53 protein-coding genes, 4 pseudogenes and 5 riboswitches (1 of these 62 cut by a window edge) are annotated in these 55,659 nt (G+C 55.1%); of the genes and pseudogenes, 12 read left to right on the forward strand and 45 right to left on the reverse strand.

All coding sequences use genetic code 11. The features are described from left to right. The 6 genes from ABD76_RS03110 to ABD76_RS03135 all read right to left on the reverse strand — a co-directional run. Positions 1-865 carry the 5' portion of a glycosyltransferase family 4 protein gene (locus ABD76_RS03110; protein ID WP_197254222.1) on the reverse strand. It extends 380 nt beyond the left edge of the window, so the window shows 865 of its 1,245 coding nt (coding positions 1-865); its start codon is at positions 863-865; its stop codon lies off the left edge, out of view. Between the two features lie 102 nt (positions 866-967). Further along, positions 968-1,888 (reverse strand): NAD-dependent epimerase/dehydratase family protein, encoded by a 921-nt coding sequence (locus tag ABD76_RS03115; protein WP_197254223.1) that lies wholly within the window; start codon positions 1,886-1,888, stop codon positions 968-970. A 155-nt stretch (positions 1,889-2,043) separates the two neighbouring features. Beyond that, on the reverse strand, positions 2,044-3,276 hold the full coding sequence (locus tag ABD76_RS03120) for a GTP-binding protein (RefSeq protein ID WP_197254224.1): 1,233 nt from the start codon (positions 3,274-3,276) through the stop codon (positions 2,044-2,046). 373 nt (positions 3,277-3,649) lie between these two features. After that, positions 3,650-4,783 (reverse strand): FtsW/RodA/SpoVE family cell cycle protein, encoded by a 1,134-nt coding sequence (locus ABD76_RS03125; RefSeq protein ID WP_197254226.1) that lies wholly within the window; start codon positions 4,781-4,783, stop codon positions 3,650-3,652. 223 nt (positions 4,784-5,006) lie between these two features. Beyond that, positions 5,007-5,717 (reverse strand): DsbA family protein, encoded by a 711-nt coding sequence (locus tag ABD76_RS03130; RefSeq protein ID WP_197254228.1) that lies wholly within the window; start codon positions 5,715-5,717, stop codon positions 5,007-5,009. A 167-nt stretch (positions 5,718-5,884) separates the two neighbouring features. Beyond that, positions 5,885-6,229: a GNAT family N-acetyltransferase gene (locus tag ABD76_RS03135; protein ID WP_338125021.1), complete on the reverse strand. Its 345-nt coding sequence runs from the start codon at positions 6,227-6,229 to the stop codon at positions 5,885-5,887. A 340-nt stretch (positions 6,230-6,569) separates the two neighbouring features. Here ABD76_RS03135 and ABD76_RS03140 point away from each other — a divergent pair, with 340 nt between their 5' ends. The 3 genes from ABD76_RS03140 to ABD76_RS03150 are packed head-to-tail and all read left to right on the forward strand — an operon-like array spanning position 6,570 to position 8,939. Further along, the gene (locus tag ABD76_RS03140; protein ID WP_197254230.1) at positions 6,570-6,824 is read left to right on the forward strand and encodes a FeoA family protein; all 255 of its coding nucleotides are present in this window, start codon (positions 6,570-6,572) and stop codon (positions 6,822-6,824) included. Beyond that, entirely contained in the window at positions 6,821-7,552 is a 732-nt protein-coding gene (locus ABD76_RS03145) for a FeoB small GTPase domain-containing protein (protein ID WP_197254235.1), read from the forward strand. Before ABD76_RS03140 ends, ABD76_RS03145 begins: the two co-directional genes overlap by 4 nt. After that, the gene (locus tag ABD76_RS03150) at positions 7,530-8,939 is read left to right on the forward strand and encodes a nucleoside recognition domain-containing protein (RefSeq protein ID WP_197254237.1); all 1,410 of its coding nucleotides are present in this window, start codon (positions 7,530-7,532) and stop codon (positions 8,937-8,939) included. The genes ABD76_RS03145 and ABD76_RS03150 overlap by 23 nt, the downstream gene beginning before the upstream one ends. Positions 8,940-9,034: 95 nt before the next feature. Here ABD76_RS03150 and ABD76_RS03155 read toward each other — a convergent pair whose 3' ends face one another. After that, positions 9,035-9,748: a DUF1232 domain-containing protein gene (locus ABD76_RS03155; protein WP_197254239.1), complete on the reverse strand. Its 714-nt coding sequence runs from the start codon at positions 9,746-9,748 to the stop codon at positions 9,035-9,037. A gap of 165 nt (positions 9,749-9,913) precedes the next feature. Between ABD76_RS03155 and ytaF the strand changes: the two genes are divergently transcribed. Continuing rightward, positions 9,914-10,555 carry a sporulation membrane protein YtaF gene (gene ytaF / locus ABD76_RS03160; protein WP_197254240.1) on the forward strand — a complete coding sequence of 214 codons (642 nt, stop codon included), beginning with the start codon at positions 9,914-9,916 and terminating at the stop codon, positions 10,553-10,555. Here ytaF and ABD76_RS03165 read toward each other — a convergent pair. Beyond that, positions 10,552-11,409, reverse strand: coding sequence for an SDR family oxidoreductase (locus tag ABD76_RS03165; RefSeq protein ID WP_197254241.1), 858 nt, complete (start codon positions 11,407-11,409; stop codon positions 10,552-10,554). The genes ytaF and ABD76_RS03165 overlap by 4 nt on opposite strands. 218 nt (positions 11,410-11,627) lie before the next feature. Here ABD76_RS03165 and ABD76_RS03170 point away from each other — a divergent pair, with 218 nt between their 5' ends. Next, positions 11,628-12,599, forward strand: coding sequence for an aldo/keto reductase (locus ABD76_RS03170; protein WP_197254242.1), 972 nt, complete (start codon positions 11,628-11,630; stop codon positions 12,597-12,599). A 71-nt stretch (positions 12,600-12,670) separates the two neighbouring features. Here ABD76_RS03170 and ABD76_RS03175 read toward each other — a convergent pair whose 3' ends face one another. After that, positions 12,671-13,489, reverse strand: a complete 819-nt coding sequence (locus ABD76_RS03175) for an MBL fold metallo-hydrolase (protein WP_197254243.1) — start codon at positions 13,487-13,489, stop codon at positions 12,671-12,673. A gap of 518 nt (positions 13,490-14,007) precedes the next feature. On the opposite strand from ABD76_RS03175, the gene ABD76_RS30125 reads away from it, so the two are divergent. Both ABD76_RS30125 and ABD76_RS03185 read left to right on the forward strand, forming a co-directional pair. Then, a complete protein-coding gene (locus ABD76_RS30125; protein ID WP_197254244.1) occupies positions 14,008-18,558 on the forward strand; it encodes a S8 family serine peptidase in 4,551 nt (1,516 codons plus the stop codon). Between the two features lie 166 nt (positions 18,559-18,724). Beyond that, positions 18,725-19,549 carry a DUF2935 domain-containing protein gene (locus tag ABD76_RS03185; RefSeq protein ID WP_197254245.1) on the forward strand — a complete coding sequence of 275 codons (825 nt, stop codon included), beginning with the start codon at positions 18,725-18,727 and terminating at the stop codon, positions 19,547-19,549. Positions 19,550-19,601: 52 nt separating this feature from the next. On the opposite strand, the gene ABD76_RS03190 is transcribed toward ABD76_RS03185, so the two are convergent. Both ABD76_RS03190 and gcvH read right to left on the reverse strand, forming a co-directional pair. Further along, a complete protein-coding gene (locus ABD76_RS03190; RefSeq protein WP_197254247.1) occupies positions 19,602-19,772 on the reverse strand; it encodes a hypothetical protein in 171 nt (56 codons plus the stop codon). 138 nt (positions 19,773-19,910) lie between these two features. Then, a complete protein-coding gene (gene gcvH, locus ABD76_RS03195) occupies positions 19,911-20,300 on the reverse strand; it encodes a glycine cleavage system protein GcvH (protein WP_197254249.1) in 390 nt (129 codons plus the stop codon). 81 nt (positions 20,301-20,381) lie between these two features. Then, positions 20,382-20,465, reverse strand: a riboswitch (glycine riboswitch). 4 nt (positions 20,466-20,469) lie between these two features. Then, positions 20,470-20,576, reverse strand: a riboswitch (glycine riboswitch). Between the two features lie 160 nt (positions 20,577-20,736). Then, positions 20,737-20,832, forward strand: a riboswitch (glycine riboswitch). 3 nt (positions 20,833-20,835) lie between these two features. Beyond that, a riboswitch (glycine riboswitch) is annotated at positions 20,836-20,944 on the forward strand. Positions 20,945-21,033: 89 nt separating this feature from the next. Between gcvH and gcvT the strand changes: the two genes are divergently transcribed. From gcvT to gcvPB, 3 genes are read left to right on the forward strand one after another with little or no spacing between them, the layout of a single operon-like run. Continuing rightward, complete coding sequence (gcvT, locus tag ABD76_RS03200; RefSeq protein ID WP_197254251.1) at positions 21,034-22,158, forward strand: glycine cleavage system aminomethyltransferase GcvT; 1,125 nt, start codon at positions 21,034-21,036, stop codon at positions 22,156-22,158. Continuing rightward, positions 22,155-23,513, forward strand: coding sequence for an aminomethyl-transferring glycine dehydrogenase subunit GcvPA (gene gcvPA / locus ABD76_RS03205; RefSeq protein ID WP_197254253.1), 1,359 nt, complete (start codon positions 22,155-22,157; stop codon positions 23,511-23,513). The genes gcvT and gcvPA overlap by 4 nt, the downstream gene beginning before the upstream one ends. Next, positions 23,510-24,967 carry an aminomethyl-transferring glycine dehydrogenase subunit GcvPB gene (gene gcvPB, locus ABD76_RS03210; protein ID WP_197254255.1) on the forward strand — a complete coding sequence of 486 codons (1,458 nt, stop codon included), beginning with the start codon at positions 23,510-23,512 and terminating at the stop codon, positions 24,965-24,967. The genes gcvPA and gcvPB overlap by 4 nt, the downstream gene beginning before the upstream one ends. Positions 24,968-25,089: 122 nt before the next feature. On the opposite strand, the gene ABD76_RS03215 is transcribed toward gcvPB, so the two are convergent. The 13 genes from ABD76_RS03215 to ABD76_RS03270 all read right to left on the reverse strand — a co-directional run bounded on the left by ABD76_RS03215 (position 25,090) and on the right by ABD76_RS03270 (position 39,381). Beyond that, complete coding sequence (locus ABD76_RS03215) at positions 25,090-26,700, reverse strand: PASTA domain-containing protein (protein WP_197254257.1); 1,611 nt, start codon at positions 26,698-26,700, stop codon at positions 25,090-25,092. Between the two features lie 329 nt (positions 26,701-27,029). Then, complete coding sequence (locus ABD76_RS03220; RefSeq protein WP_168180211.1) at positions 27,030-27,191, reverse strand: hypothetical protein; 162 nt, start codon at positions 27,189-27,191, stop codon at positions 27,030-27,032. A gap of 57 nt (positions 27,192-27,248) precedes the next feature. Then, entirely contained in the window at positions 27,249-28,214 is a 966-nt protein-coding gene (gene arcC, locus ABD76_RS03225) for a carbamate kinase (RefSeq protein WP_338125022.1), read from the reverse strand. A 184-nt stretch (positions 28,215-28,398) separates the two neighbouring features. Continuing rightward, on the reverse strand, positions 28,399-30,174 hold the full coding sequence (locus tag ABD76_RS03230) for an ABC transporter substrate-binding protein (protein ID WP_197254261.1): 1,776 nt from the start codon (positions 30,172-30,174) through the stop codon (positions 28,399-28,401). A 340-nt stretch (positions 30,175-30,514) separates the two neighbouring features. Then, positions 30,515-32,287, reverse strand: coding sequence for an ABC transporter substrate-binding protein (locus tag ABD76_RS03235; protein WP_197254264.1), 1,773 nt, complete (start codon positions 32,285-32,287; stop codon positions 30,515-30,517). Between the two features lie 339 nt (positions 32,288-32,626). Further along, the gene (locus tag ABD76_RS03240; protein ID WP_338125023.1) at positions 32,627-32,986 is read right to left on the reverse strand and encodes a hotdog family protein; all 360 of its coding nucleotides are present in this window, start codon (positions 32,984-32,986) and stop codon (positions 32,627-32,629) included. After that, positions 32,907-33,119 carry a hypothetical protein gene (locus tag ABD76_RS29205; RefSeq protein WP_242069328.1) on the reverse strand — a complete coding sequence of 71 codons (213 nt, stop codon included), beginning with the start codon at positions 33,117-33,119 and terminating at the stop codon, positions 32,907-32,909. The genes ABD76_RS03240 and ABD76_RS29205 overlap by 80 nt, the downstream gene beginning before the upstream one ends. A gap of 259 nt (positions 33,120-33,378) precedes the next feature. Continuing rightward, positions 33,379-34,242: an alpha/beta fold hydrolase gene (locus tag ABD76_RS03245; protein WP_197254291.1), complete on the reverse strand. Its 864-nt coding sequence runs from the start codon at positions 34,240-34,242 to the stop codon at positions 33,379-33,381. A gap of 70 nt (positions 34,243-34,312) precedes the next feature. Beyond that, a complete protein-coding gene (locus tag ABD76_RS03250) occupies positions 34,313-35,215 on the reverse strand; it encodes a TetR/AcrR family transcriptional regulator (RefSeq protein ID WP_197254265.1) in 903 nt (300 codons plus the stop codon). Between the two features lie 92 nt (positions 35,216-35,307). Further along, the gene (locus ABD76_RS03255; RefSeq protein ID WP_197254266.1) at positions 35,308-36,069 is read right to left on the reverse strand and encodes an MFS transporter; all 762 of its coding nucleotides are present in this window, start codon (positions 36,067-36,069) and stop codon (positions 35,308-35,310) included. Positions 36,070-36,305: 236 nt separating this feature from the next. Beyond that, on the reverse strand, positions 36,306-37,349 hold the full coding sequence (locus tag ABD76_RS03260; protein ID WP_197254267.1) for an FUSC family protein: 1,044 nt from the start codon (positions 37,347-37,349) through the stop codon (positions 36,306-36,308). A 201-nt stretch (positions 37,350-37,550) separates the two neighbouring features. Beyond that, positions 37,551-38,429 carry a BsuPI-related putative proteinase inhibitor gene (locus tag ABD76_RS03265; protein WP_197254268.1) on the reverse strand — a complete coding sequence of 293 codons (879 nt, stop codon included), beginning with the start codon at positions 38,427-38,429 and terminating at the stop codon, positions 37,551-37,553. A 193-nt stretch (positions 38,430-38,622) separates the two neighbouring features. After that, positions 38,623-39,381: a CAP domain-containing protein gene (locus tag ABD76_RS03270; protein WP_197254269.1), complete on the reverse strand. Its 759-nt coding sequence runs from the start codon at positions 39,379-39,381 to the stop codon at positions 38,623-38,625. Between the two features lie 5 nt (positions 39,382-39,386). Further along, positions 39,387-39,518, reverse strand: a riboswitch (cyclic di-AMP (ydaO/yuaA leader). Between the two features lie 133 nt (positions 39,519-39,651). Between ABD76_RS03270 and ABD76_RS03275 the strand changes: the two genes are divergently transcribed. Beyond that, a complete protein-coding gene (locus tag ABD76_RS03275) occupies positions 39,652-39,927 on the forward strand; it encodes a hypothetical protein (RefSeq protein WP_197254270.1) in 276 nt (91 codons plus the stop codon). A gap of 33 nt (positions 39,928-39,960) precedes the next feature. Here the strand turns inward: ABD76_RS03275 and ABD76_RS03280 are convergent, their stop codons facing one another. From ABD76_RS03280 to ABD76_RS03295, 5 genes are all read right to left on the reverse strand, one after another. Next, positions 39,961-40,599, reverse strand: a complete 639-nt coding sequence (locus ABD76_RS03280; RefSeq protein WP_197254273.1) for a histidine phosphatase family protein — start codon at positions 40,597-40,599, stop codon at positions 39,961-39,963. A 254-nt stretch (positions 40,600-40,853) separates the two neighbouring features. Further along, a complete protein-coding gene (gene fosB / locus ABD76_RS03285; RefSeq protein ID WP_197254275.1) occupies positions 40,854-41,276 on the reverse strand; it encodes a metallothiol transferase FosB in 423 nt (140 codons plus the stop codon). Positions 41,277-41,287: 11 nt separating this feature from the next. Continuing rightward, positions 41,288-41,554 (reverse strand): hypothetical protein, encoded by a 267-nt coding sequence (locus ABD76_RS29215; protein WP_242069329.1) that lies wholly within the window; start codon positions 41,552-41,554, stop codon positions 41,288-41,290. Continuing rightward, a complete protein-coding gene (locus tag ABD76_RS29220; RefSeq protein WP_242069330.1) occupies positions 41,548-41,799 on the reverse strand; it encodes a hypothetical protein in 252 nt (83 codons plus the stop codon). Before ABD76_RS29220 ends, ABD76_RS29215 begins: the two co-directional genes overlap by 7 nt. Positions 41,800-42,068: 269 nt before the next feature. After that, the gene (locus tag ABD76_RS03295) at positions 42,069-42,515 is read right to left on the reverse strand and encodes an inositol monophosphatase family protein (protein ID WP_197254276.1); all 447 of its coding nucleotides are present in this window, start codon (positions 42,513-42,515) and stop codon (positions 42,069-42,071) included. A 138-nt stretch (positions 42,516-42,653) separates the two neighbouring features. Between ABD76_RS03295 and ABD76_RS03300 the strand changes: the two genes are divergently transcribed. Beyond that, positions 42,654-43,325 (forward strand): copper amine oxidase N-terminal domain-containing protein, encoded by a 672-nt coding sequence (locus tag ABD76_RS03300; RefSeq protein ID WP_197254277.1) that lies wholly within the window; start codon positions 42,654-42,656, stop codon positions 43,323-43,325. 108 nt (positions 43,326-43,433) lie between these two features. Here ABD76_RS03300 and ABD76_RS03305 read toward each other — a convergent pair whose 3' ends face one another. The 16 genes and pseudogenes from ABD76_RS03305 to ABD76_RS03380 all read right to left on the reverse strand — a co-directional run. Further along, the gene (locus ABD76_RS03305; RefSeq protein ID WP_338125018.1) at positions 43,434-43,937 is read right to left on the reverse strand and encodes an NUDIX hydrolase; all 504 of its coding nucleotides are present in this window, start codon (positions 43,935-43,937) and stop codon (positions 43,434-43,436) included. Between the two features lie 24 nt (positions 43,938-43,961). Beyond that, positions 43,962-44,909: a hypothetical protein gene (locus ABD76_RS03310; RefSeq protein WP_242069331.1), complete on the reverse strand. Its 948-nt coding sequence runs from the start codon at positions 44,907-44,909 to the stop codon at positions 43,962-43,964. 403 nt (positions 44,910-45,312) lie between these two features. Continuing rightward, a complete protein-coding gene (locus ABD76_RS03315; protein WP_197254279.1) occupies positions 45,313-45,753 on the reverse strand; it encodes a GNAT family N-acetyltransferase in 441 nt (146 codons plus the stop codon). A gap of 25 nt (positions 45,754-45,778) precedes the next feature. Beyond that, complete coding sequence (locus ABD76_RS03320; protein WP_242069332.1) at positions 45,779-46,690, reverse strand: Rossmann-fold NAD(P)-binding domain-containing protein; 912 nt, start codon at positions 46,688-46,690, stop codon at positions 45,779-45,781. A gap of 136 nt (positions 46,691-46,826) precedes the next feature. Next, on the reverse strand, positions 46,827-47,630 hold the full coding sequence (locus ABD76_RS03325) for a lipid II flippase Amj family protein (RefSeq protein WP_420901917.1): 804 nt from the start codon (positions 47,628-47,630) through the stop codon (positions 46,827-46,829). A gap of 30 nt (positions 47,631-47,660) precedes the next feature. Further along, on the reverse strand, positions 47,661-47,957 hold the full coding sequence (locus tag ABD76_RS03330; protein WP_197254281.1) for a hypothetical protein: 297 nt from the start codon (positions 47,955-47,957) through the stop codon (positions 47,661-47,663). Between the two features lie 42 nt (positions 47,958-47,999). Further along, complete coding sequence (locus ABD76_RS03335) at positions 48,000-48,329, reverse strand: TrmO family methyltransferase domain-containing protein (protein ID WP_338125019.1); 330 nt, start codon at positions 48,327-48,329, stop codon at positions 48,000-48,002. A gap of 162 nt (positions 48,330-48,491) precedes the next feature. Then, entirely contained in the window at positions 48,492-50,186 is a 1,695-nt protein-coding gene (locus ABD76_RS03340; RefSeq protein WP_197254283.1) for a M3 family oligoendopeptidase, read from the reverse strand. 116 nt (positions 50,187-50,302) lie between these two features. Further along, on the reverse strand, positions 50,303-50,599 hold the full coding sequence (locus tag ABD76_RS03345; RefSeq protein ID WP_197254285.1) for an antibiotic biosynthesis monooxygenase family protein: 297 nt from the start codon (positions 50,597-50,599) through the stop codon (positions 50,303-50,305). Positions 50,600-50,965: 366 nt separating this feature from the next. Continuing rightward, entirely contained in the window at positions 50,966-51,229 is a 264-nt protein-coding gene (locus tag ABD76_RS03350) for a hypothetical protein (protein WP_197254287.1), read from the reverse strand. 128 nt (positions 51,230-51,357) lie between these two features. After that, on the reverse strand, positions 51,358-52,236 hold the full coding sequence (locus ABD76_RS03355) for an urease accessory protein UreD (RefSeq protein ID WP_242069333.1): 879 nt from the start codon (positions 52,234-52,236) through the stop codon (positions 51,358-51,360). After that, positions 52,184-52,707, reverse strand: a pseudogene (gene ureG, locus ABD76_RS03360) (urease accessory protein UreG); the annotation flags it as partial. The pseudogene ureG and the gene ABD76_RS03355, both read right to left, overlap by 53 nt. Continuing rightward, positions 52,701-53,983, reverse strand: a pseudogene (gene ureC / locus ABD76_RS03365) (urease subunit alpha); the annotation flags it as partial. The pseudogenes ureG and ureC, both read right to left, overlap by 7 nt. Positions 53,984-54,044: 61 nt before the next feature. After that, positions 54,045-54,158 (reverse strand): urease subunit beta, encoded by a 114-nt coding sequence (locus tag ABD76_RS03370; protein WP_197254289.1) that lies wholly within the window; start codon positions 54,156-54,158, stop codon positions 54,045-54,047. A gap of 116 nt (positions 54,159-54,274) precedes the next feature. Further along, positions 54,275-54,385: pseudogene (locus ABD76_RS03375) on the reverse strand (urease subunit gamma); the annotation flags it as partial. An 845-nt stretch (positions 54,386-55,230) separates the two neighbouring features. Beyond that, positions 55,231-55,659: pseudogene (locus ABD76_RS03380) on the reverse strand (transposase); the annotation flags it as partial.

Here is a 55,659-nt window from a genome sequence, read left to right on the forward strand (position 1 = left end):
AGAACACATGCTCCGCCAGGCCCAGCGATGCCGTCATATCCCGCAGCTCCGTTTCGGCCTCGCCATCTCCCACCAGCCAGCAGACCCAATCCTGGCGAATCGCCTTAAGCGAATGCAGAGCTTGCAGCAAAAAGACATGTCCCTTGACAGCATTGAACCTCGCTGGACAAATGATCACCTTCTTCCCTTGAGGCGGAGCCCAATCCGTAGGCGCTTCCATCTCGCGGATGAAGGCTTCGACGTCCATTCCGCTCGGGGAGACGATCAGCCGGTCCGGATGTACCCCGAACTCCCGGATCATCAGATCCTGCAGCCAGCGGGTAGGCATGAGCGTCAATCGCGAGCAGGATGCGCCCAGCCGCTCTCTCAGGGCCGAGTAAGCCCAGATCGCAGGGCGGCGCTCGGGCCCATCCAGCCCCATCACCTTCAAGTTGCGGAACCACTCCAGGGCGAGGCAGCCGTGAATCGTCGATACAAGAGGCATTGCCGGCGGCTTGATGCGCGAGAGAGCATACGCGGTGACGATATCCTGCGCATGAATGATGTCGTACTGGCTTATATCCAGATGCAGGGCAGCCAGTTCAAACCCGTACCGCTCCACTTCGCATTGCCGTATCCACGGATCCAATCCGGGCAGATGTTGATCGAAGTATGGGTTGGACTGCGCGGCGATAAAAGGGAGAAGCTTCTCTTTTTCCAATACCCGGTTGCGGGGATAAATGCCGTATCCGTTCTCGTTCGGGGTTGGGCACAGAAAATCGGCCTGATGGCCTTGGCGCTCCAATCCCGTCTTCAAGTGCTCGACATAGGTATTGATTCCGCCTGCGCTCGGAATCCCCCAATAGCTCGCGATCAGGATTTTCATCGTTCTCCATCCCTTTGGTGTATTGTCCATTTATACTATGACGGAACGGCATCTGATGAGAGGTACAGGTACCCTGGTTTTGAAGTGTGTACCGGGAAAAGGTCAGGCGTCCATCTTCCTCGCCGCGTAATCGCGGTACATTTCCAGCACGCCTTCGGCCAGACTGCGGCTCGGCCGCCACTGCAACCGCTCCCATGCAAGCCGGTTATCCAGACAACTATGCTTGATGTCCCCTTCCCGCGCCGGGCCATACTCAATCTCGAAGCCGCTCCCGTGAATTTTTTGCAGCAGGCCAATCAACCGGTTCAAGGTGACAGACACGCCCGTGCTTACATGAATCGTCTCCTTCTCGCCCGAGCGGGCAGCGGCAAGATTGGCCTGCACCACATCATGGACATGAATGAAATCGCGCGCCTGTTCTCCGTCTCCATGGACGCGAATACGCCCATCCTCGTGCAATTGGCGAATAAAGGCGGCGATAACGCCGCCCTCGCTGCCGACCACCTGTCTCGGCCCGAATTCATTGCTGTAGCGAAGAATCGTATAAGGAATGCCGTAGAGCAGGTGAAATAGACGGATATAGCTTTCCGCGGCCCATTTGGACAGCCCGTAATACGACACGGGGCAGATTGGAGATTGCTCCGTCGTGCGCCCCTCCGGCATATTTCCGTATACGGCGGCGGTCGAAGCAAATATGAATTTGCGTATCCCGCTTTCGCGGCAGACGCTCAACAGCCGCACCGTACCTCTGATGCTGGCATCATAGCCGGGATTGTGAACGGAGCGGGCAACGTCGACCTGCCCCGCCAGATGAAATAGGATATCCGGCCGGATGCGCAGGATAATCTCGTCGCAGTGCTCGCTGCGAATATCGGCGACGTGCAGTTCGGCGTCCCGGGGAACGCGCCGCTCGCGGCCGGAAGACAGATTGTCAATAACATGAACGTCGGCTCCCTGATCAAGCAGCGCCTCGGCCAAGTGAGAGCCGATAAATCCCGCCCCGCCCGTTACAACGGCTTTCATGTCCAACACCTCACTTTTTCTCGCTACCATAATACGTGGGAGAGACATGTATGGCATGGGACAATCGTTCTCGGTAGATCAATTCCGCCGGCGGATTGCAAAAAACTGCGGCGAGGCGGGCCAAATGACTCGGCCTCTGAAGGCCAGCGTCCGCTTTACGCGTCCAGCCCGGCGGTAACCCAGGCCAGCGGATTGACGAGCGCCGACCAATCCTGCTCCATCTCGGCTGCGGTCAACAGACATTCATCCAGTCCGCGCTCAATCCGGGAGCGATCCGGAGCTATGCCGATAAGCACCAGCTCGTTCACCCGGTCTCCCCATTGCTCATGCCAGCGCTGGCGCAAATCCGGCTCCTCCTCCAGAATCATCTCCCTCTCTTCCGGCGTGGCGGCAGCGAGCCAATAGCCGGCCGGCCCGATCTGGATCGAATGTCCGGCCTGGCTCAGGCTAATGGCGATATCCGATGCCGGAGCGAGCCAGAGCATGCCTTTGGCCCGTATAATCTCGTCCGGCCAGTCATTCATGAACCGGTACAGCCGTTCCGGATGGAACGGTTGCTGCCGCCGGTATACGAAAGAGGTGATGCCGTACTCATCGGTCTCCGGCGTATGGGCTTCGAGTTCACGCTCCGCGATCCAGGCGGCGGTATGGCTCGCGCTCTCGAAGTCGAACAAACCCGTGTTCAGAATTTGCTTCGGATCCACTTGACCGTTCACGGTGCGAATGATGCGCGCCTCCGGCTGCAGCTCCCGCAGTACGCCTTCGAGCTTCTTCAGTTCCTCTTCCGCCACCGAGTCGCACTTGTTCAACAGCAGCACGTTGCTGCATTCTATCTGATCGATGAGGAGATCGACAACGCTGCGGTTGTCCTCCTCCCCCGCCTGCTGCTTCCGGTCGAGCAGCGATTCCCCTGACGCGAAATCATGCCAGAACCGGCTCGCGTCGACAACCGTGACCAAGCAATCCAGCCGGACGAGCGAGGGAAGATCAATGCCCAGCGCTTCATCCGCATACGTCAGCGTCTGCGCAACGGGCAAGGGCTCGGAGATACCTGTCGACTCGATCAAAATATAATCGTACCGGCCTTCCTTGGCCAGCCGCTCGACCTCCCGCAGCAGATCTTCGCGCAGCGTGCAGCAGATGCATCCGTTCGACATCTCCACCAGCTTCTCTTCGGTCCGCGACAGGTTCGAGCCCGATTTCACCAGATCGGCGTCAATATTAATTTCGCTCATATCGTTGACAATCACCGCCACCTTGAGCCCTTGGCGGTTATTCAGCACATGATTCAATACGGTCGTCTTCCCGGCGCCGAGGAAGCCGCTCAATACCGTTACGGGAACTTGTCCGCCAGGATGTGCACCCGGCGTTAATGTCTGTTCTGCCATAGAAATTGTATCCTCCATTATTCGTAATTATTACGATTTAATCTTATAGGCGTCATCCCGCTGCTGTCAAGCGCCGAAGCAGAAGCGATGGACGAAGAGCTTGATTCCTTGTCGATCCGAGTTCGATTATACGTTCTCAGCGGTTGCTGCTCTGACATCTAAACGCGTCTTTCAGCGCTCTTTTGATCGTTCTCCCAACCGCTCAGGACTTCCCTTCCTGGGTTACGTGTGTTACGCTCACTCTCCCGGCCGCTCAGGCAAGGGGCTCCCCACAGTCTTGTACCCCCTTCGCGAATCGCTTAGAGTGGGGTTACGGCTCCATTTAAGCATCAAAAAAACTGCCTTGCGGCAGCTTTTTCTTCGATGAGTACGATCACAGCTCCAGCAGGTTCGGTTCCTCCTGGTGGATTTTGACGCTCATCACGAGCCCGATCGATATCATATTGGTGAGCAGCGAACTCCCGCCGTAGCTGATGAACGGCAGCGACAAGCCCGTAAGCGGCATCAGTCCGATATGCATCGCGATGTTTTCGAATATTTGCAGCGTGAACATCGCAATAATGCCGATAATGAGGTAGGCGCCCTCCAAATCTTTGCATGCGCCGGCAATAAGCACCATGCGATAAATAAGCGCGAAGTACAGCAGGATCAGGCAGGCCGAGCCGAGGAAACCGAACTCCTCGCCGATGACGACAAAGATCGAATCCGAATAGCTGTACGGAATATAACCGTTATGCACGAAAAAGCCTTTGAGAAAGCCGTCTCCCGAAAAATTCCCCGACCCGATGGCCCGGATCGAATTCATGACATGCCAGCCTCCATCCGGATTGCTCGCCGGGTCCAGGAATGCCTCGATGCGGGAAAACTGATGGGGCTTAATCAGCTTTATCAATAAGTCGCGATTGTGATAATACAGCACCAGAACCGTTCCGACAGCGGCGGCAGCCGCAGATAGACCGGCGATCATATGGGACAGGCGGGCATTCGCCATCCACAGCATCGCGACAAAAATCGATACAAATACGATTGCCGTGCCCAAATCCGGCTGTTTGTAAATCAAGTACATCGGAACCGCCACGACAAGGCCTAGCGGAACGATATCCCGGGTCAGTCTAAGCGTCTCGCCGTCCCTTCGCCCCAGCAAGCGGGCCAGCAGCATAATAATGAACAGCTTCATGAACTCGGACGGCTGGAATTGCTGGCCTCCAATCGCGATCCAGCGCGTAGATCCGTTGATGTTCACCCCTTTGAACATGACGAGCAGAAGCAATCCGATACCGATAACGTAAAGGATGACGGATAAATAGTGGACGACGATGCGGTAATCGAACCAAGCGGTAACGAGCAGCGGGATGAACAGAACAACGTACAGCTTGATGTTGTCCATATGCATGCCTTCATATTTGGTATTCACCGTCGCGCTATATACGACGATGGTGCTAATCGCCATGAAGCACAGCACCAGCCAGAGCAGCAGCGGATCGAGCCGCTTCCATTTTCGCAGCATTACGTTATACCTCTTCTATGTATTGAATCATCTGCCCCGCATGACAAACAAACCCTTCAGCTAGCCGAAGGGCGCGGTAACAGGAAGATCTTGTCACGTGAATACTACCCCATCCCCCTGCCGTTGTCAACCGCGAGCGCAGACTCCCGGCTGCGACGGATATTCCGTTATTTCGCTGCAAAAAACGGGCCGCCTCCAGGCAAACCCGCTGTTTTCTGCGTCTCTATTTGGCTGCCTGATCTTTTTGCCGGCTCAGCTCCGACAAGATGGCGTCCCGGATCCCCTCATAAGAAATGTCCTCGACCTCTCGCCCGTTCACCAATACCGTCGGCGTGCCGCCAATCTTGAACTTGCGCGCAATCTCCATATCGGCCTTTACCGTATCGAGATGCTTCAGATCCTTCAGCTCGGCTCGGAACTGTTCGGCATCGATCGACGGGATATCCCGCTCTACCAGACGGGTCAGGAACGATTCGTTCGCCCAAGCTTCGTCCTTCTCGCCCTGAAGCTCGTTGATTCGCTTGTGGTAGGTCCAGAACGCGGATTCGTCCATATGATGGATTATCTCTCCCGCTACGGCCGCAAGCTCCGAATCCGGGGCCAGAAACGGATAATGGATGTAGTAAAAGGCGGCGGTGCCGTCTGCGATATATTCCTCATGCAGCTTCGACAGCACGAGCTCGGTCCAGCGCTTGCAAGCCGGACATTTGTAATCGCCGAATTCGACGATGCGGATCGGAGCGTTCCGATCTCCCATCGCGGGCTGGAGATCATAATTCAGTTCCTGTTCCGGAACCTCCAGAGAGGCGGACGGCTGTTCTTCCTCGCGGCCGGACGTCCCGGCCAGACTTGCCGCCAGCCATATGACCAGCAGCACAAGCACGATGGCGCTGGCCAGCAGGATTCCCTTATTCATGGAGGATTTGTTCTGCAATGGGCCTCATCTCCTTTTCATCGGAAAAGAATCACCGGTCACGGCCGGGGCAATCCAGGCCGAGCCGACGCCAGTATATCCCATTGTCTGCCTGTCCTCAGTGCATTAGATCATAGGGTCTCCGGTTCCGGCCGCTGACGCCTGCCGGACGAATGGCTTCCGGTCCGTCAAGCGCGTTCCGCCAGGACAGGCAAGCGGAAGCTCGTCATATAGAGCTGGTTCACCTGTTCGAAGCCAAGGGAGCGATAGAGCCGGATGGCGGGCTCGTTGTCATTGAACACTTCCAGCAGAACGTAAGAGGTCAGCCGGGCAGCCCTCCGGACAAGTTCAGCCGTTATTTTCGCGCCGTATCCCCGTCCCCGCCGCGAGGCGATCGTCCCGATGTTCCCCAATTCCGCCGCTTCCGCGCTGTACACATGGTAGCCGCCGACCACCACCAGCTCACGGTCTTCGAAGATGCCGACGCATGGATATTGAAGCTCCTCCTCCGTGGAACGGCATGCCGCGCAGATAGCTCATCCTTGCTGACATGCCCCAGCAAGGCATCCAATTCGGTCGTTGCAAGCTTTCGCAGCAAGGCAATCCCCTCCTTTTTATCGCCGCCGATTCTTCTTGTTCCCATGGGCAAGCATTCCCAGTATAGTACTTGCCCCTGCGTCAATGTCAACGGGGACGCCAAGCCCGCTCTTGCCAACAATTCCCCTCCCCTAAAAATGTTGCCCTAATGAAAATAATTGTTGGCAACTCAATACTTTTGTCCTATACTAATAATAACAAGAGCGGGGGGAACCGGGGACATTCTTCTTCCGAGCCGCTCGCGAGGTTCGGACTTGGGGAGGAGGAACATCATAGATGTCGACAACAGACAGATCTTTGGCAGAAGCGGATACAGGCAGCCGGCTGCGTCTCTCCCGCATCGAAGTGGAAGGAGTGCTGCGCCGGCGGCTTCTGGATCTCGGCTTTGTGCCGGGCAATACCGTCGAGGTGCTGCAGCGCAGCCCGCTCGGGGATCCGGTCGCGTTCCGCGTGAACAATACGACCATCGCGCTTCGCCGGGAAGAGAGCACGCGCATATACGGGGAGATTATTGGAGGTGAGGACGAATGAGCGGATACCGAATTGCCCTGGCCGGCAACCCGAATACAGGCAAGAGCACTTTGTTCAATACGTTGACAGGGATGCGCCAGCATACCGGGAACTGGGCAGGCAAGACCGTCATGATGGCGGAAGGAGAGTTCGAGCATCAGGGCACGCCGTTCCGCATCATTGATCTTCCGGGCACCTATTCCCTTTATTCCAATTCGGCGGATGAGGAAGTCGCCCGCGACTATATTATTTTTGACAATCCGGACGTGACGGTCGTCGTGCTGGACGCGACCTCGCTGGAGCGGAACTTGAATCTGGCTCTGCAGGTCATGGAGATGACGAACCGCGTCGTCCTCTGCATCAACCTGATTGACGAAGCGAAGCGTCTGGGCGTCCGCATCGATATCGATGCGATTTCCCGGAAGCTGGGCGTGCCGGTAGCCGCCATCTCGGCGCGCAGCCGGATTGGCATTCCCCAGCTGCTCGACAAGATCGAGCAGGTCGCCTCGGGCAAGCTCGTGCCTCAGCCGCTGCAGATTCAATACAGCGATCATATCGAACGCAAGATTGCCGAACTGGAGCCGGCGATACGCGAGCAGCTCGGCGACCGTTATCCCGCCCGCTGGATCGCATTGCGGCTGCTGGATAATGACGAGAAGCTGCTTCAGACGATGAAGAAGCGGATGACGGAAGATCAGACGGTGACAGTGAAGGAGACGGTACAATATGGCTACACCGCTTGCCACTAATTCCCCCGACTCGCTCGATTCGCTATTAGCGAAGGCCAAGAGCCTGACCAACGGCAGCGAGGTTCGGGACGACATCGTCGGGGATATTTATAAGACGACGCACAGCATTTGCCGAGAAGCGGTCCGCTACGAGGATAAGAAGAAGCTGGAGAGCACGTACCGGCTTGACAAAATCGTCACTTCCCCGATTTGGGGCTTCCCGATTATGCTGGCGATACTGGGGGCGGTCTTCTGGATTACGATTGCGGGAGCGAATGTGCCTTCCGCCCTGCTCTTTGACTTATTCAATACGATCGAAGGATATTTGACCGCCGGCTTCGAAGCGCTTCATGCGCCCGCGTGGCTGCATGGCGTACTCATTCTCGGTTTCTTCCGCGGCACGGCCTGGGTCGTCAGCGTCATGCTGCCGCCGATGGCCATCTTTTTCCCGGTCTTCGCCCTGCTGGAGAACTTCGGCTACTTGCCGCGCGTCGCCTTCAACATGGACCGCCTGTTCAAGAAATCGGGCGGGCATGGCAAGCAGGCGCTGACGATGTCGATGGGCTTCGGCTGCAATGCCGCAGCGATTTTATCTACCCGCATTATCGAATCGCCGCGTGAGCGGATGCTTGCCATCTTGACGAACAACTTCGTGCCGTGCAACGGACGCTGGCCAACCCTGATTCTGCTGTCTTCCCTCTTCATGGTGTCGGCGGGACTCGGTTCCGGCATGCAGACTCTCGTTACGGCTTCGGTCGTCATGGGCATGGTCATGATCGGCATCGCCGTCACGTTTACCGTATCGTGGGTCTTGTCCAAGACCGCCCTGCGCGGGGTGCCGACTCATTATACGCTGGAGCTGCCTCCGTACCGGAAGCCGCAGTTCGCGAAGACGATTCTGCTCGCGTCCCGGGACAAATCGCTCAATGTGTTGACGCGCGCCATCATCGTGGCCGCGCCTGCCGGGATCATTACCTGGATCCTGGGCAATATTTTCATCGGCGGGGACAGCGTGCTCAATCATATGGCCGGATTTTTCGACCCGTTCGCCCATGCGATCGGACTGGACGGCTTCATCCTGATGGCCTTCATTCTCGGCCTTCCCGCGAATGAGATTGTGCTTCCGATTCTGTTGATGGGATACTTGTCCACCGGCGCGCTGGTCGATGCGGACGGCATGGACAACATCAAGGACATTTTTCTGAACCATGGCTGGACATGGCTGACGGCGCTCAATATGATGCTGTTTTCCCTGCTCCATTATCCATGCGGCACGACGCTGTTCAATATTTACAAAGAGACGAAGAGCGTGAAGTGGACCGTACTGTCCGCGCTCATCCCCCTCGCCATCGCGATTGCCGTCACTTTTACGACGGCTCAATTGGCAAGAGCCCTTAGCTGGGTATAGGGTATAACAAAAGAACATGCCTGTTGGCAGCACGAGCCGATGCTTATGGCTCGTGCTGCCTTCGTCTGCGGGACATATCGCTTCTCCGCGCCGGCCTATTCGCCTTCATCCGGCGCCTCGGCGGCCGGATCGCGTCCGGCGGCATTTCTCTGCGCTTGCGATGCGCAGGTCATGCCGCGCAGGCGTTCAAGCGCCATATTGACCGCAATCGCATCATCAAGGTAACCGATCGGAAATACATAATCCGGGATAATGTCGACAGACAGGATGAAATAAAGCAGAGCGCTGCCGAGCACCGCTTTTTCTTCCTCCGACACCGCCGGATCGCAAAAGCAAGCATACATGTCGCGCAGTTGCTCAATGAACGGGCCTTCTCCGCTCACCTTGCTCACTTTTTCTTCGAAATCTTGATGTACCAGCCGCCTGCCTTCTTCGGTACGGGCATACCGCTCGCATTTCATCAATTCCTGCCGCACCCGTTCGGTGCTGAACTCCGGCTCATATAGCTTCGAATGCCCGAGCACTTGCTGAATCGCATCGACGGAAGCATGCATATCCGTCCTCCCGCTCGGCTCCGACCCGACGGAATAGCCCGCTGCCCGATACAGCCGCTCGGCCGGAATGGTGAGTACCGACGCAATGCGCTGAATGTATTCCGGCTTGATCGCCTGCTTCCCGTTGGCCATCCTGGAGATGGTGGCCGTATCGATTCCGGTTTGCTCGCTTAATTTGCGCATGGACATGGAGCGCTCCTTGAGCAACGCTTTCAACTGGTGGCCGAATTGCGGCACGTTATCCGTCTGATTCATCCTATCCCCTCCTCTCTATTGCGAGAGCGTCGAGGCCATGGAGGCACAGCAACGCTAATTGATGATCTCTCAACAATATATGTAGGGGACACGCACAATTCCTCAATATATCCGTAATCTGTACCGAATCCATTCCTGCACCGCAGACCGAAGGAGTGTTTTTCCGTGAATTGGCTGTTTATATTAGGGTTTGCCGCCTCGTCGAGTCTCGATAATCTCGGCGTAGGGATATCTTATGGCATCCGCGGAATGCGAATCCCGTGGATCTCCAATGCGATCATTGCCGTCATTTGCTTTTTGTTCAGTTGGGGCGGGATTCAGTTCGGGCAGTGGATTAGCGCAATCTTGCCCGGCGTACTGCCTGTGCTTGTTGGGGCCTTCGTGTTGTTCATCATCGGGATACGCATCGTTCTGCTCACGGTGCCGCGCGGCAAGAGCCAGCCGGCCGCAGCAATGGCGGCAGCCGAAGCTTCTCCGCCCCGGAATAAGCTGGCCGACATGCTCCGGCATCCCGAGATCGCGGACGCCGATCAGTCCGGCTGCATCGGCTATGGAGAAGCCGTCATTCTTGGCGTGGCGCTCTCCGCCAATGCGCTGACGAACGGCTTGAGCGCCGGGCTGCTCGGCCTGTCTCCGCTGGCCATCTGCATTACCGCTGCCATAGGCAGCTATATTACGGTGTGGTGGGGCGTATCGATTGGAAGGAAGGCCGCGAATATCCGCATCGGCTCCTTCAGCCTGGGCCAATTCAGCACGCTGATCAGCGGCATCATTCTGATGCTGATTGCCGTCAACGCGCTGTTCTAGCGGTCCTCTTCAATATTCAACCCCACCTCCGCCGCACTCGCGGCCCACAGCCGCTCCGCCAGCTGCGCATCCTGCGCGCGGCGGGACGCCGGCACCTGACGCTGGCGGTAGAAATAAGCGCCCGTCACCGCGGCTGCATCCGGGCTGGTCGCCAAGTAAATCGCGGTGGCCGCCCCCTCCTCCGGCGTCAGGAAGAACGGGCGCAGCATCGCCATGATGGTTTTGCCGAACCCGGTGCCGCGATCGACGCCGATATTGGTGGCGACGGCCCCGGGATGAAGGCTGTTGGCCGTCACCTTCGTCCCCTGCAGCCGGCGGGCGAGCGCGGAGGTGAACAATATGTTGGCCAGCTTCGACTGCGCATAGGCCGTGACTGCATTATAGCCCCTCGTCAGATGCAGGTCATCGAAATGGATGCGGCCTATCTTGTGAGCGCCGGACGACACATTGATAATCCGTCCCTGCGGCGCTCGCCGCAGGGCTTCCAGCAGAAGATTCGTCAACAGAAAATGTCCGAGATGGTTGACGCCGATATTCTGCTCGAAGCCGTCGCTTGTCGTCTGGCGGCGAACCGAGACTACCCCTGCGTTGTTAATCAGCCCGTCCAGCGCCGGATAGTTGGACAGCAGCATTGCCGCGCATGCGCGAATGCTGCGCAGCGATCCCAGATCGCAGAGCATGAGCCCGATGCGATTCGAGCCGCTGCGGCGAACCGCTTTCTCCAGCGCCCGCCTCCCCCTCGCTTCATTCCGGCACAGCATGATGACATGGATTCCCTGCCTGGCCAACGCCACACTGGTTGCCAGTCCCATGCCCGAGTTCGCGCCGGTTACGATCATTACCCGTTCCTTCATCTTGTTCCCTCCCTTTGTCCACGCGGCTTTTTTTCGGCGCCTCTTGGTATATTCGGCTGGGGCCTTCCCTTTTCCTTCCCGATACGCCTCGCCGGAACGCGCGGCAAAGAACGGATAACCGCTGCCGCCCCTTCGCATCTGGATATACACCTGCACCTATAGTACACTGGACGAGACAAGACAAGCTTCGCATTCTACATCCACTGGAGTGATTCAACATGAGTAAGATCCCGATTCAACGGCGCGGACTCGCGGCCAGCCGGCTTGTGCTCGGATGCATGGGGCTGGGAGGGGGCTGGAATGACGAGCCGATAACGGACCAGCATCTCGCAGCGGCGCACGCGGCGGTGGATGCCGCCCTCGAGGCGGGCATCAATATGTTCGACCATGCCGACATTTATACAAGAGGCAAGGCGGAGCAAGTATTCGGGCAGGTGCTGAAGGAACGGCCGGAATTGAGAGAGCGCATCGTGCTGCAATCCAAGTGCGGTATTCGCTTTGCGGACAATGGCATTCCGGGACGCTATGATTTTTCGAAGGAGCATATTTTGCGCAGCGTCGACGGAAGCTTGAAGCGGCTCGGCGTCGATTATCTCGACATCTTGCTCTTCCACCGTCCCGATCCGTTGATGGAGCCGGAAGAGGTCGCGGAAGCGATGGCGGCATTGAAGTCTGCGGGGAAAGTGCGGGCCTTCGGCGTCTCGAACATGAGCGCCGGCCAGATACGGCTGCTCCAGGCATACAGCAAGGAACCCTTCATCGTCAATCAGCTGGAGATGAGTCTGGCCAAAATCGGCTGGCTCGATCAAGGCGTTCACGTCAACCAAAATGCCGCCAAGGAAGATATATTCCCGGAAGGCACGCTGGAGTACTGCCGTCTGGAAAATATTCAAATTCAAGCTTGGGGCCCGCTTGCCCAAGGCGTCTTCTCGGGCCGGGATCTCTCCGATCAGCCGGCCTCGATCCGCGAGACCGCCGAGCTTGTGCAGGCCATGGCCCGTGAGAAGGGCACGACGCGGGAAGCGATTATCCTCGCCTGGCTGATGCGCCACCCGGCCGGAATCCAGCCGGTGATCGGGACATCCAATCCGGAGCGAATCCGCGCTTGCGCTGAAGCGGTGAACGTCACTCTGACACGGGAAGAGTGGTACGCCCTGTACGTCAGCTCCAGAGGCAGAGCGCTGCCGTAATACACATAAGAAGGGCGATCCCGCAGGCCGCGATATGGCTTGCAGAATCGCCCTTTTTCTTTTGTCCCCGGTTATTCACCCGGTGGAACATAGCGCCCTTGCGCCGGGATAGCCAGCTTGTCGAATTCCCGGGCCAGGCGCTGCAATTGAACGGTCAGTTCCTCCCCTTCCATCGGCAAGCCATGCCCGGTCACGGCCACCTGCGGCCGCAGCTTCTCCAACCGCTCCACCGAGCGCCACGCCTCCTCCCAAACGGGAGTGAAGTAGGCGGGCGGGCCATGGATTTCTTTGGCTTGCCCGATTACATGGAGAGCCGATTCCTGCTTCACGGTGATGAAAGCATCCCCCGCAATCAACGCCCGATCCGATTCCCGGTAAAAGGAAACATGCCCGGGAGTATGCCCCGGCGTAGGAATCACCCGCCAATCCGGCAGATGCGGAACGCGGCCATCATCGGGCAGAGGTTGGACCCGGTCTCCAAGCTGGATCGCTTCGTTTGGATAGAACGGGGACAGCAGCGACATCAAGCCCCCGCCGACCGTCGGATCGGGCGGAGGATAGTCCGCTTGCCCCGTCAGGTAAGGAAGCTCTTGCGAGTGCGCGTATACGGGAATATCCCAGATGTCTAATAGATCGCGCAGCGCGCCTACATGATTGAAATGGCCATGGGTCAGCAGAATGGCCGCGGGCGGACCGTCAAAATTGGCTTCCGCCGTCTCGCGAATACGATCGCCGAACGTGGCCAACCCGGCGTCGATCAATACGTAACCGCGGCTTCCCGGCGCTCCGATGAACACGACGTTGACCATAACGGTGCGCAGGCATATGATGTCTGGACGGGCAGCGATTACGGACGTGGTCCCGGAAGACAGCATATTCGGTTTGTCCATTTGATTTCACTCCTTGCCGCATTAACGGTTTGCCAGGTTCTTTATATCCTGTCCTGCCAAGCCGTACCTAATCCCCCTCTTTCTCTGATGAACGCGGTGCGTGATTCGCAGGCCCGTCTAGCGGAGCGTCAAGGCCATCCTGTTGCCTGGACGCTTATTTTGTGCAGCTTATTTATCGGCGGTCGTATCGAAGCCGCTTCCGAACTGGGACAATTCTTTATTTTTCTCTCGCTCTATTCCATTTCCGAAATAGGTCTAAAGACCCACTCTCTTTTTTGGCACAATCTATTTATTTTACATAATTAGTAATCTTTCTACATTATCCGTCAGGGAATTGAATTGGAATATAGTTAATAGTACCCTTACCCTTAATATGAAATATATGTAAACTTGATTTATGTGATCGACATCATAGACAATCATCATTTCTTGATTCCAGCTATGAGAAAGGAGGCTGAGGTCGCGTTTTCCTTCATCAAGGATCTACCCGACAGTAAAATAGCAAAGGAGGCTTACGTTTGAGACTGCATTCATTCCGCAAACTCATGTCTTTGGTCCTTAGCGCCTTGCTGCTTGCCGGCATGCTCTTCCCGGGAGTATCGGGCGCAACCGAAAAAATGAATTGGTCCGCATCCGAGACGAAGCAGCAACTCCAGAGCCAAATCAAGGAACAGCTCGCAACCAAACTGCAACTCCCCCGCATCTCCGAACTGAACTTATCAGATGTCACACCGCAAAACTTTGTACCGCCTTCTGACAGCAGCGATATTATTACCGTTATCGTCGAACTTCAAAATGAACCGTTAAAAGTAGCAGAAGCTCAGGCCGCGAATACATACTCCTTGTTCGCCGACGATGTGGAAAGCGATATCCGGCAAGAGCACAAACAATTCCGCACCGCGCTTAATCAACTGCAAGCCTCAATCCGTTACGAGTTCAGCAATGTTTTCAATGGATTTTCGGTGAGCATCCCGGCCAACAAAGTCGATGATTTGTTGACGATTCCTGGCGTAAAAGCTGTTTTCCCGAACGTGGACATCCAGGCGATACCGAACGAACCAAGCGCTCATGGCGACAGTACCTATATGCATAAAAGCGCGCCCCATATCGGAGCGAAGCACTTGTGGGAGGATCTCGGCTTAGAGGGAAAAGGCATCAAAGTCGGGGTGCTTGACACCGGCGTCGACTACAACCATCCAAGTCTGAAAGGCGCCTATAAGGGCGGCTATAATTTCGTCGATAATAACAATAATCCGATGGAGACTAGACCGGATGATTCGAAGCCAATAATCGACGGAAAAGAGTATCACACGACCCATGGCACGCATGTCGCGGGAACGATAGCCGGCAGAGGAAACTATGATAATCCCGGCGACAGCGGCAAAGTACGCGGCGTCGCTCCGCAGGCAGACCTGTATGCTTATCGCGTGCTCGGGCCATATGGCAGGGGATCGTCGGAAAACATTGTGCGCGGCATCGAGCGCGCCGTCTATGAAGATAAAGTAGATGTCATCAATCTGTCGCTCGGCGCCGATTACAACTTCCAATATACCGCGCATTCGGTTGCGCTGGATAATGCAACCAAGGCCGGCGTCGTCGTGGCCGTCGCTGCGGGCAATGCCGGACCGAAGCCGTACACGCTGGGAAGTCCGGGAGGAGCCCATGCGGCCATTTCCGTTGCCGCCTCTTACCCTCCGGTCCTGACCCCGGTGTTTGAAGCCGAAGGCCTCGACAAAAAGTTTTTCTCGCAGCTAGCTACTTCCTCTCCGGTTCTGGCTATTGGCACCCCGCTTGAAGCGGTCTATGCCGGATTCGGAAAGCCGGATGATTATCACAACAAAGAAGTTAAGGGAAAACTCGTGGTCGTCTCCCGCGGGGAAATCAGCTTCGGCGACAAATCGAGAAATGCCAAAAAAGCCGGAGCCGCCGCGCTCATCATTTTCAACAACGAAGCTGGCGATCTGGCCGCGACTCTCGGCGAAGGGGAAGTCGATGAATTCGTTCCTACTTATACCATTTCGCAAGCCGACGGTCTTGTATTAAAACAGCGTATTTCAACTTCCAGCCCTGTGAAAATAAAGCGCTACGATGTCGAAGAGAAAGATATGCTCGGCTCCTTCAGCGCCCGCGGCCCTGCGCTGCCGGACTATACGATTAAGCCGGATATTGCCGCGCCGGGCGTCGGCATCACATCATCCGTGCCGGCCTGGGACGGCAACTACGAGAACGCGTACGGAAGCTCGCAAGGCACGAGCATGGCCTCGCCGCATATCGCGGGAGCTGCCGCATTGCTGGTGGAGTATTCCCGCAAGAATAACCTTGATCTGACTCCAGACGATATCAAAGCGCTGATGATGAATAATGCCGTAGATTTGAAGGATCGTACGGGGAAGGTGTATAAATTGACTGAACAAGGTGCTGGCCGGCTTGACCTGAAGCGCAGTGTAGAGGCTCCGGCGATCGCCTTGGTGCAAGAGACAGCGAACGTCACAGTCAAAAATAATCCCGATGCCCCGTTCGAATATGAGACGGGCAGCCTATCGTTCGGAGCAACTTCCCCTGGTACCGCGTTAACGAAGACGATACAGTTGAAAAGAATTGGTGATCAAGAACAGAATTATTCGATTTCAGTAATTTGGCAAGAGGATGCGGGGACATTAAAACCTAGCGTGCACACCGTAATTCCGGAGCAAACCTTTGACGTAACATTGGAGCTCCCGGCGAACGCCGATGGGAATTACGAAGGACGTGTCATACTGAAAGGCGATCGCGGCCACGAGATTAGAATTCCCGTGAGTGTATACGTCGGCAAGCAGTTTGAAGTGCCCGCCATTGGAGGGTTTGAGATTGATCCCCCCATGTTTGCGCCATTCGGGCATACTGGCCACAATACGACAACGCTAAACGTTCTGATCAACAAGAAAATCACAGACTTGAAATTCACCGTCCTGAATACGAAGGACGAACAAATCGGCGATGCAAACGTGAAGAAGAGCGAACTAAATCCGGGCATTTTGTCCTTCGAATGGGATGGAAGCCTGACTGACAACAATTCCGCCAGACTGGAAGACGGTTTATATTATATGGTGCCCGTTCTTGAAGGCAAACGTCTGGATGAACTGCGCTCTCTTTTCCTTATCGACACTACGCCTCCTGAAATCCAGGTTGATAAGCCGGTGATTCGGGTCGATAACCCGCAGGAACGCAAAGGAAAAATTACAGGTACTGTCTACGACACAATTTTGGAATATGTGAATTCTCCGATTCAGGATCTCATTAAGATGAAGGCCGTCAACAAGGATTCGAATGAAGAATATGAGGTCAACATTAATTCATACGGTATCTTCACCATCGACATCCCGCATCTGAAGGACGGACTCAATGAAGTTGACATCTATGCATGGGATTACGTCAAGAACGGATATGAGACCCCATCCCGGACGATTTCATTCGACTTTGATCCGGATGCGGTCTATGCCAATGTGAAGATTGAGAAAAAACAAGCGTTTACGGGAGAAGAGTTCAAAGTAGATATCGGCTTCTCGGTCACTGAAGCAGTATACTCTGCATCCTATGCATTGGTTTATGATGCTTCATTAACAGATGTTCGGGTTGAGCCAAGCGTTACCTTTGCAACATATTTGCAGAAAAATCACCCGGATGTGGAATTAAGTTTTACAAAGGATATTATAGTAGAAGGTAATTTGAAGGCCCTCCTGGTGACTACCAGCATGCCGCCAACTGCGGCGTATTCAGGAGATGGCACCTTTGGCACCGTAGTATTCTCCAGCAATGCTCCGGGAGCCTACAAGTTCTGGCTGGTTAATTTGGAGTTGGAAAGTATTGAGCCTGTAAAACTTGTATACGGGGCGCCGGACTGGATTGAGATCGTTGACGCACCGACACCGCCAGACCCAGATCCAGAACCAAAACCTGAACCAAAACCGGAGCCTGGCCCAAGCTCAGGCGGATCGTCTTCCAGCAGCTCCTACTCCTCCACTCCGACGAAGCCGGCCGGGAAGACCTTGAAAGCCGGCACCTTCACGGTAACGGAGAAGGACGGCAAGAAGCAGGGCTTGCTGCTTGTATCGTCGTCGGCGCTCAGCTCGCAGTTGAACGACAAGGAAGCGACTGAAGTGAAGCTGGATATCGCGGACATCGCCTGGAACGACGTCAATCTTTCGGATATCCGCATCACCCGCGCGCTGGCGGAGCAGCTTACCGCTTCCGGCAAAGCGCTGCTGCTGTCCGGCAAAGATTTCGAAGTGCTCATTCCTGCCGAGTCGTTCGTTGACTTTATCGGGAAAAATGGCGATCTGACCGTACGTCTGGCGCTGGCGCCGCTGACGGAAGGCGGGCAAGCGTCCGCACTGAGACAGGTCGCTCCGGGATTGACCGTTCAAGGCGAGAAGGAGACGGTCACCAAGCCGATCCGTATCGGTCTGAAATGGAGCGCCTCCGCCGTGAAGGATGCCCGCAAGGTAGGCGTCTACGGCAAGGATGCGAAGGAGGCGTGGACGTACTACGCTCCTGGCGTTCGCTGGGATAAGGACGGCGTCCGCTTCACTGCGGCGTCGCTCGGATCCTATACGGCGCAGGAATCGTCCAAGACGTTCGATGATATTCGCACGCACTGGTCCAAAGATAAGGTCGAGGTCGCAGCCGCTCACCAGTTAATCGAAGGCAAGGGCAGCTTGAATATGTTCAAGCCGAACGATCTGGTCACGCAAGCGGAATTCGCCTCGCTGCTCGACCGTCTTACCGGTTCCGGCAAGACATGGAAAGACCGTATTGCCGAGCCGGGAGCTCGCGATCCGCTGACGCGCGAGAACATGGTCGTCATGCTGGTGCAGGCGCTGCAGCTGAAGACCGATGACGCTCCGGCGCTCGGCTTCGCCGACCAGGCGAAGATCGGAGCGGATGCCCGCGCCGCTGTCGCGGTCGCCGTGAGCCGCGGCTATATTCAAGGCATGGGCGGCAACAAGTTCTCTCCTGAGGGAACGTCGACCCGCGCCCAAGCGGCCGCGGTCCTCGCCCGCGTGCTGATCGATATGCAATCGAACCCGTAAAACCGGCCTGACGCGGCCAAGACGCAACCGCTGTCCTTCGGGACAGCGGTTGTTGCATGTCGGGCGGCCTGCACAGAGATATGGCATGCGAGACAATCCGTACCACATACGATAACAATAGAACGGATTCTGAATCGTCATCCATCATCTGCAAAGGAGAATACATATGCACAGTCATCAGACTCTGGCCGCCCCGCCGGGTTCGCTCTTGTTCGAGCACCGCTTCTGGCTGCAAATATTGGGAGATCATTCCCGCTTCATACTGGACGCCCTGTCGCCGCGGGAAGCGAAGGATATTCGTCAGGCGGATCAGTTTATCCGGCGGTTCGATGAGCTCCTGAACCAAGCCCGCCAGGCCTCCTCGGAGCCTCAAGCGATTGCCATCGCCGCCGATGCGCATGCCGCGACGATGGAATTGAAGAATTTCAAGCTTGATCTGCTGCGCCGATTGCTGCTCGGCCAAGTTACCGTATTTCTCCCGCCGACCTTTTTCAACCATATGCTCAATGAGCTGCAGGAGTATGTCTATATTCTCGACGCCGTGCGGGCCGGGAAGCCGGTGCCGTTGTTCGATGCGCTTCATTATGATCTGGTGTGGCTGTCGGACGCTTCCGGCCACGCTTCGGCGATCGCGTCCAATCTGGATGCGGTGGAGAGACGGTTGATCGAGAAGAGCCGCGAATTCGAGAAGCATTTCGATGATTATTACAAAAAAGCGGTCGAAATGGTGGGCTACTTGCGCACCCAGCTCCGCCGCTTCCCGGCGCTGGAACGGTTCCACCGCGATGTGAACCTGGAGATTAAGCTGTTCACGAAATTCTTGCTGGAGCTGGAGGAAATGGAGTTAAGCGCGGAGACGCTCGATATAATCAGTCCGCTGATGCCTGATCATATGGCGCGGGAGGAATGCTACTACCTGATCAAATTGGCCCAGGCCGGCGCCGTCCCTTCCCCGGAATGCGATCCGACCACGCCGCGGGTTCAAGGATGAAGCAGCCCCCCAGTTCCGGGAACTGGGGGGCTTGCGAAGCATGGGACGCGTATTATTCGGACAGCTTTGCATCCGCATCGCGCGCGGCTTGATTCTGCTGAGCGCCTTCCAGATCGGCACCGAACTCGGCTTCTCGTCCTTCGATATCCGGCATTCTGTTCAGCTTCGTCGTCTGCACTTCCGCCTTCGTCGCTTGGTCGCGGTTTTTTTCTTGGTTGTTCATTTCGGCAACTCTCCATTTCGCATATATTCATGTACAACGTTAGTATGCGGGAAGGAGAGCCGCTTTATTCATAGATGTTCCGTTATTCTCATGTTCATGTATCCGCATCGCCTTGCGGCCGGGATGGCAGGCCATCCCCTACTCGATATGCTTCCGGTATCCCTCCGCGGTGAGCAGATGCTTCATCGCTTCCTCCGGATCGCCGTCCAGCTCCACCTCGGCAATCCATCCGCCTTCATACGGTTCGCTGTTCACCTTCTCGGGACTGTCCTCCAGGTCGGTATTCACCTTGGTCACTTTACCCGATACCGGGCAGTACAGCTCCGATACCGTCTTGACCGACTCGATCGATCCCATGCTGTCGCCCGCCGATAAAGCGGTTCCAATCTCGGGGAATTCGATGAATACGATATCTCCCAATTCCGCTTGCGCATGATCGGATATCCCGATACGCACGGTCCGCCCTTCGACGACGGCGACCCATTCATGCTCCTCGCTGTACAACAGATTCTCTTTCACTTCGCTCATGTTCACGCTCATTCCTCTCTCATTATTATCGCAATTAGCCGGCACAGCAAAAAAGACAGATCAAAGACTCGTTCGCCTCTTCTCTGTCCCGGGTGCCTGAGAGTTTGCCCGGCTGCCCGCGGCAGGCCGGTATTCCCCTTGGGCGGCTGTACGCTCTCTCCAGAGGTGCGTCGGACGACGGTGCTTCTACCTGAGAGATTCCTCGCCGAACGGCGGTTCGGCGGCTTGCTCCTTCGGTGCCGGGACTTGAAGCCCGGTCTCTCCCGCTCGTCTTCATTCGCGGTATGTGATAATGTTCCAATTTTACATCTATAGCGTAGTTCAGCTTCCCCTCCATGTCAATATGAGAATCATTTTCGCGGAAGTTCGCAGAAATGGATTGACAATGTCAGGAAGGTTCGAGTAATAATGGAGGTATGACAATTGCACATTGCGAATGATGGTAAAGGGAGAGATTACTGCGAGACAGTAACGCCGAAGGAGTAAGCCCGCCACGGGTGAATCTCTCAGGCAAAAGGACGTTTACCGGACGCGCCTCTGGAGAGCACCCGCCGATGCGGGTCACCCAAGGGGAAACTTATGGGCCGGCTTCGGCAGACGGAAGCCGGATGATCATGAGGTAACTCTCAGGTACAAGGACAGAGCGTAAGAAGGCATCCGCATGGAAGCGGATCGGCCTTTTTTCGCCTGTCCTTTTTTGAGTTCCATTCATTATGCCTATCGAGGTGATGTCATGTCCACGTTACAACGCACGCCCCTGTTTTCGAAGTATGCCAACCATCCTTCCGTCCGCTGCATCGATTTCGGCGGCTGGGAGCTCCCGGTGCAATTCAGCGGCATCCAGCGGGAGCACGAGGCCGTACGGCAGCAGGCCGGCCTGTTCGATGTGTCGCACATGGGCGAGCTCTTCGTGAGCGGGCCTGCGGCATTTTCCTTTTTGCAGAAGATGACGACGAATGACCTGTCCAAGCTGGAAGACGGCAAGGCGCAGTACTCCCTGCTCTGTTATCCGCACGGAGGCGTCGTTGACGATTTGCTCGTCTATCGGCTTGCCGAAGATCGCTATATGCTGGTCGTCAACGCGTCCAATACGGACAAGGTTGTCCAATGGCTGCAGGACCATGCGGAGGAGGGCGTCCATATCGACAACGCGTCTTCCCGCACCGCCCTGCTGGCGCTGCAAGGACCGCAGGCGCTGTCCATTATGACGCTGGCAACCGAAGCGCCTGTCGGCGCTTTGAAAGCGTTTCACTTCTTGTCCGATGTCCAGGTGTCCGGCGTTCGGGCTCTCGTCTCGCGCACAGGCTACACAGGCGAGGATGGCTTCGAGCTCTATATCGCGGCGGACGATGCGCCCCATCTGTGGACGGAGCTGCTGCGGATTGGCAAACCGTTCGGGCTCGTTCCGGTAGGCTTGGGGGCCAGAGACACGCTTCGCTTCGAAGCGAAGCTGCCGCTGTACGGCCAGGAGTTGTCCGAGCAGATTACGCCGCTGGAGGCGGGGCTAGGCTGGTGCGTGAAGCTGAACAAAGGAGAGTTCATCGGCAGAGAAGCGCTCGCCAAGCAGAAGGAAGAAGGAGTTCCCCGCCGCTTGGCCGGCATCGAAATGATCGATCGAGGTATCCCGCGGAGCCATTATCCCGTTTACGCGGGCGATAAGCTTATCGGAGAAGTAACGTCGGGCACGCAATCTCCTACCTTGAAGCGCAATCTCGGCCTGGCGCTCATTGAATCGCCATATGCCGAATTGGATACGGAACTGGAAGTCGAGATTCGCGGCAAGCGGCTCAAGGCCCGCGTCGTCGCTGCCCCATTCTATCAACGCCCTACTACGACCAAGGGAGGTTCGCCTACATGACCAAGACACATCGCTATATCCCGATGACCGAGCAGGACGAGCGGGACATGCTCGCGGCGATCGGCGCGGCATCGATCGACGAGCTGTTCCGCGACATTCCGGAAGCGGTCCGCTACAAGGGCCGACTTCCGATATCCGAGGCGCTGGACGAAGCGGCCCTGCTGCACCATATGCAGGAACTGGCCGCCCGCAACGCCAACCTCGATCAATATGCGAGCTTTCTTGGGGCCGGCATCTATGACCATCATATTCCGGTCGTCATCAATCACGTGATCTCCCGTTCCGAGTTCTATACCGCCTATACGCCATATCAACCGGAGATCAGCCAGGGAGAGCTGCAGGCCATATTCGAATTCCAATCCTATATCTGCGAATTGACCGGCATGAAGGTAGCCAACGCGAGCATGTATGACGGGGCGACCGCGCTGGCGGAAGCCGGGGTGCTGGCAAGCGCCGTCACGAAGCGCAAGCGGATCGTCGTCTCCCGCACCGTGCATCCGGAAGCGCGGCAGATCCTGCATACGAGCGCCCGCGGACTTGGCCTTGACATTGTGGAGGCGCCCGATGCGAACGGAGTGACCGATCTGGAGAAGCTGGAGGCGCTTATAACGGACGATACGGCTGCGGTCATCGCGCAATCCCCTAACTTCTTCGGCTGCATCGAGGACGTGCGTGCCATCGAACCGATGATTCACGGGCGCAAAGGATTGCTTATTATGAGCGCCAATCCGCTGTCGCTCGGCCTGCTGGAGAGCCCGGGACAACTCGGCGCCGACGTCGTCGTCGGAGACGCCCAGCCGTTCGGCATCTCCTCCTCGCTGGGCGGTCCGACCTGCGGCTACTTCGCCGTATCCGAGCCGCTGATGCGCCGCATTCCGGGCCGGATCGTGGGCCAGACCAAGGACCGCGACGGCAAGCGTGGCTTCGTGCTGACGCTCCAAGCCCGCGAGCAGCATATCCGCCGCGAGAAGGCGACGTCCAATATTTGCTCGAACCAGGCGCTGCTGGCATTAAGCGCTTCCGTCTATTTGTCCGTGATGGGCAAAGCCGGCATTCGCGAGGTCGCGAATCTGAACATCCAAAAGGCGCATTACGCCGCTGAGCGGATATCGCAAGCGAAGGCCCTGTCCCTTCCGTTCACCTCGCCGTTCTTCAATGAATTCCTGGTCAAGCTGCCGGAGGGCGTCTGCCCGACGGTATTGAACGCCGCCCTGATGAAGGAAGGATTCATCGGCGGACTGGATGTATCCCGTTACTATCCGGAGCTGGCGGGCCATATGCTGGTCGCCGTGACGGAACGCCGGACGAAGGCGGAAATCGACCAATTTGCCGCACGATTGGAGGGTGCTGTATGAAACCGGAGAAAAAGCTGATCTTCGAGCTGAGCAAGCCGGGGCGGACCGCTTATTCACTGCCGGAATGCGATGTTCCGCAGCGGGCTATCGAAGCAATGATACCGGCGGCGATGCTCCGCCAACAGCCGGCGGAATTGCCGGAAGTGTATGAAGTCGATGTCATCCGCCATTACACCGAGCTGTCGCGCCGCAACTTCGGCATCGACAACGGCTTTTACCCGCTCGGCTCCTGCACGATGAAATACAATCCGAAGATTAACGAAGATGTCGCCCGCTTGGCGGGCTTCGCCAAGATTCACCCGTATCAGCCGGCGGAGAGCATTCAAGGCGCGCTGGAAATGCTGTATACCCTCCAGCAGGATCTGGCCGCGCTGACGGGGATGGACGAGGTGACGCTCCAGCCGGCGGCAGGCGCTCACGGGGAATGGACGGGCCTGATGATGATCCGGGCCTACCATGAGAGCAAAGGCGAGCGCCGCACCAAGGTTATCGTCCCCGACTCTTCCCACGGGACGAACCCGGCGAGCGCGACGGCGGCCGGACTCGATACGATTACGATCCCTTCGGATGAACGCGGGCTCGTCGATCTCGAGGCGCTGCGGGCGGCGGTCGGACCGGATACGGCGGCGCTCATGCTGACCAATCCGAGCACGCTCGGCTTGTTCGAGGAGCATATCCTCGAGATTGCCGATATCGTCCACGAAGCCGGCGGCCTGCTGTATTATGACGGCGCGAATTCCAACGCCATTATGGGCATTACCCGCCCGGGAGACATGGGCTTCGATGTCGTGCATTTGAATCTGCACAAGACGATGAGCACGCCGCATGGCGGCGGCGGTCCCGGAGCCGGCCCGGTCGGCGTCAAGAGCATACTGGCGCCATACTTGCCGAAGCCGCTCATCGTGAAGAAGGAGGATGGCAGCTTCGGATTCGAAGAAGAACGGCCAACCTCGATCGGCAGGGTCAAAGCATACCTTGGCAACTTCGGCATTCTCGTCCGCGCGTACACCTATATGCGCACATACGGGCCGGACGGACTTCGCCGCGTATCCGAATGCGCGGTGCTGAACGCGAACTACATGATGCACCGGCTGGCGCCGTATTTCGAAGTGCCTTATCCGGGCGTATGCAAGCATGAATTCGTCATCTCCGGCAGCGGCTTGAAGCAATATGGCGTCCGCACGCTGGACGTCGCCAAGCGGCTGCTGGACTTCGGCTTCCATCCGCCGACCATCTATTTCCCGCTTAATGTCGAGGAATGCATGATGATCGAGCCGACCGAGACCGAGAGCAAGGAGACGCTCGACGCCTTCATCGACACGATGATTCAGATCGCGAAGGAAGCGGAAGAACAGCCGGATCTGCTGCTTAACGCGCCGCATCACACCGATGTGAGAAGGCTGGACGAGACGCTGGCCGCGCGCAAACCGGTCTTGAATTGCGCTTGCAACTAACGAATGAGAAGCCCTTGCCCCTGCGTTTGAACGACGCGCCTCGGAGCGGGGGCTTCTGTGCCTTCAGCAGCAAAAAAGGAGAACCGCCTCATCCATCGGCAGTTCTCCTTCTCTTTTAGAGCTTATTTCTGTTCCCGGCTAATATAGAAAGTGACTCGTTCGCCCTTCTTGATCGGCGCGCCCGCTTCCGGCTCCTGCTTGAAGATCTGGCCAGCCGGCTGCTCCTCGCTGTTCTCTTTGAAATACTGCCAGCGAAGCCCCGCAGCCTTCACTTCCTGCTCCGCCTCTTCCAGCGTCAGACCGATGAGGCTCGGCACCTGCACCTGTCCTTCGCCCGGCTCTCCCGCTTCGGCAGGAGGCGTCTCCGTCCCCGGATTCGCCGGATCGGCCGGCGTTCCCGTGTCTGGCGTCCCAGTACCCGGCGTCGTCGCCCCCGGATCTGTCGTTCCTGGATCGCCCGGTATCGTTCCAGGCTCGGTTGTGTCCGGCTGCTGTGTATCCGGCTGCGTTGGCGTTCCCGTGTTCGTATCCGGCTGCTGCGATCCTTGGCCGGCACTGCTGCTGCTGTCGGTGTTCGAGCTTGATGAGCCCCCGTTCGAACTCGAAGAGCCTCCGTCCGAGCTGACGGACGTATTCGGATCGGCAACGGAACCGCTATCGCCGCCATCCGGAACGACAGTGCCATTATCGGCATTGTCGCCGCTGCCGCCCGGCTGCTCCGCCGCCGCGTCGTAGCCGGCTTCCTGCCCCGGCTCGGTCACCGCGACCGGTTCATTGTCTTTGGAGAGCGAATTGGCCCAGATAACGGCTCCGCCCAGGACAGCGAAAAAGACGCACACGCAGGCAACGATAAGCAGCATTTTGCTTCCGTTGAAGGAAGCGGCTTCCTTGCGTTCGTAATCATCGTCATCCTCTTCATCGGCCCACTCCTCGTCCGCTTCCGCCTCATCCGGTTCGGATTCGGCTTGAGGCCGCCGGGACGCCGCTTCCTCCAGCGGAGGAGCAGACGTGAATACGGGCTCGCGGCTGGCTTGCACCGGCACGACCGGCTGCTCCAGAATCTCCCGCAGCCCGACCATGAAGGTGAACAGCGAGGCATCTCCTGCGTGCACCTTCCTCATCAGCTTCAGAACCAAATCTCTCTGCACATCATTCAAGTCCTTCAATGCGCCGTACAAGCGAGTCTCGACGACATCGAATTGCGAAGGGACATGCGGATGAAGCGTGCAGAGCTGATACAGCAGCCGGTACAAGGCGGTGGTGCCGTGCTCCCCTTCCTCGGCCTGGGTCCAGTAATTCATAATAATCAGTTGATTGTCCGCCGTTATCCACACATTATCAATCGTGACCGGAAAGCGGCTGACCCCTTCCTCCAGCGCTTCCTGAATGCTGGTCCCCAGCTCGTAGATCATGGACAGCACCTTCTCCGAGCTCAAGACGTGACGCTGCGCATACTTCACTAACGGCATGCCGCTGTACGCCATGAACACCACGTAGAAGTCCTGCCCGGACATGCCCGCATTCAGCATATGGAAAAATCGGTTATTGGAAAAATGCGATACATTCCCGAATGCGGTGCGGTATTCCTCCGCGCGGCCCGATTCCGTATTTTCGACCACATAAATAAAGACATCCCGCTGCAAAGACATATCGACGGCTTCATAGAGAATGCCGCCGCCCAAGTGAAAAATGACGGAATTCAGCTGATAACGTTCTGCTATGTAAGTGCTCATACAGTAACTCCTTTTTCCATGGTAAAGGGCATTATGCCCCCTTGTCATTATGAGGCATCAGCCGCCTTTTTGCAAAGCTCCCCTACATTAGACGATCCAGTCCGCCGTTCGGTTGCGCTCCCAAGCAAAACTAGCAAGACACAAATAGTATTACGGTCTTCAGTATAGCATAGTTCCAAAGATATCCGTTACTGAACTGAGTTGTCATTATTTCCCGCATTCTTACTTCCGTTAGCCAGGCCCTTTGTCGATGACGGCTTTCTTCCATTATAAATAAGAGCCGTCCTGCATGCGCTTCAGCATTGCAGGGCGGCTCAAGGCTCCGGCTCTTAGCCTTGGTTGTCGTCGCCGGTCCGATCCAGTATGAGATTCGTAACGGACGTCGAGTCGCCGCGTTCAATTTCTTCCGGAGTCGCCTTTTCTTTTAAATTATCCAGCTCCATGCCTGGCGCGAAGCTCGGCCCGGATTGCTTCTTCTGCTTCTTCGTCATCAATGGACATTCCTTTCACCGTAGGCTCTCCCTTATTGTTCCGGTCAAGCCAGATATCTATGTGCCCTGGCGAGGATAACTCGGCGCTTCGGCGGTCTCCGGAACGAACCGCGTGCCTGCCAGACCGGACAGCGCGAGATCGGCCTGGTCGAGAGCGCAAATGAGCGCGGTTCCTCCCTGGGCGGCGAAGGACGCGGCAGCCTCCACCTTCGGGCGCATGCTGCCTTCGCTGAAGTGCCCCGCTTCTATATATCGGGCAGCGGCGGTTGGAGTCAGGGTGGCCAGGGGCCGCTGCTCCGGGCCGCCATAGCCGGCATAGACGTGCTCGACATCGGTCAGAATCAGCAGCACATCGGCCTCTATTTCCCGGGCCAGCTTGCAGCTGCTGAAATCTTTGTCGATGACGGCCTCAACGCCGGCATAAGCGCCGTCTTCCTGCCGGACAACCGGAATCCCGCCTCCCCCGCAGGCGATGACAATCTGGTTCAGTTCGAGCAGTCGCCTTACCGCTTCTGCTTCCACAATCGCTTGCGGCCGAGGAGACGGAACGACCCGCCGCCAGCCCCGGTTCGCATCCGGCTTTAACTGCCAGCCTTTGTCGTGGATAAGCCGCTTCGCTTCCTCCTCCGTGTAGAAGCTGCCGATCGGCTTGCTCGGATTGCGGAAGGCCGGATCGTCCGCCGCCACCTCCACTCTCGTAATCAAGCTGACGACCGATTGGCCGCGGCCGCCGCTTGCCAGTTCGTTGCGCAATAATTGCTGAATCATGAAGCCGATGAATCCCTGGCTCTGGGCCGTGCACACATCGAGGGGCAGCGGCGGCACCTCCGCCTGCGCTTCTTCCTGCTGACGCAGCAGATTGCCGACCTGCGGTCCATTGCCATGCGTAATGACGATCCGGTGTCCTTGCTCGACCAATCGTGCCAAGACGCAGCAGCTGCGCCGCACGTTCGCCAGTTGATTCGCATAGGTGGCCTCCTGCCCCGGCTGCAGAATCGCATTGCCGCCCAATGCAGCAACAATGGTAAGCTGCTTGGCGTGTCTATGTACAGTTAGACGAATCCGCTCCTCTCGTGTTCGATGAATATGATGCTGTACACGATTGCATCAACGCTATTCATAGAATCATAGGACAGATGGCAAATTTTATCAAGATTATGTCCTGTTGCCAAAAAAACCTCTCCCGTCAAACGGGAGAGGGTTCGGATTAATTAATCATCAAGCCATCCACGCCATAAGAGAAGTCGCGGTACGGGCTCATATCCAGTCCTGTAAAGCGCGCATTGTTGCCCCACATATCCCGGCGCTGATACATAAAGATGTATGGCAGGTCTTCATTGATTTCTTGATACAGCTCTTTGTAGATCGCTTTGCGCTCCTCGATATCCAGCGTTTTCCCGCCTTTTTCGAACAGCTCATCGACTTTTTTGTTGGAGTAGCCGATTTCGTTCCAAGATCCTCCGGTAATGAAGTTATGTTGTGCACCTTGCGGATCCGGTTCAAGGCGCCAAGCCATGAACAGCATATCGAAATCGCCCTTCTTCCGCTTCTCCACGACGGCGTTGAAGTCCATTTGCTCGGCAACGAATTCGATCCCCAATTCCTTGTAGTTCGCCTGCGCGACCGGAATAATTGCATCATTCACCACATTCGGCGAGGTAGCGGCAAAGTTGATCGTGAATTTCTCGCCGTCTTTTTCACGAATGCCGTCCGCGCCGACCTTCCAGCCCGCCTCATCGAGCAGTTTCTTCGCCTTTTCGAGATTGAATTCGTACTTGTTCACTTCATCGGTATAGGCCCAGGACAGCTTCGATTGCGGCACATTGATGACCTCGGCATAGCCCTGGTATACGGCTTCCACGATTTGCTCGCGGTCCAGGCCGTACGCCAATGCCTGACGCACCTTCACATCCTGGAACTTGGCCCGGTTATGGTTAAAGGCAATGTAGCCGTAACCATTCGTCGGGAACAAGGAGATATCGAGGAAGCCCATCGATTTGAGCAGCTCGAAGTTGTCCAGGTTGGCGGAGATGAAGTCCATATCCGTCTCTCCGGCCTGCAGCAATTGGGCGTTTGTCTCTTCTGTCGTGAACTTGTAGATCAGCTTCGGGATCTTCGGTGCGCCTTTGAAATAGTGCTCATTGGCGACAAAGGATACCTCCTGGCCAGCCTGGAATTTATCCAGCTTGTACGGCCCGTTGCCAAGCGGCTTCGTGAACAGGTCGTTCATATAGCTCAAATTGCCTTGCTTGTAATTTTTGCCGTAATATGCTTTGGATAAAATGCCTATCTCGCCGATAGAGGGCTTCGCCAGAGCGCTTGGTTCAATCGTTGTAAACTCAATGGTGAGAGGATCGATTACCTTGATGCCTTCAATGGAGGTTGCTTTGCCATCGTAGTATTCTTTGCCGCCTTTGATTTTGGCGTCCCGAATGATGTCCTTCGGACCGTCGTATGACTTGTCATGCAGGACGGTAATCGTAAAGGCGACATCTTCCGCCGTCAGCGGCGAGCCGTCGCTGAACTTCAGGCCTTCCTTCAGCTTGTACGTGTGGGTCAAATTATCCGGTGAAACTTCGTATTTCTCCGCCAGCATCGGCGCATACGTCCCGTCCTTCTGCACTTCCAGCATCGCCTTGAACAACGTTCTCATTACATAATTATCGTAGACCGTTTCCGCGTAAAGCGGATGGAAAATTCCAGCCGGAGCCTGCATGCCGATTATCAGCGTGTCTGTCCGGGCAGTGGCGTTCGCCGGCGATTTGCTTGGATCGGAAGCCTTGACAATTCCTTCGTTGATAACCCCGTCTTCTTCCGGGTCGGAGGCCTGTTCCCCATTCTCCTTCTTCTCCGACTCATTGCCCTGCTGCTCTTGAACCGGTTCCTTGGACGGTTCTGCTGCATCGCCGGCACCGCCGCATGCCGAGAGCACCAACGTGAGCGACAGCAGCAAGCATAAAAACATGGCCCAACTTTTCTTCACTGCACAACTCCCCCTACATTTTATTATCATTATGTTGACACTAAGCAGTAACGTAGTTCATGGTTTGCCAGCAGGCGGCAAAGCAAACAAACTTTTCGAACTTTGGTCAAATAATTATGCAGGAATCTCGTTGTTTCTGTCTAAGCCAGGCAGTTACAGAATATAATACTTGCCTATCAACATTTTGTAAATCCCTAGATTATAAAATATTGTAGTTTTCTGTTAACCGACACATGCTTGATTGTTACGAGACCCATGCGTATGCCTCGGATCTATTCTGTCATAAAAATCCTCTCCCGACAGGACGGGAGAGGGTTCGGATCAATGGTATTATATACAATCAATTGATCATTAATGAATCTACGCCGTAAGAGAAATCGCGGTAGGGACTCATATCGAGCCCTGTAAAGCGGGCATTATTGGCCCACATGTCGCGGCGCTGGTACATATAAATGTATGGCAAATCCTCGTTGAGCTCTTGGTACAGTTCCTTGTAAATCTTTTTGCGCTCTTCTATATCCAGCGTTTTTCCGCCTTTTTCGAACAGCTCGTCGACTTTTGGATTAGAGTAACCGATATCGTTCTGCGATCCGCCAGTAATAAAAGAATTTTGACTCACTTGCGGGTCCGGCCTTAACCCGACGGCCAAGAACAGCATATCGAAATCGCCTTTCTTCTTCTTCTCTATAACCGCGTTGAAGTCCATTTGCTCGGCGACGAATTCGATGCCCAGTTCCTTGTAGTTCGCTTGCGCGACCGGAATAATCGCGTCATTCACCACGTTTGGCGAGGTTGCCGCGAAATTGATTATGAATTTCTCGCCGTCTTTTTCACGAATGCCGTCCGCGCCGACCTTCCATCCCGCCTCATCGAGCAGTTTCTTCGCCTTTTCGAGATTGAATTCGTACTTGTTCACTTCATCGGTATAGGCCCAGGACAGCTTCGATTGTGGCACGTTGATGACCTCGGCGTAGCCCTGGTATACAGCATCCACGATTTGCTCGCGGTCCAGACCATACGTCAAGGCCTGCCGTACCTTCTTATCCTGGAACTTCGCCCGATTATGATTGAAGGCGATGTAGCCGTAACCATTGGTCGGGAAGAGCGTTATATCGAGGAAACTCATTGATTGCAGCAGCTCGAAGTTGTCGAGATTCGCGGAAATGAAATCCATATCCGTCTCTCCAGCCTGCAGCAGTTGGGCGTTCGTCTCCTCCGTCGTGAATTTGTAGATCAGCTTCGGAATTTTCGGTGCGCCCTTGAAATAGTTCTCATTGGCGACAAACGTTACTTCCTGGCCGGCCACGAACTTTTCCAGCTTGTATGGCCCATTGCCAAGCGGCTTCGTGAACAGATCGTTCATATAGCTCAAATCGCCCTGTTTGTAATTTTGGCCGTAATAGGCCTTAGAGATGATGCCAGCCCCACCTATAGCGGGCTGTGCTAGTGCGCTAGGTTCAATGGTTGTGAATTCAATCGTGAGAGGATCGATAACCTTGATGCCTTCAATGGAGGTTGCTTTACCATCAAAATACTCCTTGCCGCCCTTGATCTTGGCGTGTCTGATAATGTCTGTGGGGCCGTCATACGACTTGTCATGGAGGACGGTTATCGTGAAGGCGACATCTTCCGCGGTCAACGGCGAGCCATCGCTGAACTTCAAGCCTTCCCTCAGCTTGTACTTGTGGGTGAGATTATCCGGCGAGACTTCATACTTCTCCGCCAGCATCGGGGCATACGTTCCGTCCTTCTGCACTTCCAGCAGTGATTTGAATAATGTGTCGGCGACGTAAGTATCATAGGTTGTCTCCGCGTACAGCGGGTGGAAGATTCCAGCCGGCGCGGACATGCCGATAATGAGCGTGTCTGTCCGGGCCGTGGCGTTCGCCGGCGATTTGCTTGGATCGGAAGCCTTGACAATTCCTTCGTTGATAACTCCGGCTTCTTCCGGCTCGGAAGCCGGATCTCCATCCTCCTTCTTCTCCGCCTCACTGCCCTGTTCCTTTTGAGCCGGTTCCTTGGATGGCTCCGCGGTATCGCCGCCGCTGCATGCCGAGAGCACCAGCGTTAGCGACAACAGCAAGCATAAAAACATGACCCAACTTTTCTTCACTGTACAACTCCCCCTACATTCATAAAATAATTATGTTGACTCTAAGCATTAACGAAATTAATGGTTTGCCGGCAAACGGCGAACTACTTTTCGAACTTTGGTCAAATAATTATGCAGGATTCTGGTTGTTTCTGCGTAAGCCAGGTAGTTAAAGATATAATACTTGCCTATGAACGTTTTGTAAATCCCCAGTTTAAAATTTTTGTTGCCTCCTGTTGTCTCATAGCAAAAGAGCGATTTGCGGCATGGAATGAAAAAAACCTCCCCGTTACCCGGAGAGGGATGCATAAATATTCAACCACAAAATGGTTGTTATAGTAAAATTTATAATAAAATTTCTTACGTATCACTTTCCGCATATACCATAATCTCATCCACTTTCACAATCACTTTACCGTTGACCGAAGCCTGGCCGCTGCCTACGACAAAGCCCCGCCTTGCCTTAATAAGCGTGTACTCGAGCTCCAGGCAGTCCCCCGGTAAGGCATGACCGCAGAATTCCGCTCCTTTGATGGACGACAGAAAGCCAAGATTGCCGCCATGTCCCATCGCCGCCAACGCGCCCAATTGGGCCAAGGCTTCGACGATCATCGTATGCGGCATCGTCCGTTCCGACCCTTCACCGGCGAAATACCATTCCGTTCCAGCGACCTTTTTTGTCCTTCGCCCACTGCCCTTCTTGAATGTCGGTAATGCAATCCACCATCAGGAACGGATACCGGTGCGGCAGCCGATTCGTTATTGCTTTGCGCTTCTCTATCATTTTCTGCCCCTGCTTTCTATCATTTTGTGCGAAAAATCCGGTTGTTCCCCAGCCCCAATTCCAGTTCATTTCCATAGGCGCTCCACTTCCGCAAGATTCTCGCCGCGGAAGGTGCAGCGGTAGATGTCAGGCATGCTCGTATCCTTCCAGAAATCATAGCCGTACCCGGAATCAAAAGTCAACGTGATTTCGCAGTTGACACGCCAACATAAAACAATTCGCTGCCTCAGCGCCATTTCCCTGCTTTTCTGCATTATGCAAGAAAGTCCCGAGCACAAAAAGGCCTCCGTAGAGGCCCTTTTCCGCATAGTTCAAAAAAACACGATCGTCAATGCTGAATTCGTTCTTCCGGGGTATCCGTATCGGCATCGTACAAATGCCCTGACCAGGCCAACGCTTCCTCCCGCTCCTCAGGCAGCGTCTTGCAGCGGTTCTTCACCCACTGCTCGATCAGCCAGTTCATCTCCAGAGCATTTTTCGTCGGAATTTGATGCTTCGCCTTCGGGATCCAGTACAATTGGCTGTTCGGCAGGCCATGATGCAGGATAAGCGCATATTTGTGAAAGCTTCTGTCGTTCTGTCCGTAGATGAGCAGCACCGGCGCCTTAATCTCCTGCAGCCGATCCGTGCAATTGTAGTTCAAGCTGTACTGGTAATATTGTCTCCAGTTGGCATTATTGCCTCTCCTGGCCGCTCGCTGAAGATTTTTATAGGTAAGGCGGCTATCGGCGTTCCCCCATGTGATCGCCCATGATATGAGCGACTTGGCCTTCCAGCGAGTGAAGGCTGCCGCCGCGCGGATGCGGCCGCGCAGCCACATATCGCTCGCTTCGGACATCGCGCTGATCAGCACGCCCCCGAGGAACCTCTCCGGGGCGGACAAGAGCGCGTGCAGAGCGATCGATCCTCCGGTAGAGTAGCCGCCGACATACGCTTGCTTCACGCCCAGCTTATCCATCAGCGCGAGCATATCTTCCGCGATGAGCTGGTATGTGATCGGCTCTTCAGACGGGCCGCTGTATCCGTGGCCCCGAATATCGAACGTGATGACCCGGAAGCTGTCGGACAATTGGGCCATCTGGTAATTGAAATTTTCCGATGTCAGCAATGGCGGATGGATCCAGATGATGGGCACCCCTTTGCCTCGCACATGATAGTGCAGGCTGACACCGTTCAAGCGGGCAATCGGCACCCCGGTCACCTCTCTCATCAGATGTGGTTAGGCTCAGGGTGCCCTGTAAGTACCATGTTTATTCCTGGCCTTACAGCCGATTCAAGTGCTGCACGGCCGTCTCCAGTTGATCGCAGACAGGACGCAGCGTCTCCACCCGGTTCAGATTGGCGAGCATCCCGAGCACGATAACCCGCCGCGGCTGAATCTCCATAAGCTCCTGCTCCAGTACCGCGAGCGAATCTATGGCATCCTGAATTCGTTCGGGAGGCAGGCTCAGCCGGCTCAGCTCTTCACGCATTTTCTGCACCAGGACCAGCGGATGCATCGCTTTCTGCGGCTCCTGGCTGATCGCTTGCAGAAGCGCCGGCCAATCCTCCTCCTTCATGAACGGTTCCGGCCGGGATTGCAGCAGCTTCTGCGCGCTCAGATCGACCAGATCAAGCGCGTAATCACTGAGGCGGTCCAACTTCACCGTAACCTCCTCCAGCAAGATCACGTTTAAGTATGTGGTAATGATTCCGCTCAGCAGCAAGGTCAAATCAAGCTTGTATGGCGAGATGGCGTTCCCGTACATATCCGTCAAATCGTTCATGATGCTCCGGGTGTTATCAAGACTGGCCTGCTGCAAAAATTGATGGATCTCTTTATTGGCGAACCCGGCATTTTCCCGCATTTGCATCGTCGTGAACTCGGGATATTCGGACAACATCACCATATGGACTTCGATCTTCTTCTTCACCCGTTCACGGGGCGTCAATAACGGATCCCGTTCAATGATCTGAATCCGATCATAGAGCAGCCGGTAATAATATTTGAATATGTTCAACAACAGTTCTTCTTTGGAAGCGTAATGCTGATATACGCTGCCTTTGGACATTTTGCAATATTGGGCTATCTCCTGCATCGTCGTCTTCATATAACCCTGCGTGGCAAACAGCTTCATCGCCGACTGTAAAATATGCTTCTTTTTTTCTGCCGAACGCTCCTCCATAACGATGAATGCCCCCTGTACAAACTGTTCCGGTCATGCGAATATGACCTATCTTAACGAAAAAGCCTCCCGTTTGCAATGAATCCGTCCTCTTACAGGGAAGCCGTGGAGGATTGAACCTCCCCCTTGCCGGTTCGCTTCCAGTTGGCGAGAATCATCGTGCTGAGCAATAAAATCACGGCTCCGAACCAATAAGGAATATTGGTATTCACGTCATATAAGATCCCGGCAATCGAAGGCCCGATAATATTGCCCAGACTCATGTACGCCGTATTCATGCCGGCGACGAAGCCTTGCTCGTTCCCCGCCATTTTGGAGAGCAGCGTTCCGGCGACGGCTAACCCGGCAGCGAAATAAAAGGGAACGCGGATGCCGTATTCCGCGAGCAGTCCCCCGATGCCCGGGCCGATCACGACTCCCAGCGTCATGGAGGCGCCGAACAGTCCCATCCCCTTGGCCCGTTCATCCTCGGTCGTAATATCGGCAATATACGCCATCATCGGCGAGGTTAACAATGCCGCCCCCAAGCCGCCGAGAAGACGGGACAGATACAGCATCCACATCTGGTCCGCAAAAGCAAACACGATTTGCGACAAAGCGAATATTCCGACCCCGCTAACAATCAATATTTTGCGGCCGTATTTATCAGACCATTCCCCCGCTATGGGAGAGAACAGAAATTGAGTAAGCCCAAAAGCGGCAACCAGATAGCCCATCGCCTGTCCTCCGCCGCCAAATTCCTGCAAGAAAGAAGGCAGTATCGGGATAATCAACCCCATTCCTACCATCGTCACGAACATGTTCATCATCAAGATGACCAATGGTCCGTTGTATTTCCGCCTTGCTTGCGACATCTCTCGTCCTCCTCTTTTTTCTGTTCATTATCTGTTGATTAGGGAGCCTGACGAGTGCAAAACTGCCGCCTCCCATTTAGTACCGACCGGTTCTATATATGACTGCAGGGTCGAAATCATTTTACCTCAACCATCCAGTTCAAGTCAAAATGCTCTGGAGAAGCTTTCGTAACACGACAGCAAAAAAAAGAACCGCATACGCGGCTCTCTTTCATGTAAATATTTCTCTTCTCTTTTTACAGCAAGCTTTGCAGCAGACCCTTATCTTCTTCCTTATCCACATGCCCGACCAAGCGGTCTAGCCGGCTGATCTGATGGCCGTATTCATATAAGGACGCAGCCACGATCGATAACCGCAACGCTCCTTCCGGTCCATCCGTGCCGTACTGCAGCGCCTGGGTCATAAAGCGTTCGTTTTCCCGCTCCAGATTGGCGATGTCGCCGCTGTCGGGCTTGACCTTGTCTTCGAACTTGAGCAGGACATGCTCATGGCATTTAATGAGCAGCTCCAGATGGCGATCGAAGAACAGATCGGATTCCTTCGTACGGGCCGACTGAAAATAATGCTCTTCGATGATATTGAGCACCTCGATGCCTTTGCGCAGCGTATTCAGCAGCTGCTTGTACACGACGATGCGGCGCGTATGGCGGTATTTGGACCGCTTCAGCTTCTTCGTCTCCTCCTCGAACAGCTTGTACTTATCCGAGATCGATTTCAATGAATCCTCCAGCCCCTGCTTCTCGACGCGGAACGCGCTCTCCTTCATCTCATCCGAAATGGCGGTGCGAAGCAAAAGCGACATCCGGCTGAATACATTCTGGATCTGCCCGATAAATTGCGCCTGCGGATTCGGCGGGAAGAACAAAATATTGATTAAAAATGCCGAGCCGATGCCTATTAGCGTCAGCGCGAACCTTCCGAGCGCAAAGTCCCATTGCCCCGATGCTTCCATGACCGAGATGACAGTGACCAACGTTAGCCCGACCGTCTCCTCCATCTTCATCTTAAGACAGATAATGATGACCACAATGCATACAATCCCGACCGCGATCGGCTCGTTCGAGAACGCCATGCCGGCCAGCAGGGCGATCGCGGCCCCCAACGTGTTCGTCTGGAGTTGATCGAGAAAATAACGCCATGACCGGTAGATGGACGGCTGCATGGCGAAGATGGCCGCCACTGCGGCAATCACCGGCGTTTTGAATTGAAAATATTGACTGATGTATAAGGCGAGCGTAACGGCGATCCCCGTCTTCAACACCCGGGCGCCAAAAGCCATGGCCCTCCCTCCTTCCTCCTATCCTATCCATATGGACAGAACTCCGCCATATTCCTTTATGGACAAGGTTTTATTTTATCTAATCTTATTGTAAAATCAAGTCCCGGAGGCGGCAATATGCTTCCAACCGTTCCGCTTAGACAACGCCAAAAAGCCTTCATGCCGGATGTCCGGACAGAAGGCTCAATCCGCGGTCTGCGTTTATAATTGGATCTGTTCCTTCAAGTACGCCTTATGTTCGGTCACCAGCCAGAACTCTACCGTATAGGTTTGACCCTGCTGCAGATTCACAGACTCGCGGTATGTCAGCGATTTCCCGGGGAGCACCGTCTCCTCTCCCAATACGGTTAAATAAAATTTGTCCTTGGAGGCCTGATATACCACTTTGCCCGCCGAGTCCGTCACCTTGAAGTCATAGCGCTGCGAGGAGGTGAACGGAAGAACCAGCTCTTCATGCGATACGTTGGTTACGATGAACGTCAGCACCGCCTCTCCTTGCTTGGTGCGGCCGACTTCCATCTTCGTCTCCAGCGGCGAAATCCGGACGGCCTCCTGGAACTGCTCCGCCAGCTTCTTGGCCGCTAGCTCGGAGATCGGCTTACGGAAGTCAAGATCGTCTTTGACGATCGACAAGGCTACAGCCGCGTGAATATAGCGGGACGCCCAGGCCGAGCACTTGTATGGCCCTGACTTCGCCTGTTCGAGCGCCGGCGCGGCCATCTCGTCAAGCTGGTACCCCCTTGCCAGCGCAGCGATCATCTCCTGATAGGTTACGCTTCGATCGGGCCGGAAATGCTCGGCATCCGTTCCCTTCATGAGTCCCGCTTCGATGACGGCGGGAATGGCCCCTTGGGCCGTCGCCCAGTGATCGGCCGCATCCGCGAATGTCGTGCTCGCCTTCTTCGTATCGAGCCCGAAGAGCTCGGCCAGCAGCACCGCCAGATCAGCCCGACTCAGCTCGTTCATCTCAATGGCCATGTTGACGGGCTCTATGGCCCGCGGTTCCGCCTGTGTTCCTGCCGGCAGCGCCATCATGCCGGCAAGTGCCAATCCGCAGGCAAGCCTGTTTATCTGCTTCATCTCAATCTTCTCCCTTCTTACATATCGGAATGAATGCATGAACGCATCTTCCTATATTTTACCTGACGCTCTTCAGGCGCGGGATGTTGCAGGATCAGGAATAGGATTCCCTTTCGGAGTCAGCGGCAACCGGATGCGCGACAAAACAGCGGCACCTTCTCCCGATGCCGCTGCAGTGATGTCATATTTAATTTTAGCCGGTGAACTCTTGAACCCATTCGCCATTGTAATAAGCGACGCCAATCGAAGTATAGTTCGGATTCAAAATGTTTTGGCGATGGCCTTGGCTGTTCATCCAAGCGTTCATAACCTCTTCCGGCGTACGCTGTCCTTTGGCGATGTTCTCGCCAGCCGTACGGTATTGAACGCCTTGCGCCTTCATCAGATCGAACGGGGAGCCGAGCGTCGGCGATTGATGGTCAAAATAGTTGTTGTTATACATATCTTGCGCCTTAATCATCGCTACCTTCGTCAGCTTCTCATCCGATTGAAGCGGGTTCAAGCCGGCTTTGGCCCGTTCCTTGTTGACCAGATCGACCACTTGACTCGCAAAGTCGGACTTGTCCGTGACCGTGCCATTATCTGTGCTTGGCGCAGGCTGTGCCGGCTTCGTTGGAGCAGGCGTTGGCTTGGATTCCGGTTTGGTGACGACGTTGCCTGGATTTTGAACCGTCGGCAGTTTTACGACAGGCTGCTGCTGTGTGCTGCCGTTATTGGCTTGATTCTTCCAATCCTTTACCAGATTGTCCAACCAAGCTTGCCAGTCGGCGGATTTTGCCGGATCCGGAATGACGGCTTTCACATTTACGCCGTTTACTTTAACCATATAGCAATTCGGGTTCTGCGCCTGCACCGCATCGGTCTGCGGCGCCGCGAAGGCGGAACCGGCCGCCAGAACCGGAGCTAGCGCGATAGCGCTGGTTACTGCGACTTTTTTGAGTGGATTCTTCATTCATTCATCTCTCCCTTTGCAGCCTACGAGGTTAGCTGTCGGGTTCGGGTCAAAGAGGTCACCCCTGACGCAAGTATGCGACTTCACCCCAAAAGTTGGGTCCCCCGCGCTCTTCCGAGCTTCGGCTTGATTCGAATTCGTACACATCGTAACACGAATAGGAGGAGAGATCATGCTATAATATATGGCATTTAATTAAGATTTTGTTACCGTTTTGTAACCACTTTGACATCAGATCGTTCGAAAAGATGATATAGAGGTTAAGTGCCTATGATTATTCGAATTACTTTGGGACTGCTCATCGTCGCCATTGCAGGAGTGTATGCCCTCATTGAAGATGATCTGTACCAATTGTTCAACATTACGGGTTGGATTGGTCTCGGGCTGTGCGGATTTGCCGGCATGATGTCCGACGGGCTAAGCCAACCCGAGTACAACAGACAGCACAGCGCCAGTCAAGGCATAGGCTTCGTCGCTACGCTATGGCTTCTTGGCGCACCGAGCCTGCTCACTTCGCTGATGCTGTACATCCTCGTGTACCGCTAAGATTCCCCTCATCGGCTGCATGGGAACGCACGGCTACCAGGCTTTCTCTCCGAGCGCATCCTGGTAGTGGGACGTGTCGCCATGCAGTAAAATACGAGGTCTCCCCTCCGTGAACTCCAGCTTGCACAGGCAGGCCGGATGAATGTAGGGAAGCTCCCACAGCAGATGAAGAGGGCGCGGCTCCGCGTAAGCCATCAATAGCTTGACCACGACCGTATGGGTCACGATCAAGACGGATTGGCCGGGATGGTCGCGCACGATGCGCAATAGCCGCCCCAGAGCCCGCTCTTGAACCTCATGGAAGGTCTCTCCGCCTTCAACCTGGAATTGGCCCGGGTTTTTCCAAAATAATTCGAACTGCTCCGGGTCCCGCTCCCGCACCGCCGCCTGCGTCTGTCCTTCCCATGCGCCGAGATGAATCTCCTTCAGATCCTCACAGGCCTGAATCGGAAGACCCCGCTCCATTCGAATCAGCTCTGCGGTCCGATACGCCCTTCCGCTGGAACTGGCATATATCGCATCAAGAGGCTCATGCCGCAGCGCCTCCCCCAGCCAGATTGCTTGTTGGACACCCAATTCGGTCAAGGGAGAGTCCTGATGCCCCTGCATTCGATGCTCCAGATTCCACTCCGTCTGTCCGTGGCGGACGAGATAAATCGTGGTCGGTTTCATAGTTTTTCTCCTCTCTGCCTCGTTCAAAGGCATGTCCTGACAACACTCAACGCTGATAAGTAACCCAGGCAGGAACGGCCTCGAACGGGAAAAAATCAAGCCTCGGCAATGCCCATTCGTCTGTCGTATCGATCTCGGCATACAGCCGCTCCAAGCCGATCAGCTACGCATAGCGCACTTGCCGCTTCGTCAATTCCACGATCCAGTGCCTCGCACGCTCCCGTTCCCTGCCGCATACTCCATTTTTCTGGATATCAATCAAAAAACTGAATATGGGGCTTGCGGGCACGATAGTATTGAAGCCGATCGCCGAGCGTCCCCGTATGGAATTCGAAGCAGTGATGATCGGGATCGAGAAAATAAATCGACTGTCTGTCTTCCCGTGACCTTTCCCGGCCAGCAAGTACCGTAACTCCATAATCCAGCAGCTTCTGGCGCACCGGCTCATAATCCTTTTCATCAATGCTGAACGCGATATGCGTATAAGTAACCGCCTGCCCGGAGCGCTCGGCATCCTCCTGATTCAGCGCGATCCACAAGCCATGGCAATCGAAGTAAGCCAGCCGCCTCCCGACACACAGCAGCTTGCCTTCCAAAATATCGCGGTAGAACGCGATCGAGGCTTCCATATCCGACACGGAAAAACAGAAATGATTCAAGCCTCTGATATATGACATCGGCGTCCTCCTTACCCTGTTCGCTCCGGCTTCGAAGCCGGGTCCACAATATACGCGACATTCTCATTGAAACGCAGTGCGTAATCGAGAGCGGATAGCCGGACGAATGCGGTGTCATCCAGATCGAACATACTGATTCCGGGCAAGTACTGGGCGGAACTGCTTAATACAACATCATCCCTTCCCGGGAAGCGGAATGTATACCTGAAATCCCGGCTCGACACATAACCTGAGAGCAACCGGATGCTGATATACCATTCCCCATCCAGCATCACCAAGGAACCGCGCGAGTCTCCTTCCATCGGAAAATGCGGGGAGCGAATATGATATGCGGGCCAAGCTTGAGATGATATATGCCCCTCACATAACGGAGCAGCTTGATCATCCCTGCCGCTCCGCCTCCGGCCAGCCCAACCACGAGCATTCGCAACGGATCCCCTGTTCTCAACCAATGGAGCAAGCCGTCTGCTCCCGCGGCAAACAACAGGGCGATGCCAAGCAAGAACGCGAACATCAGAGCCAACCTATCCGCCCCCTTTACGCTCTCCGGCATACCGCCACCATCGAAAGAGAGGAAGGCTCGAGGGATGCGCCGGACCAGCCTCCGTACAGATGCAGGAGTTCAAAGTCGCCCATTCTAGAACCATCGGCAGTTCAGGATTGCCCTGATTTTCAAGATCATATACGTTCGGATCCTCATATTCGGATAAGTCCCAATCCATCATGGTCATCAATCCACCTCTTCACATAGAATCATGCCTGCTCCGGCATGGCGCTTCAGTGCCTCTTGCCTCATGCTCCAGTCTGTATTCCTTGGCGCACAAGCTCCAGCCATTGTTCATCGGCTTCGGGGGAACAAGCAATCAGGTATGGCTCCTGGCACATCGTCCGGAACGGCCGGCCCTGGAAGTCCATGACCTGACCGCCCGCTTCCTGGACCATCAACACGCCGGAATACAGATCCTCTCCTTCCGAATTATAGAGCACGATGGCGTCGATCATATCCCGTCCCAGTTGGCCGGCTTCCTCGCTGCGAATGCGATGAGCGGGGAATTTCCGCTCGATCGCCTCCACGATGACCTGTTCGGCTTCATAATCGGCTTCAGTCACCACATCTCCGGCGTCCCCTTTCTCATCCACCTTATGCATCGTGTCGAAGCGCCGCTTGATGATGGCCCCGGCCGCTTTCGCCGCGCTTACCGCCACCTCTTTGGCTTCCTGCAATATCGTTCTGTTCATTTCCGCACCTCACTGTACGTCGTTATCCCCCGATTCTTGACTGACACATCCATCAGGGAGACTCTATGAATTCAGGAATAATTTTACTATAATATAATAATAGGCAAAGACCAATATAGACAAGGAGGTAATCATACGATGTCCTCTCCACGGAAAAGATGGATTATCGCCAGCCTTGCCATTCTGCTGGGAGCCGGATCCGCGGCGCCGGAAGCGATTGCTCATCCGGGCAGAACGGACAAATACGGAGGCCATACGTGCCGGACGAACTGCGAGAAATGGGGGCTGGAGTACGGGGAGTATCATTACCATAACGGGTCAAGCCGTTCGTCCAAGGCAAGCTCGTCGAAGCCTGCGGGAAGCCGTACTAGCACAGCAAAAAGCAAGTCCTCCGCTTCAGCCGGTCAGGCTTCATCCAAGTCCAAGCCCGCACCCGTCAAAAAGCAGCCGGAGCCGGTAGAAGCCGACATTACCGTCTCGTGGAACAAGGAAGACGTCTCCCTGTCCTCGAAGCCGGTCCGGCATCAGGATCAATTGATGCTTCCTCTTCTCGATACGCTGGATGCCCTCGGCATCTCCTATTCCGTCAAAAACAAATCTATTCAAATCAAAGAAGATGAACGTCAGGTCATCGTCCCGATTAAGCATAACGAAAAGAACATTCAAGTCGACGGCAACAAGGTTAAGCTTGCTGTCCCCATGATCATTGCCAAAGGGAAGCTAATGGTCCCCTTGTCCTTCTTCCGCGAGGCTCTCTCCTGCACGTTGTCATGGGACGAATCGGCCCAACACTTGCAGATGGCAAAGTAATGCCGTCAGGTCAGTCCCGGATTCTCTTTTAGACTGAAGCATTTGAAAGAGGCCGGGGCTGCCCGAAGACCTCAACCCGCGTTCATTTCTTGGAGTCCTGATTCTATATCAGCAGGTACATTTTTCCTCGAACGCGCGGCCGGATTCCTTCAGATCATCGTTCACGATATGGCGGAACTCGCCGTTTGATCGAAGCAATTGCTTCAAGGCCGCCGGGTAAATAACCGTATCCGGAATCTCATCCAAATCGATCCACCGGAAGGTAAGGACAGGCTCCGCTTCCTTGCCGATAAATTCGTCGTCCGGAATATCCGCCTGTTCCCCCGGGCAAGCATGGACTTCGTAATATACGCCGAATTCGTGCAAGCCCGCCTGCCGGTACGCATTGAAGTTTTCGATCAAGCCTGCGAGCCTGACCGGTCGTACCCGCATGCCCAATTCCTCGGCAAATTCCCGAACGACGGCCTCTTCTGTGGGCTCATTCCACTCCGCCCTGCCTCCGGGGAGGACCCATACATCCCCCGACTTGTTGCGCTGCATCAGCACCTTTCCGTTATCATCACTCCCGCCAGCATGGCTAGAAAAGACGCAAAAAATGCCGCGCTTGCGCACGGCATCTTGGTGAAAGCGAACGGCCTAGGCCGCTGTATTTTCTTTTGGCTCCGGCGCAGGGAATAAAGGCTCCCATTGGAGACCTTCCCCGCAGATTTCCTTGCGCAGGTCGGAGATGGCCTGAAGCGATTCTTCACGCTGCTTCTCCAGCAATTGAACGGTTTCGTTATGAAGATCGCCAATCTTGTTTTTCGTGATGGCGGTCAGGTCGGCAATCGCCTTCTTGCTGGCCGCCACCCCTTTGGATACGTTTGCGGTTTGCTCTTTCTTCAGTTCGGCATAGAGCTTTTTTGCCTGCGTCTTCGTCAGCTTGCCCTTGCTGTATTTATTAATCGGACTATCCGCATAATTTTCACTGGAGCCCTTCTTCAGCTTTTGCATCGGACTGTTCAAATAATTCTCATTCACCGTTTTGTTGTATTTCCACATCGAGCTGTTCAAATAGTTCGGATTGATCGCTTTGCTATAAGTCCACATAAGGCTTTCCAAATAATTTTCATTCAGGGCTTTATTCAGCTTCCACATCGTGCTGTTCAAATGATTCGGATTGCCGGCCACCTCATATTTCCACAAGGGACTGTTCAAAAAATTCGGATTGATATATTGACGATACTCTCTGAGCTTGTTCTTAACACTTCTGTCGCTGCCATACCGCTCTTCCAGAGACTTGAGATCGGCGTCCAGCTCCTCATGCCATTCCTTCTGGTCCGCATGCACCTGCGCCATCATCTCTTCGTACTTCCGATGGCTGTCGTCATAAAATTTCTTATACGCCCGCTCGGTTTGTTTCAAATAACTCTCGTAAGCATCGACCGTTTTTTTGTTGTAGGCTGTGTATTCCTTCCATACTTGAGCAATCCATTGCTCGTCAGCCGCATGCGCGGAAGCGGCCGGCAGCAGCGCGACTGCAGCCAACAGCAGACTGCACGCAATCCGCATCGATTTGGAAAGCCATAATTTCCTTGGAAACATAATCCACCTGTCCTTTGTTTTTGTATTCAGATAGAGGATATTTTATCCAAACGTTTCTCTGTTTCCAAGTACCTCAGCCGATAAACCGTTCTTAAGAACTATGCAAATCCCGCCAAGGATATAGCGCGAGACAGGAACGTTGCGTTACCATCGCGTATTTTGCCCTATTGACGCCAGTCGGGTTTGTTCCGATCAGAAGCGAGCTTTCCGTGCGCCGATGCGGCGGATTTTGAAAAAAATATAAACCGTGAAACTTATCCTTCAATGATTTGCTCCTCGGCATCATCTCTGCCAAGATCATCGCCGGCAAAGCGCTGCCCGACAGCAACTATACGCCTTAAAAAGAGCGCAATAAAGAGAGCGCACATCGTGTGCGGCTCTCTTCTGCGCCGGAGCAGGGTGCCTATTGCTCTTCCGGATGAGTCTCATACGTGCAAGTGAACCGCTCCACCCCCGGGTAGATTTCGCCCCGGCTCTCAATTCTAAATCCGATATTTCGATAAAAATCAACCGCTTCCTCATCGGTCTCCGCTTTGACGACGTCCGGCTGCTCCTGATGGATGAGCTCTAAGATCATGCCTCTGCCGAACCCTGCTCCCCGCAGCTCCGGATGGACGGCGATATGAAGAATCTCGATCTCCTTCTCCTGCTCCTTCTCCTGCTTCCGGAAGCCGATGATGCCTGCAACCTCGCCTTCGCTCTCATATCCCCACAGCTCGTGGTCGGGATGCTGCTCATACCATTTCAAGACAGCTTCCACCTTATCCGGATCAGGAAATACAGATAACTCGACAAGCTCGCGAATAGCCGTCTCCCGCAGCCGCGGCTTCACATTGATAAACATCCTTTCATTCCTCCTGCTAACCTAGTCAATTCCGCGCCAGCTTGCGCACGAGCGGAATGAACCAATCCGTCACTTCCGGAAACTTGAATCCGGCTTCCCGCGCCCGGCGGTTATCCATGAACCAATGATCCGGGACGCCGAATGGCGAACGGTTCCCCTCCGCCGGCGGTTCCACGATCGCCTTTCTGCCGACGGTCTCTTCCACGATGGCAAGGATGCGATCAAGCGACAGTTCTCCGTTGGAGCAGGCATTGATCGGTCCCGCTCCCTTCTGATCCTTCAGCCAGCATAAAAACGAAGCCGCTTCATCCGAGCTGATGAACGACATTTTCGCCTCCCGGTTCGGGATGCCAATCGGCTCCCCCTGCCGGATCCGGTCCACATGGAAATGCAGCCGCCGCGTATAATCGTCCTCCCCCAGCACAATCGGGAAGCGGACCGCATGCACGGGGAAGCCGGCCCGCTGGAAGAAGACGGCCTCCGCCTGCCGCTTTCCTTCGCCGTAGTCTGCCTCGGCCTCCGGATCCGTCTCGAACGGATACGAATAAGGATCGAAATCCGACTCGGGATGAGCGTCGCAAGCGCAGTCGTATACCGACAGCGTCGAGGTGAAAATATACTTCTTCGCTTTCCCTGCGAAAAGATCGCATGCCATCAGCGCTTCCTGCGGCGTATAGCAGATGTTGTCATAGACCGCATCCCAGACCTGATCCCCGAACGCTGTCCGCAGCGACTCGCAGTCCTTGCGATCAGCCCGGACACGGACGACCCGGTCGCCGAAAGGATCCGGAGTTGCGCCGCGGGTGGCGATCGTAACCTCGGCTCCGCTCTCCAGCAGCTCGAACGCTGCCTCATTCGCTTCGGGAGATTGGCCCGCATCATCCGCTTGTATAATAAGAACCCTGTCCTCGGATGTATATCCCAGAATGCTTAACATATCTATGTATCCCCTTTGTTGGCGTACTGACGCGGCAGGTTGCCTGTCATCATGTCATACGCAGGAGACTGTCTTTCGTTTCCTGCATTACGTTAGCTTTTCCTTGGAAAAATATTACGCAGCCCTGGCCGCGATCTCAACTGATGATCCGGACGATGGAGGCGATCCAATAGGCCGCCGGGACCAGCAGAAGCTGCGCAAGCAAGGTGCCGAAGAAGCGCGAAAACATCAGCACCGCATAGATTCGGCCCAGCCGGCCGCGTTCTTCGGGATGCTGAAGCGCCTTATCCGTAATCAATCCGAGCTGCGGATCAATGAAAATGGTCAGCAGGATAGTCGCCATCCCGTTAATGAGCCCCGATGACTGCGAAGCGGTCGTGCTGAGCTCCGGAACAAGATAGGCTGCATACAGCGAGGCGAGCACGCCTACCGTATAGATCGCGGTAACCGCGATATTCAACAGGATGAACCGCTTCGGAATTCCTAAATACCGGAGACTGATCAGCATGGACCAGGTCGGTCTGCGGATATAACTCTTCGTCCGCTTCAACTGGCCGATCGTGACGCCGGCCAGCAGCTTCGGGATCGAGCCGGCCACCTCCAGCCGGGCGATGATCCGCGTGAACAGTTGAACGAAAGTCGGGAACACCCCGATCGCGAGCAGCGTCCCGGCCGAAGCCGCCACCAGCGTGAACCTGAGGTAGGGCAGCGGATCGAACTCCGGATGGCGATTGGCATAATCAATAAAATTGGCGGTGAACGGCGCTTGAATCAGGTTGGCCGTGCGCGCCACGAGCACGACGATGCCGGTCAGGGACAAGGCGACCGCGAGCTTGCCGATCCGGACGCCCGCGAAGCGGATCGAGTAGGATAGCGTCTCGGACGCATGAATAATCAAAGTAAGAATAAATACAATTACTAGCGTATACGTCAACGGCATCACTCCGAATGGACGATAAGAATAAATACATCATGGTTGCTGCTCCCCCTGCTGCTGGCGCTCGTCTCGGGACAGCTTCGCCATATCGCGCTGGCTCGGAAGATCCCTCCAGTCCGTCTCCGACCGGGGGGCCCGGTACAGCACCCTCGGGCCGGGAGCCGGTTCCGGCTTCGCGAACCGCGACGCAATCCGGCTCTGTTTCTCATGGATTAGAAATAACAAAATAACGATGATCGTAGCGTCGAAGAATAGCAGCGTCTCTATTCCCAGCCCCTTGAATATAACTCCATTCAGTATGACGAACAGGAACATCATATAGATACGCATGTCAATCCCCTCCTTCTCCGTCAACATCGCTTATTTCGCTTATCAGAAATAATTCGCCATCAGCTGGTCTACCCAGGCGGGCACCTGCGGATTCGATGGCGAGTCAAAGGCCGGGAAATGCGGCTTCACATCAATCACTGGCGTATCGTCTATCGCGTCCAGCCCTTGTACCCGGATAACCGCTCCTTCAATGTCAACCAGCTTCGCGCACGTAATGCCAATCGGATTCGGCCGATGCTTCGCCCGCTGCGCAAAAATGCCGATCTCCGGCATATCGGACCGCCCCTGCGGTCTGCGGACCAGGTCTGCCGCGGGATCGAAGGTAGAGCGATCCATATAATATACGACAAGGATATGGGAAAATTCCCGCACTTCCCCTCATTTCCCAACAAGAACCGAACACATTATATCCCATTATTTAGAATGACACCATTGGGGCTGTTCCCGTTGCTTCCCTCCCATAACGGCTGAAGACCACAGGCACCTTTCGCGCATGTGGTCTTCCATCCCCGCGGATATTCCATTGTCCCGGGCTTACAGCTTCGTATCGTCTACCTCATTCAACCATTGTTCGATAACGCCGATGACCGACGCCACGCATCCGTCCTCGAACGGAGAGATGAGGCCGGCTACGGCGACAAGCTCGGTGAAGGACTGGCTTCCCCCGGTCTGGCACAGCTTCAAATAATCGGCCCATGCCGCCTTATAATCTTCATTCATGCGCTTCCAGAACTGGAAGGCGCAGATTTGGGCCAGCGTGTAATCAATATAGTAGAACGGCGACTGGAATATATGTCCCTGCTTATGCCAGAAGCCGCCGCGCTCCAGGTAATCGATGCCCTCGTAATTGCGGTGCGGCAAATATTTGCGCTCGATATCGCGCCAAGCCGCCTTCCGCTCCGCCGGCGTCGCATCCGGATTTTCGTAGACGAAATGCTGGAACTCATCCACCGAAACGCCATACGGCAGGAAGAGCAGTCCCGATGACAAATGATCGAATTTATACTTCTCCGTCTCCTCTTCGAAGAACAGGTTCATCCACGGCCAAGTGAAGAACTCCATGCTCATGGAATGAATCTCGGCCGCTTCAAATGTTGGGAAATGGTATTCCGGTACTTTTAAATGTCTGCTCTCATAAACTTGGAACGCATGCCCGGCTTCGTGAGTCAGCACATCGATGTCGCCCGAAGTGCCATTGAAGTTGGAGAAAATGAACGGCGCCCCGTATTCGCTCAAATAGGTGCAGTAGCCTCCGCTCTGTTTCCCCTTTTTGCTGACCAGATCCATCAGCCCGTTGTCAACCATGAACGTAAAGAATTCGTTCATCTCCGGCGACAATTCCGCATACATCTTCTTGCCGTTCGCGATTATCCAGTCCGGGTCGCCCTTCGGCGTCGCATTGCCCGACTTGAAGCTGAGGCCTTCGTCATAGAAGCGAAGCGTGTCGACGCCGATCCGGCTGCGTTGGCGCTCACGCAGCTTGGTCGCTATCGGCACGATCTCATCCAGCACCTGCTTGCGGTAGTTGGCTACCATTTCGGCGTCATAATCGGTGCGGCACATCCGCGCATAACCAAGCTCCACGAAGTTGGAGAAGCCCAGCTTTCTCGCCATCTTCGTGCGCACCTTCACCAACTCGTCATAGATCCGGTCGAACTCCGCCTCATGCTCGGCCATGAACTGATAACGCGCTTCGGACGCGCGCCGTCTCATGTCCCGATCCGGCGACTGCTCGAACGGCATCAATTGCGCCAGCGTGCGCTCCTCGCCCTCAAATGGAATTTTCGCCGATGCGATCAGCTTGTTATATTCCGTCGCCAGCTTGTTCTCCTGCTGCAGATCTTCAATAATGTCCGGATGGAACGTCTTCACCGACAACTCCGCCAATTGGAACAGTTGGCGGCCCCATTTCTGTTCCAGCTCGGCCCGGAATTTCGAGCCGATCAATGCCTTGTAGTAATCTGTTATGTATTCCTGGAACATGGGCGTGATCTCGTCCATATAATCCTGCTCCGCCTTGTAGAACTCATCATTCGTATCGATGGAGTGGCGGATGGAAACGAGCTGACTCTGGGTATCGAAGACGCTGCGCAGCTTATTGATGGCCTCCATGGCCCGATTCTGCTCTTCAAAGCTCTCCGCCGCATTGAACGCCTGCAGATGCCCCTTGAACTGCTTGCCGATCGCTGCGATATCGGGTCGCTCGTAACGATATTCGCTAAATGTCATGCAATTACACAACCTTTCAGAAGGTAGTCTTACCCCTCCATTATACTGAACAACCCGTCCGAATTACTACGCCTAATGAAGGAAAACTTTTGCAGGCGCTCCAACCGCCGTTTATCTCATTTTAATCTAATCCCGACATAATGCTCCGAGACGGGAGGGCGCTCGAAAAAAGGCTGCAGCAGAACGCTCCACTCGAGGTAGGATTCCGATGCCGTAAAGCCCGGCATATGATCCTTGAACGAGTTCCATTGGACGATCATAACATACTTATCCGCGACCTCCACACATTTATGGAGCTCGTGCTTCATATATCCCGGCCGCTCCGCCAGAATCGCCGAGGCCTCGCGAAAGCAGCTCTCGAAATCGTTCGCCGTTCCCGGCTTGACATAGAACGTCGTCATATGCACAATCATCGTCTCACCCCTTCTTTATTGTCATATGCGCCGACGCGCCGGTACACGACACCCCGATGTTATCAAGCGTTCGAATCTGTATGGCGGGAACGTGAATTTCTTTGATGCAAGCAACTTTAGGGAGACTTGCGATACACTTGACCAGAGCCGCGATGTCTTGAACCTCATTGCGGGGATTATTGGGCGGGTATTGCTAGAAGAGTGGTTCAATAGAGGTAGAGGAGCGGAACATGGCCCGCATCATACGGCCTTCTGCAGCCTTCTGCGTGTGGACCGGAGCAGAAATCCACTCGCAGAAGGCCAAAAGAAGCAACGCCGACAGCGGCGGCAGCAGAGCCGGACATTCGCCCGGCGAGCTTGAACCACCTAGCGCTCGACGGCGCTGCACAGAATCGGTACGCCTGCGGAAGAACCGGTTCCGCGGCAGCTTGTGCAGTGGCTCTGCGGCCCTTCGGGATGGGCGGCCGTAGCCCGTTTTGGCGTCGTGCCGAAACTGTCGGGATAAGGGAAAAATACGTGTTCCGTTCCGTTGCGCGTGCTGCAGCTCGGACAAGACTTATATTTTCCGTCGCTGCTCCATTGCGACGCATTCAACGGTTTCTGGCATGATGTACAAATCAATGGCTTCATGGAAGCAGTACCACCTTTCTCTATGTATCCTTTCCATGTGAAGAGAATCACCTGAACGGACGGATGATCCTCGGCACGCAGAAGGCTGCTCCTCTGTACATTGTACATGGAACAGCCTGGAATAGGAATCAATATTTGCGCAGAGAAATTGGTCCCCAACCGAACCAGCGCTCCCGAACCGTATTGGCGATTCGACCGAACAGCGCCTCGATAGCCTGGGTCGAATCGCCCAGCATGCGGACGCCGAAGCCGGGAATGATCAGCTCCGACAGCCCGATGCGGCCTTTCATCCGGTTCAGATCGAGCGTCTCGGCCAACTCCTCGATGAACGCGCGGGTCGCAAGCGGGCCGATGACGAATAGCGATCCGACATGCGTATGTCCGTCCATGCGGCCAAGTCCGCGAATCGGCCGCTCCCCGGGACGCAGCCTTAGATGATCGAACAGCACAGGCGCTCCGTCCATCTCAATCATCGTCTTCAGCGCAATCTCATCATACGAGAAATGCTCTCCATTCGGGGACCAGCCCGGGGTTACGATTTCCCCCAGAATAAGCGCGGCGCTTCGGTCCATCCGGATTTCGGTCTGCTGCCGATACCTGGAATCGCGGTAAGCAATAACCGAATCGGGCAGCCATTCCAGATAGCTGCCTGCCTCCAGCGCGATGCGCGTCCATTGGAATACCGGCTCCTTCGGCGTGCGGTAAATTTTAGTGGAAGACTGCGTCGTTATCAACGCGGACGCGCCTTCCCCCAGCCCGAGTTCCATTCGGTACCGGTCGCCGCCGACGTATCCGCCCCCTGGATTCATGACGTAATAATGCACCTGGCCGCTTCCGTCCGGGTAGATGGGACGGGCAATTTTGTACGCCCCCTGGTGATATTGGCGGGAAGCGGCCGAACGGCCGCCCCGTTGCTCAACCTTTAGCTCCAGTTGGCCTGTCCAGGGCGCCATCTTACTCCAAGCCGGACAGCAGGGCATGTTTTTCAATCCAATCAACGACTTCATCGAGCCCCTGCTCATCCTTCAGATTCGTGAAAATATACGGCTTATTGCCGCGGAACGTCAGCGTGTCCGCTTCCATCACCTTCAAATCCGGCCGACATAAGGAGCCAGGTCTGTCTTATTAATAATGAACAAATCGGATTTGATCATCCCTTGCCCGCCTTTGCGCGGAATCTTCTCCCCCTGGGCCACGTCGATAATATAGATGGAAAAGTCGACGAGCTCGGGGCTGAACGTCGCGGCCAGATTGTCGCCGCCGCTCTCCACGAAGATAATCTCCAAATCCGGGTGGCGCGATAACAGCTCATTGATCGCCGCGAAATTCATCGATGCATCCTCCCGAATCGCGGTATGCGGGCAGCCGCCCGTCTCCACCCCGATAATGCGATCCTCCGGCAGAACGCCGGTGCGCATCAGAATCTTCGCGTCTTCCTTCGTAAAAATATCATTGGTGATGACAGCCATGCTATATTTGCCGTGCAATCGGCGATTCCATGCGTCAAGGCCGGGTTAATCGTATATTTGGCCACATACCGTCTCACCCGGTAATTATCCCCTGCCTTGCCGGCATCCTCTGCCAGCTTGCCGCGCTGCTTCTTCATCTTGTCCGCCGTCTGCCATGTCCGCGTAACGACTTCCCCGACGCGGCCCATCGCCTGCGAATCGGAGCTGACCATGCTGAAGACCCCAATGTCGTGCAAAATATCTTCTGCCGCAATCGTCTCAGCCCGAATCCGGGAGTCGGCAAAGGCCACATCCTCCGGCACGCTCGGATCGAGATGGTGGCAGACCATCAGCATATCCAGATGCTCGTCCACCGTATTGACCGTGAACGGTCGGGTCGGATTGGTCGAGCTCGGCAGCACATTGGCAAGGCCGGCCATTTTGATCATGTCCGGCGCATGGCCCCCGCCGGCGCCCTCGGTATGATACGTGTGAATGATTCGGCCGCGGATGGCGGCAATCGTATCTTCCACGAACCCGCCCTCGTTGAGCGTGTCGGAGTGGAGCGCAACCTGAACATCATATTTGTCAGCGACCCGCAGCGCATAATCGATGGCGGACGCTGTCGCTCCCCAATCCTCGTGCACCTTCAAGCCGATGGCTCCGGCACGGATCTGTTCGGCCATCGGCCCCTCCGTTGCGCCGCTTCCCTTGCCCAGGAAGCCGACATTGATAGGCAGACCTTCGGAGGCTTCCAGCATCCGGTGCATGTTCCATTGCCCCGGGGTGCAGGTTGTCGCCTTCGAGCCCTCAGCCGGGCCGGTGCCGCCTCCGATCAAGGTCGTCAACCCGGAGGCCAGCGCATGCTCGACCTGCGCCGGGTTAATAAAATGAACATGCGTATCGATGCCCCCGCCGTAACAATCATTCCCTCCGCGGCGAGAATTTCCGTGCATGCCCCGATAATCAGATCGACCCCATCCATGATGAGCGGATTGCCGCTTTTCCCGATTCCCGCGATTTTCCCGTCGCGGATCCCGATATCCGCTTTATAGATACCGGTATAGTCGACGATGATCGCATTGGTCATTACGAGATCCATCGCACCCTCATTGCGGGTAATCAGCGGATGCTGGCCCATTCCGTCGCGGATTGATTTGCCTCCGCCGAACTTCGCTTCATCCCCGTATCGTGTAAAGTCCTTCTCGATCTCGATGAACAAATCCGTATCCGCCAAGCGGACCGCATCGCCGACCGTTGGGCCGTACATATCCGCATACTGGCGTCTGCTCATGCGAAAACTCATGATAATGTCTCCTTCTTCTTTGTCTCGGACTCGCGCTGCTCGAAATCCTTGCCAATCGTATTCAACAGACTTGGATCGGCCGGTCCCCAAGATTCAACACCGAGACGGTAATCGCGCTGCGCCCCTCGTTGCAAACGATTTCATCGTCCCGTAAAATAAACTCGCCTGGCTTCAAGCAGTACTCCTCCTTCAACGTGAACAGGATACATGTGGCATTTCCATTCTCCATCCCGGCCTACCTATCGGGGCCTCTTGTAGCGGACCTGCTATATCGGGCTAATTATTGGCCCTAGCGATGGCCTCCGGATAATTCAACTTCAAGCCGCGATCTCTGCGTCTGCGGGCCAGATCTGCCGCAACGACGATCATCAGCTTTTCCTGTTCCCGAGGTGTCAATCTCATATATGCTCCTCCCGTTCCGTCTTTCCATCCTGATGAAAAGGTGCCCGAAAAAGAAATGGACACTTCACTTTTTCATGAAACCTGTCCATAAAGTTTCATCTGTTTGCATCGAATTACGTTGCTGAAGAGCTCTTTTCATCCCCTTACATGTCTGATCGGCAAAGTAAGGCAGTCGAAGCTGCCATTGTTGGAAATGATTTAATTGATATCGTAAAAAAGGGGGGCTGCAATTGAGGTTATCGAGTTGCAGACCATTGGCAAAATGAATGCGGCTTTCAAGCCGTCGAAGAGAAGAGCTGATAACCATGAATGAGCAGTAAATTAAGGAGGGACAACTCATTCATCGAAAAAAGCGAGGACCAATCGAACTTTGTCGATCGTTACCTTCATTCTATTAAAAAGCGAAATGAAATTAAAGCACTGCAAACCGACAAAACGAACAAAATAAACTGCCCTCAGGCGTTAAAACAAAACTTTTCCTCCGCTTTCATGCCGGATTGCATTTTTTATCCATTTAAGCAAGTTTTTCAAGTAAACCAATTCCTATCGGAGAAAAAATTTCCCATGATATGAAACTAAAAACGCCAATAATACGACCAACTCAAACCCGCCTTCACCCCGCAAACGCCGGATTATTTCTCGTCATTTCACGAATATAAGACATCCTCTCGGAGCTTCCTCCACCTTGTCATAAATGCACTAACACGCGAGAGTCGATATTAAATAACGATCCAAGCTCCGGGCCCCTTTGGCCCTGCCGTTCTTTTGCTCGCAATCCCGTCGGATCAGTTCTAACTGTCCTTAGCTCCCTCACCTGGACGCTCCCTTTTATTACTCTTCTATCGATGCTCACAGCGGGTTCGTAACTTTTGCAGATGACGGTAAGAACCCGTTAGCTGAATCCGTTTAGCTCTGTTTCGGATGTGTACTTCCTGGATTTTCGCCAACCGCTTCCGTTGTCGTTCCGGATCGTTCGTTTGACGTTTCCAAGTAGGCACATCTTCTTGTATCAGATTGCGGAGCGACACCAAGGGAACAATCCCTTGCTCGAACAGTGCTTGCAGATAATCGGTCGTTCCATAGGCTTTATCGGCAGAGAGCGTACGAATCCGGATTTGTGGATGGGCAAAGCGAATCGCGGCCAGTTGCTGCAAACTCGTCTCGCGCTCAGCCGTCCCGGACGCGATGCTCGCTTGCGTAGACAAAATGACGCCGGACTGGACATCCGTTACATGGTGCACCAAATACCGCAAATGCGCTTCCTGACCATTGCT

The organism is Paenibacillus dendritiformis (assembly GCF_015845845.1).
Lineage (GTDB): Bacteria > Bacillota > Bacilli > Paenibacillales > Paenibacillaceae > Paenibacillus_B > Paenibacillus_B dendritiformis_C.

Excerpts from the sequence above, each read along its gene's own strand:
- ABD76_RS03115 (WP_197254223.1), bottom strand. The coding sequence starts at position 1,888 with ATGAAAGCCGTTGTAACGGGCGGGGCGGGATTTATCGGCTCTCACTTG.
- ABD76_RS03120 (WP_197254224.1), bottom strand. The coding sequence starts at position 3,276 with ATGGCAGAACAGACATTAACGCCGGGTGCACATCCTGGCGGACAAGTT.
- ABD76_RS03125 (WP_197254226.1), bottom strand. The coding sequence starts at position 4,783 with ATGCTGCGAAAATGGAAGCGGCTCGATCCGCTGCTGCTCTGGCTGGTG.
- ABD76_RS03140 (WP_197254230.1), top strand. The coding sequence starts at position 6,570 with ATGTCGACAACAGACAGATCTTTGGCAGAAGCGGATACAGGCAGCCGG.
- ABD76_RS03145 (WP_197254235.1), top strand. The coding sequence starts at position 6,821 with ATGAGCGGATACCGAATTGCCCTGGCCGGCAACCCGAATACAGGCAAG.
- ABD76_RS03150 (WP_197254237.1), top strand. The coding sequence starts at position 7,530 with ATGGCTACACCGCTTGCCACTAATTCCCCCGACTCGCTCGATTCGCTA.
- ABD76_RS03155 (WP_197254239.1), bottom strand. The coding sequence starts at position 9,748 with ATGAATCAGACGGATAACGTGCCGCAATTCGGCCACCAGTTGAAAGCG.
- ABD76_RS03165 (WP_197254241.1), bottom strand. The coding sequence starts at position 11,409 with ATGAAGGAACGGGTAATGATCGTAACCGGCGCGAACTCGGGCATGGGA.
- ABD76_RS03170 (WP_197254242.1), top strand. The coding sequence starts at position 11,628 with ATGAGTAAGATCCCGATTCAACGGCGCGGACTCGCGGCCAGCCGGCTT.
- ABD76_RS03175 (WP_197254243.1), bottom strand. The coding sequence starts at position 13,489 with ATGGACAAACCGAATATGCTGTCTTCCGGGACCACGTCCGTAATCGCT.
- ABD76_RS03185 (WP_197254245.1), top strand. The coding sequence starts at position 18,725 with ATGCACAGTCATCAGACTCTGGCCGCCCCGCCGGGTTCGCTCTTGTTC.
- ABD76_RS03190 (WP_197254247.1), bottom strand. The coding sequence starts at position 19,772 with ATGAACAACCAAGAAAAAAACCGCGACCAAGCGACGAAGGCGGAAGTG.
- gcvH (WP_197254249.1), bottom strand. The coding sequence starts at position 20,300 with ATGAGCGAAGTGAAAGAGAATCTGTTGTACAGCGAGGAGCATGAATGG.
- gcvT (WP_197254251.1), top strand. The coding sequence starts at position 21,034 with ATGTCCACGTTACAACGCACGCCCCTGTTTTCGAAGTATGCCAACCAT.
- gcvPA (WP_197254253.1), top strand. The coding sequence starts at position 22,155 with ATGACCAAGACACATCGCTATATCCCGATGACCGAGCAGGACGAGCGG.
- gcvPB (WP_197254255.1), top strand. The coding sequence starts at position 23,510 with ATGAAACCGGAGAAAAAGCTGATCTTCGAGCTGAGCAAGCCGGGGCGG.
- ABD76_RS03215 (WP_197254257.1), bottom strand. The coding sequence starts at position 26,700 with ATGAGCACTTACATAGCAGAACGTTATCAGCTGAATTCCGTCATTTTT.
- ABD76_RS03220 (WP_168180211.1), bottom strand. The coding sequence starts at position 27,191 with ATGACGAAGAAGCAGAAGAAGCAATCCGGGCCGAGCTTCGCGCCAGGC.
- ABD76_RS29205 (WP_242069328.1), bottom strand. The coding sequence starts at position 33,119 with ATGAACTGGAATTGGGGCTGGGGAACAACCGGATTTTTCGCACAAAAT.
- ABD76_RS03250 (WP_197254265.1), bottom strand. The coding sequence starts at position 35,215 with ATGGAGGAGCGTTCGGCAGAAAAAAAGAAGCATATTTTACAGTCGGCG.
- ABD76_RS03255 (WP_197254266.1), bottom strand. The coding sequence starts at position 36,069 with ATGTCGCAAGCAAGGCGGAAATACAACGGACCATTGGTCATCTTGATG.
- ABD76_RS03260 (WP_197254267.1), bottom strand. The coding sequence starts at position 37,349 with ATGGCTTTTGGCGCCCGGGTGTTGAAGACGGGGATCGCCGTTACGCTC.
- ABD76_RS03265 (WP_197254268.1), bottom strand. The coding sequence starts at position 38,429 with ATGAAGCAGATAAACAGGCTTGCCTGCGGATTGGCACTTGCCGGCATG.
- ABD76_RS03270 (WP_197254269.1), bottom strand. The coding sequence starts at position 39,381 with ATGAAGAATCCACTCAAAAAAGTCGCAGTAACCAGCGCTATCGCGCTA.
- ABD76_RS03275 (WP_197254270.1), top strand. The coding sequence starts at position 39,652 with ATGATTATTCGAATTACTTTGGGACTGCTCATCGTCGCCATTGCAGGA.
- ABD76_RS03280 (WP_197254273.1), bottom strand. The coding sequence starts at position 40,599 with ATGAAACCGACCACGATTTATCTCGTCCGCCACGGACAGACGGAGTGG.
- fosB (WP_197254275.1), bottom strand. The coding sequence starts at position 41,276 with ATGTCATATATCAGAGGCTTGAATCATTTCTGTTTTTCCGTGTCGGAT.
- ABD76_RS03295 (WP_197254276.1), bottom strand. The coding sequence starts at position 42,515 with ATGAACAGAACGATATTGCAGGAAGCCAAAGAGGTGGCGGTAAGCGCG.
- ABD76_RS03300 (WP_197254277.1), top strand. The coding sequence starts at position 42,654 with ATGTCCTCTCCACGGAAAAGATGGATTATCGCCAGCCTTGCCATTCTG.
- ABD76_RS03310 (WP_242069331.1), bottom strand. The coding sequence starts at position 44,909 with ATGTTTCCAAGGAAATTATGGCTTTCCAAATCGATGCGGATTGCGTGC.
- ABD76_RS03315 (WP_197254279.1), bottom strand. The coding sequence starts at position 45,753 with ATGTTTATCAATGTGAAGCCGCGGCTGCGGGAGACGGCTATTCGCGAG.
- ABD76_RS03320 (WP_242069332.1), bottom strand. The coding sequence starts at position 46,690 with ATGTTAAGCATTCTGGGATATACATCCGAGGACAGGGTTCTTATTATA.
- ABD76_RS03325 (WP_420901917.1), bottom strand. The coding sequence starts at position 47,630 with ATGCCGTTGACGTATACGCTAGTAATTGTATTTATTCTTACTTTGATT.
- ABD76_RS03330 (WP_197254281.1), bottom strand. The coding sequence starts at position 47,957 with ATGCGTATCTATATGATGTTCCTGTTCGTCATACTGAATGGAGTTATA.
- ABD76_RS03340 (WP_197254283.1), bottom strand. The coding sequence starts at position 50,186 with ATGACATTTAGCGAATATCGTTACGAGCGACCCGATATCGCAGCGATC.
- ABD76_RS03345 (WP_197254285.1), bottom strand. The coding sequence starts at position 50,599 with ATGATTGTGCATATGACGACGTTCTATGTCAAGCCGGGAACGGCGAAC.
- ABD76_RS03350 (WP_197254287.1), bottom strand. The coding sequence starts at position 51,229 with ATGAAGCCATTGATTTGTACATCATGCCAGAAACCGTTGAATGCGTCG.
- ABD76_RS03355 (WP_242069333.1), bottom strand. The coding sequence starts at position 52,236 with ATGAAGTCGTTGATTGGATTGAAAAACATGCCCTGCTGTCCGGCTTGG.